The organism is Brevibacterium litoralis, from assembly GCF_040212315.1.
GTDB classification, from domain to species: Bacteria; Actinomycetota; Actinomycetes; order Actinomycetales; family Brevibacteriaceae; genus Brevibacterium; species Brevibacterium litoralis.
On sequence record NZ_JBDIUY010000019.1, the window covers coordinates 1 to 57,671 of the forward strand.

46 protein-coding genes and 2 tRNA genes (1 of these 48 running past the window's edge) are annotated in these 57,671 nt (G+C 70.6%); 16 read left to right on the plus strand and 32 right to left on the minus strand.

The annotated features are described in order from the left end of the window. From arc to AAD496_RS06300, 3 genes are all read right to left on the minus strand, one after another. On the minus strand, positions 1-1,663 hold a 1,663-nt coding region (gene arc / locus AAD496_RS06290; RefSeq protein ID WP_349827810.1), incomplete at its 3' end, for a proteasome ATPase. After that, entirely contained in the window at positions 1,660-2,880 is a 1,221-nt protein-coding gene (locus AAD496_RS06295) for a tRNA (adenine-N1)-methyltransferase (protein ID WP_349827811.1), read from the minus strand. The genes arc and AAD496_RS06295, both read right to left, overlap by 4 nt. 71 nt (positions 2,881-2,951) lie before the next feature. Beyond that, on the minus strand, positions 2,952-4,112 hold the full coding sequence (locus tag AAD496_RS06300; RefSeq protein WP_349827812.1) for a site-2 protease family protein: 1,161 nt from the start codon (positions 4,110-4,112) through the stop codon (positions 2,952-2,954). Positions 4,113-4,167: 55 nt separating this feature from the next. Between AAD496_RS06300 and AAD496_RS06305 the strand changes: the two genes are divergently transcribed. Next, on the plus strand, positions 4,168-4,980 hold the full coding sequence (locus AAD496_RS06305; RefSeq protein WP_349827813.1) for a RecB family exonuclease: 813 nt from the start codon (positions 4,168-4,170) through the stop codon (positions 4,978-4,980). A 15-nt stretch (positions 4,981-4,995) separates the two neighbouring features. Here the strand turns inward: AAD496_RS06305 and AAD496_RS06310 are convergent, their stop codons facing one another. Next, complete coding sequence (locus AAD496_RS06310; RefSeq protein ID WP_349827814.1) at positions 4,996-5,739, minus strand: HAD family hydrolase; 744 nt, start codon at positions 5,737-5,739, stop codon at positions 4,996-4,998. A 156-nt stretch (positions 5,740-5,895) separates the two neighbouring features. On the opposite strand from AAD496_RS06310, the gene AAD496_RS06315 reads away from it, so the two are divergent. After that, a complete protein-coding gene (locus AAD496_RS06315) occupies positions 5,896-6,747 on the plus strand; it encodes a proteasome assembly chaperone family protein (protein WP_349827815.1) in 852 nt (283 codons plus the stop codon). 59 nt (positions 6,748-6,806) lie between these two features. On the opposite strand, the gene mshC is transcribed toward AAD496_RS06315, so the two are convergent. Genes mshC through AAD496_RS06330 form a run of 3 tightly spaced genes read right to left on the minus strand, consistent with a single transcriptional unit; the run spans position 6,807 to position 9,699 of the window. Next, the gene (mshC, locus tag AAD496_RS06320; protein ID WP_349827816.1) at positions 6,807-8,057 is read right to left on the minus strand and encodes a cysteine--1-D-myo-inosityl 2-amino-2-deoxy-alpha-D-glucopyranoside ligase; all 1,251 of its coding nucleotides are present in this window, start codon (positions 8,055-8,057) and stop codon (positions 6,807-6,809) included. Positions 8,058-8,104: 47 nt separating this feature from the next. Beyond that, the gene (locus tag AAD496_RS06325; RefSeq protein ID WP_349827817.1) at positions 8,105-9,157 is read right to left on the minus strand and encodes a protein kinase family protein; all 1,053 of its coding nucleotides are present in this window, start codon (positions 9,155-9,157) and stop codon (positions 8,105-8,107) included. Then, positions 9,154-9,699: a DUF3090 domain-containing protein gene (locus tag AAD496_RS06330; protein ID WP_349827818.1), complete on the minus strand. Its 546-nt coding sequence runs from the start codon at positions 9,697-9,699 to the stop codon at positions 9,154-9,156. Before AAD496_RS06330 ends, AAD496_RS06325 begins: the two co-directional genes overlap by 4 nt. Before the next feature lie 151 nt (positions 9,700-9,850). Here AAD496_RS06330 and AAD496_RS06335 point away from each other — a divergent pair, with 151 nt between their 5' ends. After that, positions 9,851-10,207, plus strand: coding sequence for a hypothetical protein (locus AAD496_RS06335; protein ID WP_349827819.1), 357 nt, complete (start codon positions 9,851-9,853; stop codon positions 10,205-10,207). Between the two features lie 190 nt (positions 10,208-10,397). On the opposite strand, the gene AAD496_RS06340 is transcribed toward AAD496_RS06335, so the two are convergent. Then, on the minus strand, positions 10,398-10,928 hold the full coding sequence (locus AAD496_RS06340; RefSeq protein WP_349827820.1) for a GNAT family N-acetyltransferase: 531 nt from the start codon (positions 10,926-10,928) through the stop codon (positions 10,398-10,400). An 82-nt stretch (positions 10,929-11,010) separates the two neighbouring features. After that, complete coding sequence (locus tag AAD496_RS06345; protein ID WP_349827821.1) at positions 11,011-12,012, minus strand: aldo/keto reductase; 1,002 nt, start codon at positions 12,010-12,012, stop codon at positions 11,011-11,013. Positions 12,013-12,096: 84 nt separating this feature from the next. Between AAD496_RS06345 and AAD496_RS06350 the strand changes: the two genes are divergently transcribed. After that, positions 12,097-12,924, plus strand: coding sequence for an undecaprenyl-diphosphate phosphatase (locus AAD496_RS06350; RefSeq protein ID WP_349827916.1), 828 nt, complete (start codon positions 12,097-12,099; stop codon positions 12,922-12,924). Positions 12,925-13,128: 204 nt separating this feature from the next. Here AAD496_RS06350 and AAD496_RS06355 read toward each other — a convergent pair whose 3' ends face one another. Continuing rightward, positions 13,129-14,022, minus strand: a complete 894-nt coding sequence (locus tag AAD496_RS06355) for a histidine phosphatase family protein (protein WP_349827822.1) — start codon at positions 14,020-14,022, stop codon at positions 13,129-13,131. A 97-nt stretch (positions 14,023-14,119) separates the two neighbouring features. Between AAD496_RS06355 and AAD496_RS06360 the strand changes: the two genes are divergently transcribed. Beyond that, complete coding sequence (locus AAD496_RS06360; RefSeq protein ID WP_349827823.1) at positions 14,120-14,323, plus strand: DUF5703 family protein; 204 nt, start codon at positions 14,120-14,122, stop codon at positions 14,321-14,323. Continuing rightward, positions 14,320-15,387, plus strand: a complete 1,068-nt coding sequence (locus AAD496_RS06365; RefSeq protein ID WP_349827824.1) for a DMT family transporter — start codon at positions 14,320-14,322, stop codon at positions 15,385-15,387. The genes AAD496_RS06360 and AAD496_RS06365 overlap by 4 nt, the downstream gene beginning before the upstream one ends. A 176-nt stretch (positions 15,388-15,563) precedes the next feature. Here AAD496_RS06365 and AAD496_RS06370 read toward each other — a convergent pair whose 3' ends face one another. From AAD496_RS06370 to AAD496_RS06385, 4 genes are all read right to left on the minus strand, one after another. After that, positions 15,564-16,898, minus strand: a complete 1,335-nt coding sequence (locus tag AAD496_RS06370) for a M20/M25/M40 family metallo-hydrolase (RefSeq protein ID WP_349827825.1) — start codon at positions 16,896-16,898, stop codon at positions 15,564-15,566. Between the two features lie 51 nt (positions 16,899-16,949). After that, the gene (locus AAD496_RS06375) at positions 16,950-18,302 is read right to left on the minus strand and encodes a M20/M25/M40 family metallo-hydrolase (RefSeq protein WP_349827826.1); all 1,353 of its coding nucleotides are present in this window, start codon (positions 18,300-18,302) and stop codon (positions 16,950-16,952) included. 251 nt (positions 18,303-18,553) lie between these two features. Continuing rightward, positions 18,554-19,327, minus strand: coding sequence for an ABC transporter permease (locus tag AAD496_RS06380; RefSeq protein ID WP_349827827.1), 774 nt, complete (start codon positions 19,325-19,327; stop codon positions 18,554-18,556). Beyond that, positions 19,324-20,097, minus strand: coding sequence for an ATP-binding cassette domain-containing protein (locus AAD496_RS06385; protein WP_349827828.1), 774 nt, complete (start codon positions 20,095-20,097; stop codon positions 19,324-19,326). The genes AAD496_RS06380 and AAD496_RS06385 overlap by 4 nt, the downstream gene beginning before the upstream one ends. Before the next feature lie 413 nt (positions 20,098-20,510). On the opposite strand from AAD496_RS06385, the gene AAD496_RS06390 reads away from it, so the two are divergent. After that, positions 20,511-21,782, plus strand: a complete 1,272-nt coding sequence (locus tag AAD496_RS06390) for an NAD-dependent epimerase/dehydratase family protein (protein ID WP_349827829.1) — start codon at positions 20,511-20,513, stop codon at positions 21,780-21,782. 54 nt (positions 21,783-21,836) lie between these two features. After that, entirely contained in the window at positions 21,837-23,024 is a 1,188-nt protein-coding gene (locus tag AAD496_RS06395; RefSeq protein ID WP_349827830.1) for a glycosyltransferase family 4 protein, read from the plus strand. Positions 23,025-23,084: 60 nt separating this feature from the next. Here the strand turns inward: AAD496_RS06395 and AAD496_RS06400 are convergent, their stop codons facing one another. From AAD496_RS06400 to AAD496_RS06435, 8 genes are all read right to left on the minus strand, one after another. Beyond that, the gene (locus tag AAD496_RS06400; protein ID WP_349827831.1) at positions 23,085-23,801 is read right to left on the minus strand and encodes a hypothetical protein; all 717 of its coding nucleotides are present in this window, start codon (positions 23,799-23,801) and stop codon (positions 23,085-23,087) included. A gap of 129 nt (positions 23,802-23,930) precedes the next feature. Then, positions 23,931-25,235, minus strand: a complete 1,305-nt coding sequence (locus AAD496_RS06405; RefSeq protein ID WP_349827832.1) for an LCP family protein — start codon at positions 25,233-25,235, stop codon at positions 23,931-23,933. A 56-nt stretch (positions 25,236-25,291) separates the two neighbouring features. Next, a complete protein-coding gene (locus AAD496_RS06410; protein ID WP_349827833.1) occupies positions 25,292-28,048 on the minus strand; it encodes an excinuclease ABC subunit UvrA in 2,757 nt (918 codons plus the stop codon). 211 nt (positions 28,049-28,259) lie between these two features. Continuing rightward, positions 28,260-28,347, minus strand: a tRNA-Leu gene (locus tag AAD496_RS06415). Between the two features lie 374 nt (positions 28,348-28,721). Further along, positions 28,722-28,809, minus strand: a tRNA-Leu gene (locus AAD496_RS06420). Positions 28,810-28,958: 149 nt separating this feature from the next. Next, positions 28,959-29,921 carry a MaoC/PaaZ C-terminal domain-containing protein gene (locus AAD496_RS06425; protein WP_349827834.1) on the minus strand — a complete coding sequence of 321 codons (963 nt, stop codon included), beginning with the start codon at positions 29,919-29,921 and terminating at the stop codon, positions 28,959-28,961. A 1-nt stretch (position 29,922) separates the two neighbouring features. After that, complete coding sequence (locus AAD496_RS06430; RefSeq protein ID WP_349827917.1) at positions 29,923-31,365, minus strand: 3-oxoacyl-ACP reductase; 1,443 nt, start codon at positions 31,363-31,365, stop codon at positions 29,923-29,925. 7 nt (positions 31,366-31,372) lie between these two features. Further along, positions 31,373-32,671 (minus strand): acetyl-CoA C-acetyltransferase, encoded by a 1,299-nt coding sequence (locus tag AAD496_RS06435; RefSeq protein ID WP_349827835.1) that lies wholly within the window; start codon positions 32,669-32,671, stop codon positions 31,373-31,375. A 31-nt stretch (positions 32,672-32,702) separates the two neighbouring features. On the opposite strand from AAD496_RS06435, the gene AAD496_RS06440 reads away from it, so the two are divergent. Both AAD496_RS06440 and AAD496_RS06445 read left to right on the plus strand, forming a co-directional pair. Then, complete coding sequence (locus AAD496_RS06440; protein ID WP_349827836.1) at positions 32,703-33,419, plus strand: TetR/AcrR family transcriptional regulator; 717 nt, start codon at positions 32,703-32,705, stop codon at positions 33,417-33,419. Further along, positions 33,416-35,497, plus strand: coding sequence for an acyl-CoA dehydrogenase family protein (locus tag AAD496_RS06445; RefSeq protein WP_349827837.1), 2,082 nt, complete (start codon positions 33,416-33,418; stop codon positions 35,495-35,497). Before AAD496_RS06440 ends, AAD496_RS06445 begins: the two co-directional genes overlap by 4 nt. Positions 35,498-35,591: 94 nt before the next feature. Here AAD496_RS06445 and metX read toward each other — a convergent pair whose 3' ends face one another. The 5 genes from metX to imuA' form a co-directional block, all read right to left on the minus strand. Beyond that, positions 35,592-36,719 (minus strand): homoserine O-acetyltransferase MetX, encoded by a 1,128-nt coding sequence (gene metX / locus AAD496_RS06450; protein WP_349827838.1) that lies wholly within the window; start codon positions 36,717-36,719, stop codon positions 35,592-35,594. Next, on the minus strand, positions 36,719-38,056 hold the full coding sequence (locus AAD496_RS06455) for a bifunctional o-acetylhomoserine/o-acetylserine sulfhydrylase (RefSeq protein WP_349827839.1): 1,338 nt from the start codon (positions 38,054-38,056) through the stop codon (positions 36,719-36,721). Before AAD496_RS06455 ends, metX begins: the two co-directional genes overlap by 1 nt. Before the next feature lie 174 nt (positions 38,057-38,230). Further along, positions 38,231-42,271 (minus strand): error-prone DNA polymerase, encoded by a 4,041-nt coding sequence (locus tag AAD496_RS06460; protein ID WP_349827840.1) that lies wholly within the window; start codon positions 42,269-42,271, stop codon positions 38,231-38,233. Positions 42,272-42,420: 149 nt separating this feature from the next. After that, positions 42,421-44,106 (minus strand): Y-family DNA polymerase, encoded by a 1,686-nt coding sequence (locus AAD496_RS06465; RefSeq protein WP_349827841.1) that lies wholly within the window; start codon positions 44,104-44,106, stop codon positions 42,421-42,423. Next, positions 44,103-45,311 (minus strand): DnaE2-dependent mutagenesis accessory factor ImuA', encoded by a 1,209-nt coding sequence (imuA', locus tag AAD496_RS06470; RefSeq protein WP_349827842.1) that lies wholly within the window; start codon positions 45,309-45,311, stop codon positions 44,103-44,105. The genes AAD496_RS06465 and imuA' overlap by 4 nt, the downstream gene beginning before the upstream one ends. A gap of 318 nt (positions 45,312-45,629) precedes the next feature. Here imuA' and AAD496_RS06475 point away from each other — a divergent pair, with 318 nt between their 5' ends. Beyond that, a complete protein-coding gene (locus AAD496_RS06475; protein ID WP_349827843.1) occupies positions 45,630-47,492 on the plus strand; it encodes an HNH endonuclease signature motif containing protein in 1,863 nt (620 codons plus the stop codon). Positions 47,493-47,524: 32 nt separating this feature from the next. Here AAD496_RS06475 and AAD496_RS06480 read toward each other — a convergent pair whose 3' ends face one another. Further along, positions 47,525-48,478 (minus strand): AraC family transcriptional regulator, encoded by a 954-nt coding sequence (locus tag AAD496_RS06480; RefSeq protein ID WP_349827844.1) that lies wholly within the window; start codon positions 48,476-48,478, stop codon positions 47,525-47,527. An 87-nt stretch (positions 48,479-48,565) separates the two neighbouring features. On the opposite strand from AAD496_RS06480, the gene AAD496_RS06485 reads away from it, so the two are divergent. From AAD496_RS06485 to AAD496_RS06495, 3 genes are read left to right on the plus strand one after another with little or no spacing between them, the layout of a single operon-like run. Next, positions 48,566-49,177: a TIGR03086 family metal-binding protein gene (locus AAD496_RS06485; protein ID WP_349827845.1), complete on the plus strand. Its 612-nt coding sequence runs from the start codon at positions 48,566-48,568 to the stop codon at positions 49,175-49,177. A gap of 53 nt (positions 49,178-49,230) precedes the next feature. Next, positions 49,231-49,956: a pyridoxamine 5'-phosphate oxidase family protein gene (locus tag AAD496_RS06490; RefSeq protein WP_349827846.1), complete on the plus strand. Its 726-nt coding sequence runs from the start codon at positions 49,231-49,233 to the stop codon at positions 49,954-49,956. 52 nt (positions 49,957-50,008) lie between these two features. Beyond that, a complete protein-coding gene (locus AAD496_RS06495; protein ID WP_349827847.1) occupies positions 50,009-50,944 on the plus strand; it encodes an NAD(P)H-binding protein in 936 nt (311 codons plus the stop codon). A 25-nt stretch (positions 50,945-50,969) separates the two neighbouring features. On the opposite strand, the gene AAD496_RS06500 is transcribed toward AAD496_RS06495, so the two are convergent. Then, positions 50,970-53,108: a M3 family metallopeptidase gene (locus AAD496_RS06500; RefSeq protein ID WP_349827848.1), complete on the minus strand. Its 2,139-nt coding sequence runs from the start codon at positions 53,106-53,108 to the stop codon at positions 50,970-50,972. Positions 53,109-53,330: 222 nt separating this feature from the next. Here AAD496_RS06500 and AAD496_RS06505 point away from each other — a divergent pair, with 222 nt between their 5' ends. Continuing rightward, the gene (locus tag AAD496_RS06505; RefSeq protein ID WP_349827849.1) at positions 53,331-53,774 is read left to right on the plus strand and encodes a hypothetical protein; all 444 of its coding nucleotides are present in this window, start codon (positions 53,331-53,333) and stop codon (positions 53,772-53,774) included. Between the two features lie 144 nt (positions 53,775-53,918). Here AAD496_RS06505 and thiD read toward each other — a convergent pair whose 3' ends face one another. From thiD to AAD496_RS06520, 3 genes are all read right to left on the minus strand, one after another. Further along, positions 53,919-54,743, minus strand: a complete 825-nt coding sequence (thiD, locus tag AAD496_RS06510; RefSeq protein ID WP_349827850.1) for a bifunctional hydroxymethylpyrimidine kinase/phosphomethylpyrimidine kinase — start codon at positions 54,741-54,743, stop codon at positions 53,919-53,921. Between the two features lie 286 nt (positions 54,744-55,029). After that, complete coding sequence (locus tag AAD496_RS06515; RefSeq protein ID WP_349827851.1) at positions 55,030-55,608, minus strand: tRNA (cytidine(34)-2'-O)-methyltransferase; 579 nt, start codon at positions 55,606-55,608, stop codon at positions 55,030-55,032. A 175-nt stretch (positions 55,609-55,783) separates the two neighbouring features. Continuing rightward, the gene (locus tag AAD496_RS06520) at positions 55,784-56,038 is read right to left on the minus strand and encodes a type B 50S ribosomal protein L31 (RefSeq protein WP_349827852.1); all 255 of its coding nucleotides are present in this window, start codon (positions 56,036-56,038) and stop codon (positions 55,784-55,786) included. 135 nt (positions 56,039-56,173) lie between these two features. On the opposite strand from AAD496_RS06520, the gene AAD496_RS06525 reads away from it, so the two are divergent. After that, positions 56,174-57,671: the 5' end (the start) of an ATP-dependent RNA helicase gene (locus AAD496_RS06525; protein WP_349827853.1), read on the plus strand. It continues 1,700 nt past the right edge of the window; the window shows 1,498 of its 3,198 coding nt (coding positions 1-1,498); the start codon lies at positions 56,174-56,176; its stop codon lies beyond the right edge, outside the window.

Genomic DNA, 57,671 nt, shown 5'->3' on the forward strand with positions numbered 1-57,671 from the left:
GGGTGCCCGCGGCCACGGCCGGCTGGAACCCGTCGCCGTGGTGCATGCCGCGCAGGTGCGTGATCCGCTCGCCCTTGCGGCCGCTGATGCGGGCCCACTCGTCGGGGTTCGTCTCGTTGGGCAGGTCCTCGTGTTCGGCGAACTCCTCGGCGATGGCGCGCTCGAAATGGTCCATCCGCAGGCCCCGCTCGCCGGTCGACAGGAGGTCCTTGATGGCCTCCTTCTTCGCGCGGTCGACGACATTGGCGATCATCGCGCCGGAGGCGAAGTCGGAGAAGTAGAGCATCTCCGTCTGGCCGGTGGCGTAGGTGACCTCGACGAAGGAGTTGCGCTCGGAGCGCTCGTACATCCGCGCGACGGACCGCTCGATGAGGGAGGTCGCAGCCGCGGTGGTGGACCCGGCGGCGGACACCTCGTCCGCGTGGAGCGGCAGGGCGTCGGTGAGGTACTTGGAGAAGATGTCCTTCGCGGCCTCCGCCTCGGGCCGTTCGATGCGGATCTTCACGTCCAGGCGACCGGGGCGCAGGATCGCGGGATCGATGAGGTCCTCACGGTTCGAGGCGCCGATGACGATGACGTTGTCCATCCGCTCGACACCGTCGATCTCGGTGAGCAGCTGCGGGACGATCGTCGTCTCGACGTCGGAGGACTTGCCGGTGCCGCGGGTGCGGAACAGCGACTCCATCTCGTCGAAGAAGACGACGACTGGCGAACCTGCACTCGCCTTCTCCCGGGCTCGGGAGAAGATCATGCGGATCTGGCGCTCGGTCTCGCCCACGTACTTGTCGAGCAGCTCCGGGCCCTTGATGTTGAGGAAGTAGGAGCGCACGCGGTCGGCATCGGAGCCGGCTCCGCTCGCCTGCGTCGTGGCAGTCCCGGCCCGGCGCTGGGCGAGCGAGTTCGCCACCGCCTTGGCGATGAGCGTCTTGCCGCACCCGGGAGGACCGTAGAGCAGGATGCCCTTGGGCGGCTTGAGGCCGTGCTCCTGGTATAGGTGCGGGTGTTCGAAGGGGAGCTCGACGGCGTCCTGGATCATGTCGATCTGCGCCGAGAGGCCACCGATCGAGTCGTAGGAGATGTCCGGGACCTCCTCCAGCAGGAGGGAGGCGACCTCGGGCTTCTCGATCTTCTCGGTCGCCACGTGTGTGCGGGTGTCGACGAGCACGTGGTCGCCGATCCGGACCCCGGCCTCCACGAGCGGGGTGGCGAGCTGGTAGACCTGCTCGTCGTCACCGGGTGTGCCGATGAGGACGCGGTCACCGGTGAGCATCTCCCGCACCGGGTAGACGTTGCCGACGGTCGAGTAGCCCTCGACACCGATGACGACGAGGCCCTCGGACAGCCGCACGTCGACACCGGGGACGAGCGTGTCCACCTCGACGTCCGGAGACACGGCCAGCCGCATCCGACGGCCGGACACGTTGACGTCCACGGACCGGGTGTCGTCCTCGTTCGTCACCACCTGGAGAACGGTGCCGAAGGTGTTCGGCGGTTCCGAGAGTTTCTCGGCCTCCGCACGGATCCGCACGAGCTCCTCGCGGGCGGTGCGCAGGGTCTTCGAGAGCGCCTCGTTCCGCTTGCCGGCGTTGAACAACTGCTGGCGCAGCTGGGCGGTCTCGGTGCGCAGCCGCGACAGATCGCCGTCGGCGCGGTCCTGTGTCATCGGTCCTCCTGTGGGGAATCCTCGGGGGAAGTGTGGGGCGTGTGCGGCGCCTCGGGAGCGTTCGGCGCCTCGGGCGCGGGGTCCTGCGGGGTGTCAGCGTCGCCCGCCTTGTCGACGGCGCGTTCGCGTTTGCCCACTTCACGAATAACACGTCGCAGTTTCTTGGGTGTGGGCTTCCGCATGCCGAGAGAGTCCTCGGTGATCTCGCCACCCTCCCAGGCGGCGCGGTCCTCGGGCTTCGGTTCGGCGGCCTGGGGGCGTTTCTTCTTCTCGATCGGGGTCTGCCCGGGTGCGTAGCGGCGGGCCATGATGAGGAACCCGGAGTGGCCGACCATGCGGTGTTCGGGGCGCACGGCCAGGCCTTCGAGGTGCCAGCCGCGGATCATCGACTCGAAGGCGGTGGGGTCGGTGAAGTGGCCCGAGGCCTTCATCGCCTCGGCCGTGCGGGAGAGCTGGGTGGCCGTCGCGACGTAACACATGACGACACCGCCGGGCGCGAGCGCGGTGGCGACGGCCTCGAGGGTCTCCCAGGGGGCGAGCATGTCGAGGACGACCCGGTCGACGGTGCCCGGGGCGAAGGCCTGCGGGAGCTCCTCGACGAGGTCACCGACGGTGAGCCGGTGTGCGGGGTGCTCGCCGCCGAAGAAGTCCCGGATGTTGCCGGCGGCGATCGTGGCGAACTCCTCGCGGCGCTCGAAGCTGTGCACGAGTCCGTGGTCGCCGACCGCCCGCAGGAGCGAGAGCGAGAGGGCACCGGAGCCCAGGCCCGCCTCGACGACGGTGGCGCCGGGGAAGATGTCGGCCATCGTGACGATGTGGGCGGCGTCCTTGGGGTAGACGACGGCCGCGCCACGCGGCATGGAGAGCACGAAGTCCTCGAGCAGCGGGCGGAAGACCTGGTAGGCCACTCCCCCGTCGTTCTCGACGACGATCCCCTCGGGACGGCCGATGAGGTCGTCGTGCCGCACCTGTCCCTTGTGGGTGTGGAACACCTCGCTGCGGTGGAGGACCACCGTGTGGTAGTGCCCCTTCGGGTCCATGAGCTGGACCTTGTCGCCGACCTTGAGCGGCCCGCGGCGGTCGGTCGCCCCGGTGGGTGCCGGTGCCGCCGAGGCGACCGCGGAGTCGGTCGGCCCCGTGGCGTCGGTGCCCGTGGAGTCGGGGGTCGCGGCCGGGGTGCCGATCGGCAGGGCGGGATCGTGGGATTCGGAGTTCATTCCCCCGAGTCTATTCCCGCAGGTCGACCGGTGTCGCGGAGGGAGGTCGGGGCGGGCGCAGTCGGTCCGGTTCAGTCCGCGAGGAGTTCGTCGAAGAACTCCTGGAGGTCGATGACGCCGCACAGACTGGACGAGTCCATGACGAGGCAGAACCGGGCCTTGGGGCGGTGGGTGAGCGACTCCAGCAGGTGCGGTGCCGTGATGTCGCGGGGCACGCCGATCCACGGGCCGAGCGGGCGGGCGAAACCGCTCACCGGCCGCGAGGCGCCGGCGGGCACCTGGGAGGCTGCGTGCCGGTCGAGCAGTCCGAAGGGTAGCCCCTCGTCGTCGAGCACGACGACGAGCGTGGAGCCGGGCCCCGGCCCTTGGGAGTCGGCGAAGGCGAGGGTGCGGTCGACGTCGGCGTCCCAGGTGGCGGCGATGGCCGGCTGGATCACCTCGGCGAGGTCGTAGGTCTCCATGCGCCGGGCCCGGCGGGCGTGGGCGAGGGACTCCCCGGCGGAGAACCACAGCATCGCGGCGATCGCGCCCATCCACACGACGTTGAGCAGATTCGGGCTCTCCCCGCGCAGCAGCGGCGGGAGGAGGGCGTACCCGACGAAGGCCAGGGCGATGGCGCGGCCCACCCAGCCGGCGACGAGCGTGCCGGTGTACTGACTGCCGGTCGCCCGGGCCACGAGCGCCTGGAGCGCCCAGCCGCCGTCCAACGGGATGCCGGGCAGGAGGTTGATGAGTCCGAGGGCCGCGTTCGCGATGGCCAGGGCCAGGAGCAGCAACCAGGCGATGGACCCCATCGGGGTGACCTGCATGCCGATCCAGGCGAGGACGGCGAGGACGATGTTGACCGCCGGGCCGACGATCGAGATGAGGAACCCGGAGCGGTTGGATTCCCGCTGGTCCGTCTCGATCCGGGGTTCGAAACGGGTGAACCCGCCCCACACGTTGAGTTCGATCGCGGCGACGCGCTGACCGAGCATCTGCCCGACGACGCCGTGCGCGAGCTCGTGGAGGAACACCGAGCTGAACAGCAGAACGGCGTAGAGGAAACCGATGACCCACGCCCAGACCCCCAGGTCCGGCCGTACCGAGTCGATCCACGGGGAGAAGAGGACCGTCATGAGGACGGCGGCGAGGAACCACGACCACGAGAGGATGACCGGAGCGCCGAACACCCGGCCGAGAGTGAGGCCGGTCGAGGCTCCGGAGGTCCGTGAGGAGGGGGTTTCCGGCATACCTTCCAGGTTATCGGAGAGATGTGTGTCCGAGCGTGAGGTTAGGGTTGTCGGCATGGTCGAACTCGTCGCACTCTCACCGTCCCGGGCCAACGATTTCGTGTCCTGTCCCCTGAAGTTCCGCTTCCGGACGGTCGACAAGTTGCCGGAGCCGCCCTCGCCCGCGGCCTTCAAGGGAACACTCGTCCACGCGGTGCTCGAGCACCTGTTCGAGGAGCCGGCCGCACGCCGGACCTACGAGGTCGCGACGGAGAAGATCGCACCCCTCTACACGGAACTCGCGGCCGAGAAGCCCGAGGTCTCCCAGATGTACCCGACGGACGCGAATGTGCAGAAACTGTTCCGCGAATCACAGGGGTTGTTGCAGGCATACTTCGGCCTCGAGCTGCCCGACAAGCTGGAACCCGCGGACCGGGAGAAGTTCGTGTCCACCGAACTGAGCAACGGTCTCAAGCTCCGGGGCTTCATCGACCGCGTGGACGTCGCGCCCGGCGGTGAGGTCCGGCTCGTCGACTACAAGACCGGCAAGGAACCGAAGCCGCAGTACGCCCGGGAGGCGGAGTTCCAGATGCGGTTCTACGCCCTGCTGCGCCACCGGCAGACCGGCGAACTCGTGCACACGCTCCAGCTCATGTACCTGGGCAGTGGCAGCATCAAGCGCATGCGCCCGCAGGAACAGGACCTGGAGCGGGTCGAGAACGAGATCCTCGACATCTGGCGGGACATCGTCGCGGCGGCCGAGTCCGGGAAGTGGCGGCCGCGCAAGTCACCCCTGTGCAACTGGTGCCACTTCAAGAGCATCTGCCCGGCCTGGGGCAACACTCCCCCGGAGCCACCGGAGATCACCCGGATCGTCCCGGCGGCCTGAGGCGCGGGGTTCGCGTCACACCAGGGGCGCGGTGATCCGATCGAGATCGGTGGGCGTCACACCGGCGAGGGTGTCGATGAGGACACGGTCCGGGTGCTCGGGGTCCGCCGGTGGGTCGAGTGCCACGTCGTGCGGGATACCGACGGCCCGTGTCCCGGCGGCGACGGCACTCGTGATCCCGGGGACCGAGTCCTCCAAGCCCACACAGGCGGCCGGGTCGAGACCGAGCAGGGCCGCTCCGGCCAGGTACGGCTCGGGGTGTGGCTTGCCGTGGGTGACGTCGTCACCGGCGACGATCCCTCGGAAGGTCCCGGAGGGCACCGCCTCGAGGACCGTCTCGGCCAAGCGGCGGTACGACATCGTCACGAGGACGCAGGGCACCTCCGCCTCCCTGAGCGCGGCCAGCAGCTCCTGGGCACCGGGACGGAACGGCACGTGCTCGGCCACCCGCGCGCTCACACCGTCGAGCAGGGTCTCGACGATGACCTCGGCCTCCATCTCCAGGCCGTGGTCGATGAGGATCCGGGCCGAGGTGATGAGGTCGTTGCCGACCATGAGCAGCTGTTGTTCCTCCGACCAGCTGAGACCGTGGGCGGTCATGAGCTCGTCGATCGCCTCCATCCAGTAGTGCTCGGTGTCGACGAGCGTGCCGTCCATGTCCCACAGGACGGCGGAGTACGAGAGCGCGGTCGTCGTCGCGGTGGACACAGAGGTGTCAGTCGACGCATCGGAAGTCAGAAGGGTGTCGCGGGGGTCCATGACTCCATCCCACCACAGGTGTCCGCAGGGACCGGCCCGGACCGGGCACGACCGGAGGCGATTTCCCCGACAGTTCGACCGGTGTTCGCCGGCGTACCTGTTCCCCTCGCCACACCGCCGCCCGGCGCCGACCCGCGCAGTTGTACGGTGGGGTCCATGAGTTTTCTGCCCCCTGCCGGATCCCGCCTGGTCGTCATCGCCTTCGAGGGATGGAACGACGCCGGTGAGGCCGCCGTGGACACGGCGCGCCACCTCGTCGAGGAATGGGACCTGCAGCTGCGGTCGACGACGGACTGCCAGTCGTATTTCGACATGACCTTCATCCGCCCGGTCCTCCACCGGGGTCCCGAAGGCCCGACGATCGATTGGCCGCAGATGCGCCGGTTCGGCGGCACCGTCCCCGGTTCGGACACCGAGATCGAGGTGTGGGTGGGTGTCGAACCCTCCTACCGCTGGCAGGAGTTCGTCGACGAGATCCTCGCCGACCTGCGCGAGGGCGACCACGTGATCCTGCTCGGTGCGCTGCTGGCGGACGTCGTCCACACCCGGCCCCTGCCGGTCTCGCCCTCGACCGAGTCGACGCAGGTCCAGGCCGCGCTCGGCATCCCGGCCGCCGAGTACGAGGGGCCGACCGGCATCATCGGCGTGTTCGCCGCGGACCTGTACCGGCGCGGCGTTCCCGAGGTGTCCCTGTGGGTGGCCGTCCCCGGATACGCGGCCACGACCCCGAACCCCAAGGCGATCCTCGCCCTGCTCGCGACCTTCGAGGAGATCACCGGGCTCGTCGTCGCCCAGCGCGAACTCGTCGAGGAGGCCCGCGCCTGGGAGGCCGGGACGGACGCGATGGTCGAGGACGACGAGGACCTCTCAGAACACGTCGAGCGCCTGGAGGGGATGACGGATGCCTCCGAACTCCCGGAGGCCAGCGGCGACGCGATCGCCCGCGAGTTCGAGAAGTACCTGAGCCGCCGCGAGGACGGCCGCGGCCACCCCGGCGAACAACGCTGAACACACGATTCAGGCCCGCACCGGAAAGGTGCGGGCCCGAATCGTGTGTGAGGAGAGGATCAGCCCTGCAGGTCGATCCCCAGGAGTGCGTCGACGGCACTCACGACGAGGGCGGTGTCCGCGTCGGCGGGCGCCTCGGTCGCGGAATCGGCCCAGACGTCGAGGACGTCGAGCGCGGTCGGGGTGTCCAGGTCGTCGCGGACGGCCGCGCGGAGATCCGTGAGCACCTTCTGTGCGTCGACACCGCTCCCCTGACCGGCAGCGGCCTTCCAGCTCGCCAGGCGATCCTTCGCCCGGGCCAGGAGGGCGTCCTCGTACATCCAGTCGCTGCGGTAGTGGTGGGCGAGCAGGACGAGACGGACGGCCTGCGGGTCCTCCCCGTCGGCGCGGAGCTCGGAGACCTTGACCAGGTTCCCGCGCGACTTGCTCATCTTGTGGCCCTCGTAGCCGACCATGCCCGTGTGCATGTAGTGCTCGGCGAAGGGCGTGCCGGTCGCGGCGGTGGCGTGGGCGGCGCACATCTCGTGGTGCGGGAAGACGAGGTCGGAGCCGCCGCCCTGCACGGTGAGCGGGAAGCCCGCGTAGGTGCCGGCGATGACGGCGCACTCGATGTGCCAGCCGGGTCGACCCTCACCGAGGGTGCCGCCATCCCACTTCGGCTCGCCTTCACGGGCCGTGCGCCACAGGAGGGCGTCGAGCGGGTCCTCCTTGCCAGGGGTCTCCGGGTCGCCGCCGCGTTCGGCGAACAGCTCGTCCATCGTCGCCCGATCCATGCGGGACTCGGAGCCGAAGGGCGGGGTGATCTCGGTGGCCGTGCGGTAGTAGACGTCGCCGTTCTCCAGGCGGTAGGCCGCGCCCTTGGCGAGCAGGCCTTCGACCGCCTCGATGACGAGCGGGATCGACTCGACGGCGCCGATGTACGACTTCGGCGGCACCACGCGCAGCGCCTCCATGTCGGAGCGGAAGAGCTCGATCTGGTCGGCCGCGAGGTCGCGCCAGTCGACATCGGTGGCCGTCGCGCGTTCGAGAAGCGGGTCGTCGACGTCCGTGGTGTTCTGCACGTAGGTGACGTCGAAACCGGCGTCCAGCCAGGTGCGGACGAGCACGTCGAAGGCGACGTAGGTGGCCGCGTGGCCAAGGTGGGTGGCGTCGTAGGGGGTGATCCCGCAGACGTAGAGGCGGACGGCACCGTCCGTGCCGTCGGCGGTCACCGGCCCCCGGGCGGAGGTCGAGAAGACCACGGGCGCGCGGCCGGTCTCCTTCCCGGATCGGGGCAGGGTGGGCACGGTGGGGGCTGACCAGGATCTCACCGGGTCAGCTTACGAGTCCGGTCCCGGATTCCCCAAGATCGGGCCGGTCACAGCGGCGGCCACGGGAGCGGGTAGCGGTCCTCGGGTGGGTGGGGGAACTCACCCGCGGCGAGCATTCCGGCCGCCCGGGCCTGCAGGGAGGCGAGCCCGAGCGGGTCGTCGAGGACCTCCCGGAGCGCGTCGAGAACGCTCGGATCCTCGACCACGCGACGCAGCGCGGCCGTCTCGACCTCGTCGAAGGGCGTGCCCGCGAATCCCCAGAGGACCGACCGGACCTTCGGCTCGGGGTGGAACGACAGGCCGTTGTCGATCCCCCACACGTCGGGCGAGTCGCCCGGTTCGAAGGAGTACTGGCCGTACAGGACGTGCGAGCCCTTCCGGTCGGCGTTGTTCGCCAGCAGGTCGAAGAACGCCAGTCGGCGCATCCGCTCCCCCGTGCGGTGGGCGACGTACACCGGGGTGCCGTCCTCGGTCGTGCCGGACACGACCGGCGCCCACGGCGGGACCCCGTCCGGTCCCGGCACGAACGGCCCACCGGGCCCCAGCGCCGAGGCGGGGAACAGGGAGACGAGATCCCGCCCCTCGGCGGCCGCGAAGTCGTCCTCCGCCGCCGAGGCGCCCTCCCCCTCGCCGACGGACGTGTCCGTGGCCGGGGTGCGGGGCGCCTCGGGAGCGGTGTCTGGGTCCGGCTCGTCGTCGATCGGCACCTGCTCGACGTAAGCCTGGAGCGAGCCCTCGCCACGGGGAGCGTCGGTGCGCAGGACGGTGGGCGGGACGACGTCGAGGTCGAGAACGGCCGAGAGGACGTGGGCGGCGACCTCGCGGTCGGCCAGGGTGCCGTAGGGGAAGTCGTGGAGGGGCGCCTCGCCGGCGCGGGGCTTGTAGACGGCACGGACGGCACGCGGGGCGGGGCCGGGGACGGACTCGTCGACGTCCTCGGCGACGACGACCAGGTAGGTGTCGTTGCTCGCCTCGGGGATCCGGCCGAGGACGGTGATGCGACCGGTGCGCAGGAGGGTAGCGACCGACTCGCGGGCGGTGACGCGGGGTGCCTCCGGCCGGGGCGCCTCGGCGGGCGGGGTGTCGGACTCCGTCCTCACCGGGCGACTCCGTTGAGCCGGGGGCAGACGTGTCCTTCCGGGTCGAGCGGCAGGGAGCAGTAGGGGCAGTCCTCGCGGCCGGCGTTGACGACCTGCTCGGCGCGGCGGGCGAACTCGCGGGCGGACTGGGCGTCGAGGACCACGCGCAGGCGGGCGCGGTCGTCCTCCTCGCCGTCCTCGGGTTCGGACTCGGCGACCTCGAAGCACTCGACGACCAGGTGCCCCGCGGTGGTGTCCCAGCTGAGGCTCATGGTGCCGACGCGGAACTCCGCGTCGACCGGCATGGTGAGGCCGGCGTTGTCGGCGCGGGCGGGATCGGCGACGACGGGGATGGTCGAGGGAGCGTCGGACCGGGCGCGGACCATGTCGAGGAGTTCGTCGGTCTTCTCCCCCAGCAGCTCCGCCTGTTCCTTCTCCAGACGGACCGAATGGACGGTGGTGCCACTCATCGCCTGCAGGTAGAAGGTGCGTTCGCCGGGCAGGCCCACGGTGCCCACGACGAAACGGTCCGGGTGCGGGTGTTCGAGGAGGAGTCCAGCCATGTGGTCCAGCGTAGTCGCGTGGGTGGGAGTGCGTGTGTGGTGGTCTGGTGGCGGGTGCAGCGGGTGGGGATGTGGGGAGGGCCGCAACCGGGCCGGAAGTATGGCCGCCGGCCGTGTCCACGGGGAGGTGGGAGCGGGTACATTTGTCCACATGAGCCTTGAACCCGATGTGGCACTCGAGAAGTTCCTCGAAGCCGTCCGTGCCCACTATGCCGCTGCCTCCCGCCGGGCCTCGGATTCGGACCCGCGGGTCGAGGCGAGCTACATGGAACTCGCGGACGCCTTCGAGCTCTACGAGGACGCCCTCTACACCGCGTTCGACGAGGTCACGCCCTTCGAGCTGTTCGACGACGTCGAGGACGCGAAGGACAACGCCGACCTCGACGACGAGGCGGACGAGGACGACGATGACGACGACTTCGAGGACGATCTCAACGACGAGGAGGACGACTACCTCGACGACGACGAGATCGATCCCGACGGCGAGGGCCGCGTCTCCGACGACTGAGGTTGAGAGCTGAGGTCCGACGCCGCGCTGGTCTGAACCGCGCTGCCCTGACCCGCGCTGGCTGTGCTCCGCGCCGGCCACACCCGAAGCCGCCCCGATATCGTTCACGACCCCCGCTATGTCGCGACATAGTGAGGGCCGCCGACGATATCGGGGCGGTTTCGTGTCGAGGAACAGGGGCGGAATTGCGCTACCCGCTGATCATCCGGACCTCGGTGTGTCCGTCCTCCGTCCGGCTGTGTCCGTCGTACACGAACCCGTTCTTGGCGTAGAAGGCCTCCGCGCGGGGATTGTCCTGCAGGACCCAGAGACTCGCCGGCTGGCGATCGACTTCCGGCTCGGGCGCCTCACCGGGTCCGGGACCGAGAACGGCGTCGAGGAGGGCCTGGCCCGCGCCGCTCCCGTGCAGGCGCGCGAGGACGTACAACGCGAAGAGTTCGTCCGTGTCCGCCAGGTCCTCGTCGCGCGATGGACCGGCGAGGGCGAATCCGACCGGCTCGTCATCGGAGGCAGCCACGGCCACCCGAGGTGGCCGTCCGGAGGGACCGGGGTCACCGCCGAGGATCCGCTCCCACATCCGCAGCCTCCCGGTGTACGCCTCCTCGCTGAAGTGTCGCTCGTCGAAGCGACCGCTGTAGGTCTCGCGCCATGCGTCGATGTGCACGCGGGCCAGAGCCGGGGCCATGTCGGGTGTCGGAGTGGCGAGTGTGTATTCGGGCATGCGGTCGATTCTCCCACTCGATGTGTGAGGAATAACCGCCTCCGAGGCCGAGACGCCGTAGTGACTCACCCCGGCAGGCAGTTCACCCCGGCAGCGAGATCTCGTCGAGGGCGCGGCGGATCTCGGGTTCGAGGTCGAGGTCGCTGTCCAACACGCGTTCCAGCTGGTCCACCGTGCGCGGACCGACGAGCGACGAGGCGACCGGGAGCGACCGGTTCCAGGCGAGTGCCACGTCGAGCGGCTCGACTCCCAGGCCACCGGCCGCTCGTGCCACTCCCTTGACGATCGCGTCGGTCGAACCGCCCAGGTGTTCGGCGGTCCAGGCCGCGTGCACGCTGTCGGGACCGAGTCCCATCCGTGAGTCCTGCGGCGTGCCTTTGAGGTACCGCCCGGTGAGCACTCCCCGTCCGAGCGCTGCCCCGGCCACGAGACCGATACCCATGTACTCCGCTGCCTCGAGCAGCGCCGAACGGTCGGACCGCGCGGTTCGATCGGACCGGACGACGAGCGACATCTCGGTCAGCGCCGCGACGACGGGGATCCCGGCGCCCCGGAGACAGGCGATCTGCCAGGCCGACATGCCGGCACAGGCGACATAGCCGACCGCGCCGTTGTCGAGCAGCGTCCGCACGGCCGAGGCGGTCTCCTCCACCGGCGTGTACGCGTCGAACCCGTCGAGCACGAGGACGTCGAGGCTCGGCAGGCCACTGCGCTCGAGCAGCAGGTCGACCGCCCCGAGCAGTGCGCGACGGCCGTGGTTCGGGGACGCGCCACCCGGAACCCCGGACCCACCCGCCGCAGTGCCGCAACCCCCGACACGCGCGAGGACCGCGATCTGGGAGGGGATTGTCAGCTCATGCAGTACGTCACAGGCGGGTGCGGACTCGTGGGGAGCCTCGGCGGCGGGGGAACCCGGCACGAAGGGGGCGGGTGCTGCCACCTCGAGCACGGTCCCACCTGCGCGGGCGTAGGTGTCGACGAGCGCCTGGGCGGTCGGCACGTCTACGCGCCCTCCCCATTCCCGGGTGCCCAGACCCGTCGAGGAGAACTCCAACCCGGATCGTCCCACGCGCCTGTGCTGCATGCTCCCGCACACTACCCGAAGGGCGCGCGAGTATCCTGGCCGACGGTCATCAGCCGCCTCATCAGGAAAGTTGTCTACATGATCATGGATTGGGTCGTCGCGGCCGTCCTGGGCGTCGTGCAGGGTCTCACGGAGTTCCTGCCCATCTCGTCCTCGGCGCACGTGCGGATCGTCGGCGAGTTCATCAACGGGGGCGACGACCCCGGAGCCTTCTACACGGCGATCATCCAGATCGGCACGGAAGCGGCGGTGATCGTGTACTTCTGGCGGGACATCGTCAACATCGTCACCAAGTGGTTCAAGGCGTTGTTCGGCAAGCACGACCGCAAGGATCCCGAGGTGCGCCTGGGCTGGCTCATCATCATCGGCTCAATCCCGATCGGCGTCCTCGGCCTGCTCTTCGAGGAACAGATCGAGACGACCTTCCGCTCCCTGTGGATCGTCGCGACGATGCTCATCGTCTTCGGCATCTTCCTCGGCCTCGCCGACCGTCTGAGCCGCATCCAGTTCGAGATCCACGACATGACCTGGAAGAACGGCATCCTCTACGGCCTCGCCCAGGCACTGGCCCTCATCCCCGGCGTGTCCCGGTCCGGCGGCACGATCACCGCCGGCCGTCTCATGGGCTTCTCCCGCCCGGCCGCCGCGCGCTATGCGTTCCTGCTGGCGATCCCCGCCGTCATGGCCTCGGGGCTCTACGGCGTGGCGAAGAGCATCGGCGAACCGATGGTCCTAGGCTGGGGCCCGACGATCCTCTCGACCGTCATCTCCTTCGGCGTCGGCCTGGCCGTCATCGCCTGGCTGCTCAACTACCTCAACACCAAGTCGTTCATGCCGTTCGTGATCTACCGGATCGTGCTCGGCGTCGTGATCTTCGTGCTCCTCGGCACTGGGGTGCTCTCCGCGACCTGACCCGGACTGATCCGGCACCCCACCGCCCCGACAGTGCCTGACGCCGCCCCATCCCCGGCACCCCACCGCCCCGACAGTGCCTGACGCCGCCCCATCCCCGGCACCCCACCGCCCCGATATCGTTCACGGCCCTCGGAATGTCAGCACATTCCGAGGGCCGTGAAGCACATCGGGGCGGTTGCGGGAGTCGGGTGGTTGTCGGGGTCAGACTCCCCCGCCGATGACGCCGGGTTCCGCGGTCCGGGACCTCCCGGACACCTCCCGCGCTCCCGAGGCGCCCTGCCCTCCGGCCCCCGCGTCGGCCGTGGCGGACCCCGAAGTCGTCTCCGCGACCGGCTCCGACGGGAGCGGCACCGTCACGGACATGGCGGTGACGGTCGGTGCACCCTCGTCGGGGACGTGGATGCAACTGAATGAGCCGGGCGCGACGGCCAGCCGCTGGAACTCGTCGAGCGGCATCCCGAGCGCGTGCGCGAGGATCGCCTTGATGACGTCCCCGTGCGAGACGAGCACCCCGACCGACGGTGGCGGGGGTTTCGGCTTCTCGCCCGCAGACCCGGCCCTCTCCGAGGCCGTACTCTGCCCGTCCGGTTCCGATCCGGCGACCGTCGCCACCTTCGCTTCCGCCGCACGGCGCTCGTGCTCGGCCTTGAGCCGTGCCGCGTCCTCCCGCAGGAGTCCGACGGCACGGTCGAAGGCTGCGATCGCCCGGGTGGATGCGACGGCGAGTCCCTCACCCTCGGGGAACACCGCCTGCGACGGGGTAGACCGGACGGTCTTCCACAAGGGTTCGTCCGTGAGTTCGGTGACTTTCCGCCCGGTCCAGGCGCCGTAGTCGATCTCGACGAGATCGGGATCCTCGACCACCTCGGGTGCTCCTCCTGCGAACCCCTCCAGGAACAACTCGGCGGTCTGGATACACCGGTGGAGCGGGGACCGGTGCACGAGGACCAGTCGGTCGGTCGGGACGTACCCGCCGAGCGCGCGGGCCTGCCGGACACCGGCCGGGGTGAGCTCCACCCCGGGCGTGCGCCCGGCCAGGACGCCGCCGACGTTTGCCGTGCTCTCGCCGTGCCGGACGAGCAGGATCATCACCATGGCGCCAGCCTAGGGGACGAGGAGTCTCCGTGACACGCCCTGATCCGGCCCGGTTCCGCGGTGTTACTCTGCGGGTTCGAACGTGTGAGGAGGATCCGTGAAGCGCACACGAACCCCGATGGAGTACGAGTTCCGCACCGTGCGGGTCGGCCGTGACACCCCGCGGAACGAGACCCGCCGGTTGCTCACCGAGGAGGCCGAGTACGGCCGGTGGGAGCTCGAACGCACCCGCATCGGTCTGAGCGGGAACCGGACCTATCGACTGCGACGGCGGGTCGTGCGAGTGCAGCGCACCGCATGACCCCGTCCTCCCACTCCCCTGCATCCCCGTCCGGACCCGGCTTCGGATCCGGACCCGCCGGCACCACCCCGACCTCCGGCACGACGACCCCGGGGCGCCTCCCCAGCGCCGCCGTCGTCCCGCTGAGTGCGGTACTCACCGTCGCCATCGGCGGCGCGATGTCGCTCCAGGGTCATGCGAACGGATCGCTCACCGGTGTCCTCGGCAACGGAGTGTTCGCCGCGACCGTGTCGTTCCTCGGCGGCCTGGTCGTCGTCGCGCTCGTCGCCCTGCTCACCCGGAACAACCGCCGGACCGTCGCGAACGTGTGGCAGTTGGGCCGCTCGGGACAGTTCCCCTGGTGGATGATGCTCGGCGGTTTCGGCGGGTCGACCGTCGTGATCTCCCAGGCCTTCACCGTTCCGCTGTTCGGCGTCGCGACCTTCACCATGTCCTTCGTGTGCGGTCAGCTGCTCGGCGCGCTCGTGGTGGACAACACCTCGCTCCCGCCGGCCGGGCGACAGCGTCCCACGCTCCGCCGCGTGATCGGGACGCTCATCGTGCTCGTCGGGGTGGGGATCTCCTCGGCGGGTGTGCTCGCCCAGGGGATAGCCTGGTGGGCTCCCCTGTTGCCTGCGACGGCCGGTCTGCTCACGGCGGTCCAGCAGGCGTGCAACGGCCGCCTCAAGGTGGCGTCCGGGTCGACGGTGGCCTCGACCTTCACGAACTTCCTCACCGGCTCGTTCCTGCTCGTCGTCGTGAGCGGGGTCCTGTTGCTCTCGGGCACCCGGATCATCGGGTCCCCGGACCTGCCGGGCGACTGGTGGATGCTCATGGGTGGGCTCTACGGCCTCATGTTCATCGGCTATTCCGCGATCGCGGTGGCGCACCTGGGTGTCCTGCTCCTCAGCCTGTTCAGCCTGCTCGGAAACCTGTTGGGTTCGCTCGCCATCGACCTCACAGTCTCCGCCGCGCAGACCGCGGTCACCTGGGAGACCTACGTGTCCATGCTCGTCGTCGTCCTGGGCGTGACGATCTCCTCGGTCCCCCGCCTGCCGGGTCTCTCCCGCCGCGCCCGCAGCTGAACGGGCCGGACCGGCCGCACGGACCGGAGCCGAGCGCGCCGCCGAGGCGCCCTGCACTCTCCATGTCATCTGCCGCACAGATGCCCGGCAGTCACACAGGACTACCGGGCATCGGTACGGCACTGTGCAACGAGGTTGCAGGGCGCCTCGGCGGCGGTGCGGGATGGGCCCGCCCCTCAGGCCTCCAACATGAACCGCCCGAGCACGCGGCACCCGAAGGTGAGCGCGGAGACCGGCACGCGTTCGTCGACTCCGTGGAACATGGCGGGGAAGTCGAGATCGGCGGTGAGCTGCAGGGGCGCGAACCCGTAGCCCTCGATGCCCAGCGGCGCGAGCGCCTTGTTGTCGGTGCCGCCGGAGAGCGTGTACGGCAGGACGACGGCGTCCGGGTCCTCGGCGAGGAGGGCGCGCTCCATGGCGTCGAAGAACTCGCCGGAGGTCGGCGACTCCAGGGCCTGCTTGTCGATGTCGCGTTCGATCGTCACGTCAGGACCCGCGAGCTCGGAGACCGTCTCGATGAGCGACTCGTGTTCACCGGGCAGGGTCCGGCAGTCGATGAGGGCCGAGGCGGTCCCCGGGATGACGTTCTGCTTGTACCCGGCGTTCATCATCGAGGGGTTCGAGGTGTTCCGCAGCGTCGCGCCCACGAACTTCTCGACCGAGCCGAGCTCCGCGAGCAGCTCGCCGTAGGTCTCGGCGGTGAACGGGATCCCGGTGAGCTCGGAGACGCCCTCGAGGAGCATCTGGGTGGCCTTCGGCAGGCGGGTGGGCCACTCGTGGGTACCGATCCGCGCGACCGCCTCGGCGAGCTTGGTCACCGGGTTGTCGTCGTTGATCTGCGATCCGTGCCCGGCCGTGCCGGAGGCGATGAGGCGCAACCACGCCATGCCCTTCTCCGCGGTCTGGACGAGGTAGACCCGCTTCCCGCGCACCTCGGCGGAGTAGCCACCGACCTCGGAGATCGCGTGGGTGGCACCGGCGAACAGCTCCGGATGGTTCTCGGCCATCCACTGCGAGCCGTAGACGGACCCGGCCTCCTCGTCGGCGAAGAAGGCGATGATGATGTCGCGCCGGGGCGTGAGTCCCGAGCGCATCATGGTGCGCACACACGCGATGATCATCGCGTCCATGTCCTTCATGTCGACGGCGCCGCGGCCCCAGATGAGCCCGTCCTTGAGGACCGCCTCGAAGGGGTCGACCGACCACTCGGAGGCATCGGCCGGCACGACGTCCGTGTGGCCGTGGACGACGAGGGCGCCGGCCTGCGGGTCGGTGCCGGGGATCCGGGCGACGAGGTTGGCCCGGCCCGGAGCGGACTCGTGGATGACGGACTCCAGTCCGACCTCGGCGAACTTCTCGGCGATCCAGTCGGTGGCCGGCCTCTCCGGGTTCGCCTTGCCGTCACCCCAGTTCTGGGTGTCGAACCGGATGAGTTCGCGGCAGAGTTCGACGACCTCCGCCTCGGCGCTCGCGAACAGGTTCTCGGCAGAGGTGGGGGCAACGTCCGTCATGTGGGGATCTCCGTTTCCGTGGGGATGGAATGTCGTACGCCGGTGATCTTCTCACGCCTCCAGGAGGAACCGACCGAGGGCCCGGGCGCCGAACTCCAGGGCGGAGACGGGCACACGTTCGTCGACGCCGTGGAACATGGCCGGGAAGTCGAGGTCGCCGGTGAGCTGGAGGGGCGCGAACCCGTAGCCCTCGATGCCCAGGAGTGCCATCGATTTGTTGTCGGTCGCGCCGCCGAGGGTGTACGGCCAGACCTCGCAGCCGGGGTCCTCGGCCTTGAGCACACGGCTCATGGTGTCGAACAGGCGGCCGGTCATCGGGGCCTGGAGCGCGGGGAGCTGCCGGACGATCTCGACCTCGACGGAGTCCGGGACGAGGCCGCGCAGCGTCGTGACGAGGGATTCCGCGTGGTCGGGCAGGACACGGCAGTCGATGTACGCCTCGGCCGTGCCGGGGATGACGTTCTGCTTGTAGCCGGCGTCGATCATCGTCGGGTTGGAGGTGTCGACGAAGGTCGCCTTCACCCATTTCGCGGCCGGACCGAGCTCCGTCAGCAGCGCGTCGGTGTGCTCAGCGTCGTCGGCGATGCCGGTGAGTTCGGCGACGGCGGAGAGCAGACGGCGGGTCGCCTCGGGAGGCTGGGCCGGCCAGTCGTGACGGCCGATGGCGGCGATCGCCTGCGCGAGAGCGGTCACCGCGTTGTCGTCGTTGATCTGCGATCCGTGTCCGGCGGTGCCCCGGGCGCGCAGGGTGATGCCGACGTTCCCCTTCTCGGCAGTCTGGACCAGGTAGGCGCGCGTGCCGCGGACGTCCGCGGAGTAGCCGCCGACCTCGGAGATCGCCTCGGTCGCGTCGCTGAAGAGTTCGGGGTGGTTCTCGACCATCCAGCGGGCGCCGAAGTACCCGCCGGCCTCCTCGTCGGCGAAGAACGCGACGATGAGATCGCGGCGCGGTCGCAGGCCGGTGCGCATCATGGTGCGCACGGCGGCGATGATCATCGCGTCCATGTCCTTCATGTCGACCGCACCCCGGCCCCACACCATGCCGTCGCGCACGACGCCGGCGAAGGGGTCGACCGACCAGTCGTCCGCGTCGGCGGGGACGACGTCGGTGTGGCCGTGGACGACGAGGGCGGGCGCCTCGGGGTCGGTGCCGGGGATCCGGGCCACGAGGTTGGCCCGGCCGGGAGCGGACTCGAAGATCTGCGACTCCAGGCCGACCTCGGCGAACTTCGCGGCGATCCACTCGGTCGCGGGGGCCTCCGGGTTGGCCGTGCCCTCGCCCCAGTTCTGGGTGTCGAACCGGATGAGGTCACAGCACAGGTCGACCACCTCCGCCGCGGCCGGGTCGAAGGGGTGGGGATCGGTGCTCGGGGTCGTGGTGGTGCGGGTGGGGAGTGTGGACACGGAAGCTCGTCCTTCGGGGTCGGGGATGGTGACGTGGGGATCGTCACATCATAGGTCGGGCCGGGTGTGGACGTGTTTCGACCCCATGACAAGTGTCCGGCCGCCGCCCGAGGGGTTTCCGACCCTCTCGACGAGTCCTCCCTACGAGCTCGATGTCGTTCGACGAAGCAGATGTCTCGTAGTCACGTATGACTACGAGACAAGAGTCCTGCGAAACGACATCTCCCTCGTCATCGTGCGGGCACGGCACCTCAGTCTCGGAGCATCCCGCGGGTGGTGAAGTACCGGCCGGCGCCGAAGCGGAGGACCAGGAACGTACAGATCCCGACGGTGCCCAACTGCCCCAGCAGCACCGCGATCTGGTACCCGATGGCCGCGAAGGGGTCCTGACCGGCCAGGATCTGTCCCGTCATCATCCCCGGCAGGATGACGATCCCGGTCCCGAGCATGCTCGTCACCTGGGGCAGCACTGCACTCTCGAAGGCCTGGGCGACGACCGGTCGGACCGCCACCGGCACCGCAGCGCCGAGGGCCAGGGAGTCCTCGATCTCCGCGCGTCGGACCTCCATCCCCTCGCCCAGGTTCTTCACCGCCAGCGCGATCCCCGTCATCGCGGCACCGAGCAGCATCCCGGCCACGGGGATGACGAACCGTGGGTCGAACCACGGATCCGGCGTCATGACGAGCAGCAGGAACCACGCGAGCGACACGACCGTCCCGGCCACGAGCCCGCCGGAGACCACCCACCGCAGTCCGGGAGGCGGGTTCTCCGGCAGCCGACCGAGCACCGTCCACACCGCGAATACCTCCATGACGAGGAGGACGAGCCCGATGAGCCAGGGCGAGGGATGCGCGAACACCCACCCGAGCACGAGCCCGACGAGCACCAACTGCGCTGTCATCCGCACGCAGGCCCACACCATCCGCCCACGCCCGGGCACCCGGACGAGGCTCATGAGCGCGAGCGTCGCGAGGACGAGCACCCCCGCCAACGCCACCTGCCACCATGTGAGCGCCGTGTTCATCGGTCCTCCTCGTCGACCTGCACCCGACCGTCCCGGCCGAGCCGGATCACGTGGTCGACGTGGGGAGTCGCGAGCGCCTCGTCGTGGGAGACGAGCACCGCCGAGGCGCCCCGGGCCCGGATCCTCGCGAGTACCCGTGGCATGACGGTCCGGGCCGTGGTGGCGTCGAGGGCGGAGGTCGGCTCGTCGAGGAGCACGACCTCGGGCCGGAGCAGGAGGACACGGCCGAGGGCGACTCGCTGGGCCTGCCCGCCGGAGATCCGTGTGACGTCGCGCCCGAGGAGGTCCGTGGAATCCCCGTCCCGGGAACCCCCGTCCCCGGGATCGCAGCCCTCCGACCCCACGTCCCCGAAGCCGAGATCGTCGAGGACCGCACGGAGGTCCGCTTCGGAGGGAGTGGCCACCCCGCGCATGCGGTGTCCGGTCAGGAGTGCGTCCCGCACGGTGCCGGTGCGCATCACCGGAGTCTGCGACAGGAGTGCGACGCGACGACGGTGTGCCACGGGGTCGACCCGGTCGAGGTCGTGCACGGTACCCGCGGCGTCCGTGTGCGCGACCGTCCCGGTGGTCGGCGCGCGGAGGAGCGCGAGGATCCGCAGCAGGGTCGTCTTGCCGGTCCCGGACGGACCGAACACGGCCACTGCTCCCCGCGGGATCACGAGGTCGTCGACCCGCAGACCCGAGGGGTGTGTGATCCCGGAGAGCCGGAACAGCGGAGTGTGTCCGGCCGCACGGCCCGACGGTGGGGACGAGGAAAACGGAGAGGTCACGTGGGAGAGCTTAGGTCCAGGGCGCCTCGACCGCGGTCCGGGCACGGAGGGCGGGGTTGCGTCGGGGATCGGTCCAGGGCGCCTCGACCGCGGTCCGGGCACGGAGGGCGGGGTTGCGTCGGGGGTCGGACCAGGGCGCCTGGACGGCACCGCGCCCTTACGGGTCGCCCCCGGTCCACCCGGTGCTCATCCCCCGTTCACGTGCGTCTGCAGGCATTCATCCGGCGCGCCCCGCGTCGATTTCACCCCGGGGTCACCGGAACCGATAGGCTGCCGGGGACAGAACCACGCCGGGCACTCCCGGTCCCACGTCCACGACGCCGCCGCCGACGAACCGCAGCCGCAGCGCACAGGAGGTGGCGGCCGGTTCCTGAAGCCCGCGCGTCGGTCCGTGAGAGATCGAGGAGAACCGAGTGAAGACCATCGTCTTCGGTGGGGACGGCTTCTGCGGCTGGCCCACGGCACTGCACCTGTCCGCGCTGGGCCACGACGTCATGATCGTCGACGACCTGTCCCGCCGTGCGATCGACGAGGAACTCGGTGCGAGCTCGCTCACGCCCATCGCCTCCGTGGAGGAGCGCCTGAACGCCTGGACCGAGGTGAGCGGCGGGAAGACGGTCGACTTCCGCAAGATCGACGTCGCCCAGGACTACGACGGTGTCCTCGCCCTCCTCCAGGAGTACCGCCCGGACAACATGGTCCACTTCGCCGAGCAGCGCGCCGCGCCCTACTCGATGAAGGACGCGCAGCACAAGCGTTACACCGTGGACAACAACGTCAACGCGACGCATAACATCCTCGCGGCGGTCGTCGAGTCCGGGCAGGACATCCACGTCGCGCACCTGGGCACCATGGGCGTCTACGGCTACGGCACCGCCGGTATGAAGATCCCGGAGGGCTACCTGGACGTCCAGGTCATCGCCCACGAGGACGCCGAGGGTAACCCGGTCGACCCCTACCCGATCGACCAGCAGATCCTCTACCCGTCGAACCCGGGCTCCGTCTACCACATGACGAAGGTGCTCGACCAGCACCTGCTCGCCTTCTACGCGAAGAACGACAAGCTGCGGATCACCGACCTCCACCAGGGCATCATCTGGGGCACGAACACCGAGCAGACCAAGCTCGACGAGCGCCTGGTCAACCGCTTCGACTACGACGGCGACTACGGCACCGTGCTCAACCGGTTCCTCATGCAGGTGGCCGTCGGCTACCCGCTCACTGTCCACGGCACCGGCGGGCAGACCCGCGCCTTCATCCACATCCAGGACATGGTCCGCTGCGTACAGATCGCCCTGGAGAACCCGCCGGCCGCCGGCGACCGGGTGAAGATCCTCAACCAGATGACCGAGACGCACCGTGTGCGTGATCTGGCGAAGCTCATCTGTGAGCTCACCGGCGCCGAGATGGAGCTCGTGCCCAACCCCCGCCAGGAGTCGGCGGAGAACGAACTCCACGTGACCAACCAGACCTTCCTCGACCTCGGCCTGCAGCCGACCACGCTGAGCAACGGTCTGCTCCTGGAGGTCGAGGAGACGGCCGAGCGCTACCGCGACCGCGCCGACCTCGACAAGATCCCCAGCCGTTCGCTGTGGACGAAGAACCAGGCCGCCGGTGTGCCCTCCAAGTTCGCCGACTCCGACGCCTCCCAGGCGCCCTCCTCCGCCGAGGCGCCCGCGGGCTGAGCCCGCCCGCGACGGACCGCACACGGACAGCGGACACCAGGGACAGCGGACACCATGCGCATCGCCCTCTTCACCGAGACCTTCCTGCCGAAGATCGACGGGGTCGTCACCCGCCTCATGGGCACCCTCGACGAACTCGCCGGGATGGGTCACGAGGTCGTCGTGTTCGCCCCCGGTCATCCACCGGCCCGGTACGCGGGTTTCCGGGTGGAGCCGGTGCGGTCCGTGTCGTTCAAACCCTGGTACCCGGAGCTCAACGTCGGGCTGCCGACCCCACGGATCGCGCGGACGATGGAGCGGTTCCACCCGCACGTCGTCCATGTCGTGAACCCCGTGTGGTTGGCGGCCTACGGCGCCCTGTCCTCCCTGCGGCGTGACCTGCCGATGCTCGCCTCCTTCCACACGGACGTCCCGGAGTACACCCAGCGACTGGGCCTGAGTGTGCTCACGAACGCGACGACCTCGTGGATCCGGCAGATGCACAACCTGGCCGAGGTCAACCTCTGCACCTCGCAGCAGATGGTCGAGAAGGCCGAGGGCCTGGGCATCGGCAACGTGAATCTGTGGCCCAAGGCCGTCGACACCCGTGGCTACACCCCGGACAACTACTCGGCGGACATGCGTTCCCGCCTCACGGAGGGGCATCCGGAGGACAAGCTGCTCGTCTACGTCGGGCGGATGTCGAAGGAGAAGGACCTCGACGTCCTCCGTCCCGTCATCGAGAACGCCCCTGCCGGCACGCGCCTGGCGATGGTCGGCTCCGGTCCGCACATCGAGGAGTTGAAGGCCGAGTTCGCGGGGACGAACACGCTCTTCACCGGGTACATGAGCGGGAAGGAACTCGCCCAGGCCTATGCGAGTGCCGACGTCTTCGTGTTCCCCTCGACGACGGAGACGCTCGGGCTCGTGGCCCTGGAGTCGATGGCCTCGGGCGTGCCGGTCGTCGGTGCCGACGCCGGCGGGATCCCCTTCGCCGTGCCGGACGGGGTGGGCGGTCTGCTCGCCGCCCCGCGAGATCCGGTCGACATGTCCGCGAAGGTCAACCGCCTGCTCACCGACGAGGCCGAACGCGCCCGCCTGGCCGCCGGGGGACGCGAGAACGTCCTCCAGTTCGGCTGGCGCGAATCGACGGAGAAGTTGGTGCGCCACTACGAGGAGGCGATCGACCTCCACTGGACCGACCACGTCGAACCGCGCTGGCGCATCAAGACCTTCGGCAAGCCGATGCCGCGCGCGTTGTGAGTGCAGCCGCGGGCGATCTGAGTGCCGCGCGCTGTTCGAGCACAGCCGCGCGCGGTCTGATCACTCCGCGGACGCCTTCGCGTCCTCCCAACTGCCGAAGTGGTTCCGCACCGCCGCCCCCGAGGGGTGCCGGCGCCCGGCGGTATTCTCCTCCTTCGCCCAGGCCGTGAAGGCCGCGAAGCTGGCCGATCCCCCGGCCTCCTCGACGTGTGCGAGGAAGGTGCGCATCACGGCACGGTAGTCCTCCGGGGAGAAGCGACCGCTCCCACGGGCACGCCCCGCGTTCCCCGCTCCCGAGGCGCCGGCGGAGTACCCGACGGCGTCCATCGCCTCGTTCCAGTACCCACCGCCGAGCACCTTACGGACCGTCTGCGAGGTGGGCGGCCACACCCGGCTCCCCGCACGCGAGGTGCTCCCCGCTCCCGAGGCGCCCGACCCGCCGTCCAGCACCTCGGCCCTCCCCCGGTCGTAGGCAGCGGCGCTGAGCGTCTGCGCCCGGCCGGTCGCGACGAGCGTGAGGGATCGGCTGATCGCCGCACGCACCTCGGCGTGGGACAGGCCGATACCCGCGAGGAAGTCCGAGGTCACCGCCGCGAGAACGGAATCGACCTGCGCAGTCACGTCGAACTTCGCAGTCACGTCGACCTGTACTGCGAGGTCGGCCTGGTCGGTGATTCCACTCCCGTCCGCCGGTGGTGCGTCATCGGAGTGAAGTCGGCCGTACACCAGGTGCACGGCGGCGCGGACGGATTCCGGGGTGAAGGTCGCGGTGGCCATGACCCCCGACCTTATCTCCCGGCGGCACGGGAGTGCCGTCGGAGCAAGGCGGAGGAGCGAAGGCGTACGCGGTTTTTTGTACGTCGAGCGATCGACAACGCAGCTCCGGCGGTGCTCCCGTGTCGCTGGTCAGTTGTTGAGGCGGCCGTCGGAGAAGTCCTCGAAGACCTCCTGGACACCCTCGTCGTTCACGAGGATCGACTGGCCGTCGCTGCTCGTGCCGAAGGGTGCGTCCGGGACGGTGTGCCCGACCTTCGTGATGTCCGTGTGGTAGAGCCAGGCGGCGAAGGTGAGCATGTCCGAGGCTTCCACGTTCGTCTCGACGTGGGGGTCGACGAGGTCGAGGGAGGTCGCAAGCGCCTGGGGCCCTTCGTCGAGGGCCCGACCGGCGAATCCGAGCAGCGCGATGCCCTGGTGGAAGCTGCGGTCGAAGTCCCCGCCGGGCAGGGTCTTGCGTTCGCGGACGTACATGAGGGCGGTGACGGCGTCCATGACGGACTCGCCGACCGGCACCACCTTGTCGTCGCGCTCGACGTGGACCGGGGCGTCGACGGGCAGTCCGCCCATGTCGTCGACGATCGCCTGGAAGCCCTCGAACCCGGTGAGCACGTATCCGTCGAACTCGATGTCGGACAGGTTCGTCACCGCCTGCTGCATGCCCTCGGGGCCGTCGAAGACGAGCGCGGCGTTGATCTTCGAGTGGCTGCCGCCCTCGCGTTCCACCCACATGTCGCGGGGCACGCCGACGATCCCGCCGCCGCCCTCGCCGTCGATGCCGACCATCTGGATGGCGTCGGCGCGGGTGTTCGTGATGCTCTCGCCCTCCTTCTCACGGGCGTCGGCGCCGAGGAAGAGCAGGTGTCGGGCGTCCTCGCCGAGTGCGGGGTCCTCCAGATCCATGCTCGGCCACCAGCCCCCGACGATCGTCCACTCGCCGCGCTCGTCGGACTCGCCTGCCTCCTCGGTGCCGTCCGTGTCCTCGGCGTCCGTCTCGTCGTCGCTCTCCTCGTCAGCGGACACCGCGAGGGTCACGTCGTCCTCGTGGACGACGACTGCCACCTCCGCACCGTTCCAGTTCCCGGTGGTCGCCTCCAGTTCGACGGTTCCGGCGGAGGTGACGCGTTCGTCCGCGGCGCCCTGGGCGGCCTCGCCCACCGCGACGTCCTCCCCGCGGTACCACCCGGAGACGAGCGAGGCGAGGTCCGCGTCCAGGTCCCCGGTCTCGACGTCGGGCACCTCGGGCGTCGGGGTCGCCTCCGCGGTCGAGGTGCCCGCCGACAGTGTCTCGGGTGTCTCCTCGGCCTCCCGTCCCCCGGTGCATCCGGCCAGCAGAGCGAGTGCGGTGAACCCCGCGACGGAGGCGCCGGCGAGACGACGTGGCGTGCCGCGGGTGGCGCCAGAGGCGGGAGCGTGCGAGCGGGAACGAGTGGTCATGCGCGAGTCCATGTGACCATCCTCGCAAATCTCCGGCCTGTTCCGCCGCAGGCAGGTCACCTTGTCGTCGGAATCGGGGAATCCCCGAGGGCCGCCGCCAGGAAGGGTGCTGTCACGCTCCCCGTCCTCGGGCCCGAGGCCGCCACCTCCTCGGGCGTCCCGGTGACGACGACCGTGCCGCCGCCCGCACCCGCCCCGGGCCCGAGGTCGACGACGTGGTCGGCCGCCGCGACGACCCGCATGTCGTGCTCGGCGAGGACCACGGTGTTCCCACCGTCGACCAGGTGCTGCAGGTGCCCGACCAGGCGGTCCGTGTCCGCCGGGTGGAGGCCGGAGGACGGTTCGTCGAGGAGGTAGAGCGTGTCGCCCTTCCGCGGTCGGTGGAGTTCGGAGGCGAGTTTGACCCGCTGCGCCTCGCCGCCGGAGAGTTCCGGTGCCGGCTGCCCGAGCGCCACGTATCCCAGGCCCACGTCGACGAGGGCCCGGAGGTGGCGGGCCGCCTCGGCGTCGGGTGCCTCGGTGGTGAAGAAGTCGAGGGCGGAGGTCACGGACATCGCGAGCACCTCGGCGATCGACCGCCCCTCCAGCCGGACCTCCAGGGTCTCCGGCGCGTACCGCGTGCCGCCGCAGTCACTGCAGGGCGCGTGCACGGTCGGCAGGAAGAGGAGCTCGACCTCCATCTCCCCCTCGCCCTTGCACGTCGGGCAGCGGCCGGCGGGTTTGTTGAAGCTGAACCGGCCGGCGTTGTACCGCCGCTTCCGTGCCTCCGGGGTCGCGGCGAACAGCGTCCGGATCCGGTCGAACACGCCGGTGTACGTGGCGACGTTCGACCGCGGGGTCCGCCCGATCGGCTTCTGGTCGATCCGCACCACCCGCCGCACGCGCTCCCGCGGTGCCCTGACACTCCCCCGGGTCGGTTCGACGGCAGGTTGCAGCAGGGAAGGCGCGCCGTCCTGCCCCCGGGCTTCGTCGGGGTCCGTGTCCTCCGCTGCAGAGGCGCTCTCCCCCCGGGCACCACCCGTGGCCGTGGCGTGGTCGACGGGGCCGCCGTCCGAGTCGGTGTCGGAGAACCCGCGTCGGAGCAGTTCCGGGAGCGCCTCGTTCACGAGGGTGGACTTGCCGGACCCGGAGACCCCGGTGACGGCCGTGAAGGTGCCGAGCGGCAGGTCGAGGTCGATCCCACGCAGATTGTGCCGGGCGAGTTCGCGGAGCTCCAGGACCCCGTCCCCGCCACGGCGGTCAGTCGGGCCGGGGACGGCCGGGATGCCGGGGGTGGAGGGCGCCTCGGCGGCGGGGTCGGCACCGGCGTCAGCAGTGGCACCGTCCGGGAACAGGTAGCGGCGGGTGGAGGACTCCTCGATCCCGGCGAGGCCGGCGGGAGGGCCCGAGTACAGCACGGTGCCGCCGTGGGCGCCCGCGGCCGGCCCGATGTCGACGATCCAGTCGGCGCGGCGGACGATGTCGAGCGCGTGTTCGACGACGAAGACGCTGTTGCCGGTGTCTCGGAGGGTGTGGAGGATGCGCAGGAGCGCCTCCATGTCGGCGGGGTGGAGGCCGGCCGAGGGCTCGTCGAGGACGAAGACGACGCCGAACAACTGCGAGAGCACCTGGGTGGCCAGGCGCATGCGCTGGAGTTCACCGGTCGAAAGGGTCGGCACCGTGCGGTCGAGCGACAGGTGGCCGAGGCCCAGGTCGACGAGGGGGCGCAGCCGGTCGAGCATCTCGCGCACGAGACTGTGCGTGGCCTTGATCTTCTCGGGAGGGAGCGCGCGTGACGCTTCGACGGCGGCGAGGTGGTCGGTGAGGAGCGGGACGAGCGCGTCGAGCGGGAGGGCCGAGAACTCGGTGATGTCGAGGCCCGCGACGGTGACGGCCAGTGCCGCGGACTTGAGACGGCGGCCGGCGCAGGCGGGGCAGTCGACGCTCGTCATGAAGCCGGCGGCGCGCTCGCGGTTCTTGGCGCTCTTCGAGTTCGCGAAGGTGTCGAGGACCAGCTGCTTCGCGCCGACGAAAGTGCTCATGTAGGAGGGCTTCTCGCCGGCGGCCAGTGCGCGACGGGCCTCCTCGGGTGGGCGTTTGGCATAGACGGGGACCTGCGGGGTCTCCTCGGTGTGGAGGATCCAGTTGCGGGCCTCGGCCGGGAGTTCCCGCCAGGGGACGTCGATGTCGTACCCCAGGCTCACCAGGCTGTCGCGCATCTGGGTGCCGTGCCAGGCGCGTGGCCAGGAGGCGATCGCGCCCTCGCGGATGGTGAGCGAGTCGTCGGGGACCATGCGGTGCTCGGGCACCTCGTACACGCGGCCGAGGCCGTGGCAGGCGGGGCAGGCACCGTGGACGGTGTTGGTGGAGAAGTCCTCGGCGAGGAGGGGTGGGGCGTCGTCGGGGTATGTGCCGACGCGGGAGTAGAACATGCGGACGACGTCGCCGAGCGTCGTGGCACTGGCGACGGTCGAACGGGCCGAGCCGCCGGTGCGCTGCTGCTGGAGGGCGACGGCCGGGGGGAGGCCCTCGATCGAGTCGACCTCGGGGACGCCCACCTGGTCGATGAGGCGGCGGGCGTAGGGGGCGACGGATTCGAAGTAGCGGCGCTGCGACTCGGCGTAGAGGGTGCCGAAGGCCAGGGAGCTCTTGCCCGATCCGGAGACCCCGGTGAACGCGACGAGGGTATTGCGCGGGATGTCGACGTCGACGTCGCGGAGGTTGTTCTCGCGCGCACCCCGGACGCGGACGGCGTCGCGGGGGTGGGTGGTGACCACGTTCTCACGTGCCGGAGCGGTGGGGTCGAGAGCGTGGTCGTCGGCCTCGTGCTGCATCGATGGTCCTCCTGCGTGTCGTGTCGTCCGGGTGCCTGTCGTTCGGGAGTGCGCGCTCGACAGTACCGGGCTCCGGGGCGACGGCGAATCCGGAGTACGCACAGTGGCGGATCGGAGCCGGGATTCCGCCACTGACCGTACTCTCGGCGCCGGTGGGCGAGGCGAGAAGATGCACAAAGGCCCCGGTCTCTCGACCGGGGCCTTCTGGCTGTGCGCGGAGGGGGACTTGAACCCCCACGATCACTAATTGGATCACTAGCACCTCAAGCTAGCGCGTCTACCAATTCCGCCACCCGCGCTGGCAACGAGTAATACTCTATACGTCCCGATGAACGGCGGGCAAATCCCCGGAGGGTGATCTGGGACACCACGGGTTCACTCGGTGGTCACAGCGCGATCGACTGTTCGCAGATCATCGACCCGGGCGGGCGAGACCTGTGATCCACGAACACTGGATGCGGCCGTGAACACTCGATGCAGGCTGCACGCCTCCGGCTCATGAGTGCGAGGTGAGTGGCGGCGTCCGACGTCGGACGTCGGAGGTGCCACTGAGCTCGCACTCAACTGCTCTCGGGACGCCGCCAGGCACCCGGGAACCGACGAGACGACGAGGGCCCCGGTCTCTCGACCGGGGCCCTCGTCCTGCAGTGCCTCATGCGGCGACCGCACACTGTGCGCGAAGGGGGACTTGAACCCCCACGACCACTAAATGGGTCACTAGCACCTCAAGCTAGCGCGTCTACCAATTCCGCCACCCGCGCAGGATGGCCGCTCGGAACCGATGCCTCACGTCACCCGCAGCCCCGCCGATCTCTCGATCGAGGACTCCGGTCTTCGTGCTCACCGCTCCTGGCGACGCATACGAGATTACACGGATGGAAGTACCGCCTCCAAACCGGAGGGCGGTGATCTACGACACCTCGATGCCGGCCACGTGAGACACGACGTGCGGCTTCCCGTTCTTCGGGTTCCAGACGGCGTAATCCCTGCTCAGCGGCCCACCGGACGCGGAGTCCGAACCGGTGCTCGCGGCATCCGCCACCCCGGTCCCCCGCCCCACGGCCGACCACGACCCGAAGGCTACGGTCGCCGGCAGCACGACCGGCTTGGCGAACTGCACGGTCCACTCGAAGGCGTCCGGCAGTGCACCGCTCGCCTCCAGTCCGCGGGCCGCGGTGTAGACGCCGTGGGCGATCGTCCGCGGGAACCCGAAGGCCTTGGCTGCCACCGAGTTCAGGTGGATCGGGTTGTGGTCACCGGACACCGCGGCGTACCGCGGGCCGATCTCCGGCGCGAGCTTCCACAGCGCGTGCGGCACGTCCGGCGCCGTGAAGTCGGTCCTCTCCCCCGGCAGCGCGGGTGCCACGCCGGGCAGGGTCGTCCCCTTGGCCAGGTAGGTGACGACCTCCTCGAAGACGGTCTCCCCCGCCCCCGAGGAGCCCTGCCCTCCGGCACCGTCCGCGACCGCACCCTCACGCACACCCGTCACCTCGAGGGTGACCGTCGTGCCCTTGGGGTGCTCGCGCAGTCGCCCGAGCTTCACGTCCACCCGCACCGTGTCCCCGATGGAGACCGGCCGCAGGTGCCGGAAGGTGTTCTCCACGTGGACCATGCCGAGCACCGGCAGCGGGAATCCGGGATCCGTCATGAGCCGCATGCCCGAGGGGAACCCGAGCACGTGCAGGTACGCGGCCGGCACCCGGTCCTGCACGCGGGCACCGAGCACACGCTGGAACCCGGCGACCGCCTCGGCGGCCATGTGATGGGTGGTCGTCACCGTGCGCGAGGGCGTGTGCGCACTCGACTGCTTGCGTCCGCCGGGCAGCACGCCGCGGATCGCGCGGGCGTAGACCGGCAGCATCGACGTGTCCATGTCAGGCCCCCACCATGTTCTGGCCGCACACCCGCAGGGTCCGGCCGTTGATGCCGGCGGCGGCGTCGGAGGAAAGGAAGGCGATCGCCTCGGCGACGTCGACCGGGTGGCCGCCCTGCTGCAGGCTGGAGAGCCGGCGCGCCACCTGCCGGGTGAGTGGCGGCATCTTCGCGGTCATGTCGGTCTCGATGAAGCCCGGTGCCACGGCGTTGACGGACCCGCCGCGCGCGGCGAAGTCCGGGGCCGCTGCGGCCACCATGCCGATGAGCCCCGCCTTCGAGGCCGCGTAGTTCGACTGCCCGCGGTTGCCCGCGATGCCCGAGGTCGAGGCGAGCGACACGGTCCGCGGCGCCGTCCCCCAGGCGTCGAGCTCGGTGAGTCCCGCATTGATCCGCAGCTGCGCCGCGAGGTTGACCTCGAGAACGGAGGCGAACCGGTCGGTTTCCATGTTCGCGAGCATCTTGTCCCGCGTGATCCCGGCATTGTGCACGAACACGTCGATCGGGGCACCGGCCGCCTTCGCGATCACCTGGGCGGCGTCCTTCCGCGTGATGTCGAGCTGCACGGCCCGCCCACCGACGCGGTTCATGGTCGCCGCGAGTGCCTGGCCCGCCATCGGCACGTCGACGCCGATGACACGGGCACCGTCGCGGGCCAGGGTCTCGGCGATCGCCGCGCCGATCCCGCGTGCGGCACCGGTGACGACGGCCAGGCGCCCGCCGAGCGGGCCGTCCTCGCCGGTCGCGGCGAAGGCGGCACGGCCGATTGCCGCACCCGCCTCGGACGGTCCTGCCTCCGAAGAGACGGTGAGGAACTGGCCCGACACGTAGGCCGACTTGGCGGACATGAGGAACCACAGCGCGCCGAGCACCGAGGGGGCGTCCGCGCCCACGCCGTCGAGCACGATCCCGTTCGCCGTGGCGCCGGACCGCATCTCGTGCGCGAGCGACCGTGTGTAACCGATGACGCCCTGCCGGACGGCGTTCGCCCCCGGGCTCACGGCCTCTGCCACCGAGGCGCCCTGCACGTCGGACACCCCGCGTGCTTCCCCGCCCCCGGCGGACCCGGCGGCGACACCGTGGGCTGCGTCGGACAGCGTGATGACGCGGGCGCACCGCGCCAGGTGACGCAGGGATCCACCGACGGCGACGGCGGTCTCGGTCATCGCGGCAGGGTCGTCGAGCCCGTCGAACCCGGCGATCACCGTGCCGTATCGTTCGGACCCGGTCACGTGCCGCCGGACGTCGAAGTCGTTCTCCAGCAGCACCTGCGCCAGGTACTCGGCACCCGGTGTGGCCCCGAGGACGAGGACGGGTGCGTCGAGGAACCCGCCCTTGGGGTCCGCCGCGTCGAACCGGCGCAGCGGGACGGGAGCGGGCAGGCCGAGCTTCTTCGTCACGGTCCCGAGCGGGCCGTTGACGAGGTCGAGGTAGGTGTCCTTCACCGACATGTCACACCCCCTCGACGATCGCGGCGAGGCCCTGGCCGCCGGCGGCGCAGACGGACACGAGGGCCCGCTTCTTGCCGGTCTCCTTGAGGTGCTTGGACACCGAGGCGATGATCCGCCCGCCGGTCGCGGCGAAGGGATGGCCGGCGGCCAGCGAGCTGCCGAGCGGGTTGAGCTTGTCCCGGTCGACGGAACCCAGCGCCCCGTCGAGGCCGAGCTTCTGTGTGCAGAACTCCTCGGACTCCCAGGCCGCCAGGTGGCTGAGCACGGTGCCGGCGAAGGCCTCGTGGATCTCGTAGACGTCGAAGTCCTGAAGCGTCAGGCCGTTGCGGGCGAGCAGACGCGGAACGGCGTAGGCCGGGGCCATGAGCAGGCCCTCCGCGCCATGCACGTAGTCGACCGCGGCCGCCTCGGCGTCGACGACCTCGGCCCAGGGCTCCAGGCCGTGGGCGGCGGCCCAGTCCTCGGAGCCGAGCAGCACGGTCGCCGCACCGTCGGTGAGCGGGGTCGAGTTGCCGGCGGTCATCGTCGGCTCGGCGGCGAGCTTGGTGCCGAAGACGGGCTTCAGCTTCGCCAGGGACTCCGGCGTGGAGTCCGGGCGCAGGTTCGTGTCGCGGGTGACGCCCAGGTAGGGGGTGACGAGGTCGTCGAAGAACCCGGCGTCCCAGGCGGCGGCGAGCTTCTGGTGGGAGGCGGCGGCCAGTTCGTCCTGGGCCTCGCGGGAGATGCCCCAGGCGGCCGTCGTGATCGCCTGGTGCTCGCCCATCGACAGGCCGGTACGGGCCTCGCCGGTGTCCGGGGCCTGCGGTGCCAGGTCGGCGGGACGCAGACCTGCCAGGGCCTTGAGGCGGGCCGGAACCGTACCAGCGCGCGAGAGTTCGAGGAGTGCGGCGCGCAGCCCCTCGCTCACGACGATCGGGGCGTCGGAGGTGGTGTCGGTGCCGGCGGCGACGCCGGACTCGATCTGTCCGAGACGGATCTTCTGGGTGATCTGGACGACCGCCTCGAGCCCGGTGGCGCAGGCCTGGCCGAGGTCGTAGGCGGGGGTCTCCGGGGACAGTGCGGAGCCGAGGACGGACTCACGGGTGAGGTTGAGGTCCTTGGTGTGCTTGAGGACGGCGCCACCGGCGACCTCACCCAGGCGCTCCCCGGCCAGGCCGTGCCGGGCGACGAGGCCTTCGAGGGCGCTCGTGAGCAGGTCCTGGGCGGAGGCCTGCGAGTACTGCTTGTTGGAACGTGCGAACGGGATGCGGTTGCCGCCGAGGACGAAGGCCCGGCGTGTACCGGTCTGCTGGGGTGTCATGAGGCAGACAATACCTGATACCCTCCGTCACATGAAACCTGTCACACAGGACGGTCGCTCCACCCGGTGGGAGAAGCACCGCAAGGAACGCCGTCGGGAACTCCTGCGGTCCGCCCGGGCCGTCATCGACACCCACGGACCGGACGCCCCGATGGACGCCATCGCGCTCGGCTCCGGCACCGCGAAGACTGTGTACTACCGGTACTTCGGTGACCGCCGCGGCCTCCAGACGGCCATGGGCGAATGGGCCATGTACGTCATCCGCCGCGAGCTGGAGGAAGCGAGTTCCGAGGCGCCCACCCCACGGGAGTCCCTGCGCGCCATGGTCTGGGCCTTCGCCCGCCTGGCCGAGGGCTCGCCGTCCGTCTACCACTTCTGTGACACCGCCGTCGCCGCGACCGCCGACGAGGCCGGCCGCGACTTCTTCGAGGCCCTCACCACGCTGTTCTTCGAGCGCCTGGAGCTGCCCGACCACGAGTCCCTGTGGGCCTACGGCGCGCTCGGTTTCATCCGCACGTGCACCGAGAAGTGGCTCGACTTCCCCGCCGACATCGACCGTTTCGTCGACTCGGTGACCACCTGGGTGTGGGACTCCCACCCCCGCTCCGCCGACGACGAGCACCTGTCCGCCGCCGAGGCGCCTTCCACTCCCGGCGCCGCCGTGGCGGGCACCGAGCCCGCGGGTGCTGCCGACCCGGCAGGCGCCTCGACCCCTACCCCGCACCGTTCCCCCGAGGAGGACGCATGACCGACCGTTCCGCAACCCGTTCCGCACAGACCAGGCAGCCGGCCGACCCGCGGCTGCTGCAGGCCGTCCTCGACGGCGACTGGGCCTCATACCGCGCGGAGGGCCGCACCTACGTCGAGCGCGAAGGGTTCGTCATCGACGAGCACGCGGCCCTGCCCGAGCTGCGTGAGCAGACGCTCGCCGGCGTCGAGGCGCTCGCGCGGACCGGCCAGCCCGTCCGTCCCCTGCCCGAGGACCTCGGGGGCGAGAACCAGCACGCCGGGTACGTGGCCGGGTTCGAGGAACTCGTCGCCGCCTCGCCGAGCATCCAGATCAAGGCGGGTGTCCAGTTCGGCCTGTTCGGCGGGGCGATCCAGCACCTGGGCAACGCGGAACAGCACCGGAAGTGGCTGGTGCCGACGGCCGCCGGTGAACTCCTCGGTTCCTTCGCGATGACGGAGATCGGGCACGGCTCGGACGTCGCCTCGGTCGCGACGACCGCCACCTACGACGAGGAGTCACGGGAGTTCGTCGTCCACACGCCCTTCCGGGCCGCGACGAAGGAATACATCGGCAACGCCGCCGTCCATGCGCGGGCCGCCGTCGTCTTCGCGCAGCTCGTGACCCGCGGGGTCAACCACGGTGTCCACGCGTTCTTCGTGCCCGTCCGCACCGAGGACGGCGAGCCGATGCCGGGTGTGCGCATCGAGGACGACGGCCACAAGGGTGGTCTGCGGGGCGTCGACAACGGTCGTTTCGCCTTCGAGAGCGTGCGCATCCCGCGGGAGAACCTGCTCGACCGGTACGGCCAGGTGGCCGAGGACGGGACCTACACGTCGTCGATCGAGTCGCCCGGTCGGCGCTTCTTCACCATGCTCGGCACCCTCGTGCAGGGGCGGGTCTCGCTCGACGGCGCCTCGACGGTGGGCGCCAAGCTCGGTCTCGACATCGCGCTGCGGTACGCACAGGAACGCCGCCAGTTCACCGCGGCGAAGGAGACGGAGGAGGTCGTCCTCCTCGACTACCAGCGCCACCAGCGTCGGCTCATGCCGCTGCTCGCGCGGACCTGGGCGAACGCGGTGGCACACGACGACCTGCTCCACAAGTTCCAGGACGTGTTCTCCGGGGCCGACGACTCCGACGAGGCGCGCCAGGACCTGGAGACCCTCGCCGCCGGCTTCAAGGCGCTGAGCTCCTGGGACGCCCTGGAGATCCTCCAGGAGTGCCGCGAGGCATGTGGCGGTGCCGGGTTCATCTCGGAGAACCGGATCACCGGGCTCCGCCAGGACCTCGACATCTACGCGACCTTCGAGGGCGACAACACCGTCCTCCTCCAGCTCGTCGGCAAGCGCCTGCTCGGTGACTACGCGGCGGAGCTGCGGCACCTGGACATCGGTGGAGTCGCACGGTTCATCGGCACGCAGGCCGCCGAGCACTCCCTCTACCGGTCCGGCATCGCGAACGTGGGGCGCACGATCGGTGACGTCTTCACGCCGCTGCTCAACACCAAGCGGATCCGCTCGGGCAAGCTCCAGGAGGCGCTGCTCGAGAGCCGCGTCGACTCGATGGTCGCCGAGCTCGCCGGCAACCTCCGGCCGGCGACGAAGATGAAGCCGGAAGCGGCCGCGGACCTGGTGAACGAGAACCAGGACCTCCTCATCGAGACGGCCCGCGCCTGGGTCCACCTGCGCAAGTGGAAGGCGCTGGACCGTGAGTTCCGAGCCTTCCGCGAGGAGCACGGCATCGACGCACCGGAGACCAAGATCTTCCGCCGCATCCGTGACCTCCACGGGCTGTCGACGGTCGAGGAACACATCGGCTGGCACATCATGTACGGCCGCCTGCCCATGAGCCGTGCGCGCCAGATCGGCCCGACGATCGACCGCCTGTGCGCCAAGCTCGCCGCCGATGCGGACGTCCTCGTCGAGGCCTTCGGCTACGGCGACGCCCACCGCCGGGCCACGATCTCCACCGGCATCGAGAAGGAACGCCAGGACGAGGCACGCGCGTACTTCCGGAAACTCCGCGCGGATTCGGACGCCCCCGTCGATGAAAAGGTCCTCTACAAGCGGCGCCAGGAGGCGAAGAAGAAGCGCTGAGGCGCAGAAGCGAAATCACGGCCGGCCGTGCGGATCACGAGTTCTGAAACACGTGATCTGCACGGCCGGCCGTGATCTCGTCTGGCCCCGCGTGTCAGCGACGGGACGTGGCGTTGAGGAAATCTCCGATGTGGTCGGTGAGTTGGGCGGTCTCCGTGAGGAACCCGTCATGGCCGGCCCAGGAGGGGATGATCGTCGGCTTCGGTGACCCCGGGAGGGCCGCGCCGATCTGCGCCACGTGCCCCGGGGTGTAGAGGCGGTCGGAGCTGATGGAGAGCAACTGAACCTCGGCGGTGACGGTGCTCAGTGTCTCGGCGAGGTCGGCGGACCGGCCGCGGCGTACGTCGTGGTCGCGCAGTGCACCAGTGAGGACGCGGTAGGATTCGGCGTCGAACCGGTTGACGAGCTTGCGTGCCTGGTGGTCGAGGTAGCTCTGGATCGCGTAGTAGGACTCCCCCTCCCTGTGCGGCGGGGTGGGGTCCTGGAGGTCGTTGCCGAAGCGGTGGTTGAGCTCGGCGTCGGCCCGGTAGGTGAGGTGCGCGATCTGCCGGGCGATCCCGAGACCCGTCTCCGGGAACCGGCCGAGCGCGCGGTAGTCGCCGCCGCAGTAGTCCGGGTCGAGCTCGATCGCGTTGATCTGGGTGTGCGCCCAGGCGATGTGGTCGGCGTCCGAATAGGCCGGGGCGGCGAGGACCGTGAGCTTCTCGACGCGTTCCGGTGCGGTGACGGCCCATTCGAGGGAGCGTGCGCCGCCCATGGAGCCGCCGATCACGGCGTGCCACCGGTCGATGCCGAGCAGGTCCGACAGGGCGATCTCCGCGTGGACCATGTCGCGGATCGTCACGTGCGGGAACCGGGAGCCGTAGGGCAGGCCGTCCGGATGGGCCGACGTCGGGCCGGTGCTGCCGTTGCAGCCGCCGAGCGCGTTCGTGCACACGACGAACCAGTCCTCGGTGTCGATCCCGCGTCCGGGCCCCACGAGCTCCTCCCACCAGCCCGGCGCGAACCCGCCGGGGTGCTCGGCCCGGGCGGGCTCCTCGACGCCGCTCGTCACGTGGGAGTCCGCGGTGAGCGCATGCTGGATCAGCACGGCGTTCGACCTCTCGGCGTTCAGGGTCCCGAAGGTCTCGTAGGCCAGGGTCACCTCGTCGAAGACGTACCCGGACTCCAGCCGGAAGTCGGGGATCCGCGCCGTGTGCGTGCGCCCGGCGGTCTTCATCATCAGGCCTGTCCCTCGGGAGCGACTGCCGCCGCGGCGGCGAAGCCCTGGTCGAGGTCGGCGAGGATGTCGTCGATCCCCTCGATGCCGACGGACAGGCGGATGAGAGCCGGGTTGACGCCGGACTTCTCCTGGGCGGCGGCGTCGAGCTGCGAGTGCGTGGTCGAGGCCGGGTGGATGACGAGCGAGCGGGTGTCGCCGAGGTTCGCCACGTGGGAGTGGAGGTCGAGGGCGTCGACGAAGGCGACTGCGGCGTCGTGACCACCGAGGATGTCGAAGGACAGGACCGAGCCGACGCCCTGGGGCAGGTACGTCTGCCCGAGCTCGTACCAGGGGCTCGACGGCAGGCCGGCGTAGTTCACCTTCGTCACCTGTGCGTGCGCCTCGAGGTACTCCGCGACGCGCTGGGCGTTGGCGACATGGCGCTCGATCCGGAGGCTGAGGGTCTCCAGGCCCTGGGCGATGAGGAAGGCGTTGAAGGGCGTGGCGGCCGGACCGAGATCGCGCAGGAGCTGGACCTTCGCCTTGATCCCGAAGCTCACGTTGGCGCCGAAGGGCGAGCCCGGCCCGAGGTCGCGGCCGTAGACGATGCCGTTGTACGAGGGGTCCGGGGTGTTGAAGCCGGGGAACCGCTCGGGCTCGGCTGTGAAGTCGAAGGTGCCCGCGTCGACGATGACGCCGGCGATCGCGGTGCCGTGGCCGCCCAGGTACTTGGTGGCCGAATGGACGACGACGTCCGCACCGTGCTCGATCGGGCGGACGAGGTAGGGCGTCGCGAGGGTGTTGTCGACGACGAGCGGGACGCCGGCGGCGTGGGCGGCATCGGCGACGCCCCGGATGTCGAGGACGTCGGAGCGGGGGTTCGAGACGGTCTCCGCGAAGAACAGCTTGGTGTTCGGGAGGACCGCGGACTCCCAGGCGGCGAGGTCGGTCGGGTCCTCGACGAAGGTGACGTCGATGCCGAGCTTGCGGAGCGTGACGTCGAGGAGGTTGTACGTGCCTCCGTAGAGGCTGGGGCTGGCGACGACGTGGTCACCGGCCTCGGCGATGTTGATGATGGAGAGGAACTCCGCGGACTGGCCGGAGGCGAGCAGGAGTGCCTGGACGCCACCCTCGAGGGAGGCGATGCGCTTCTCGACCGTCTCGACCGTCGGGTTGCCGATGCGCGTGTAGATGGGTCCGAGGTCGGCGAGCGCGAACCGGTTCGCGGCGGTCTCGGCGTCGTCGAAGACGAAGGAGGTCGTCTGGTAGATCGGCAGGGCGCGGGCTCCGGTGGCGGAGTCGGGCTCCTGCCCGGCGTGGACCTGGCGGGTCTCGAAGGACTGCTGCGGCTGCGACATCGGGAGGCTCCTGGGTGCGACGGTGACGGGTGCCCCTCACGCTAGGACGCGGGGGCGAGCGCCGGGCACGGTCCGTCATGTGACCGTCACAGTCGCGTCACAAACGTCATGTTCTCCCGGAAAGGGAAGGTGCGAGGTGTGTGGCGGCGGCTGGGAGGGTAGGGCGCCTCGGCGTCACCGGAAGTTGCGGGAGCCGACGGGCACCTGCACGTCGAGGGGCACGAGCTTGTGGGCGTAGAGACTCACGACGGAACCCGTCCTCCGGCCGGCTCCGTCTGCGCCGCCGACGCCGTTCCCCTCGTCCGAGCGCTGCAGCTGGCCGGTGACGACGAGGGTGTTGCGGGTGAGCGAGACGGACCGGAACCGCTTCATGAGCCCGGGCGTGCACACGACGTTGAGCATGCCGAACTCGTCCTCGATGTTCATGAAGGTGATCCCGCTGGCCGTGGCCGGGCGCTGGCGGTGGGTGACGATCCCGGCGACGGTGATCCGTTTGCCGTCCTCGGTCGCCTGCGCGTCGGCGGTCGACAGGTAGCCGCGGGCCCGCAGTGATTCCCGCAGCTGTTCGGTCGGGTAGCCGTCGACGGTGAGCCCGGTGGAAAACAGTTCCGCGAGGGTCACGTCGAAGTCGTCCATGAGCGGCAGGGCCGGTGCGGAACTCACCGGCGAGGTGCCCGGCAGCGTGTCCGGCCCCGCCCCGGACAGGGACCCGGCGATCCACAGTGCCTGCCGCCGATCGAGCCCGAAGCACTCGAAGGCCCCCGCCGTCGCGAGTCCTTCGAGGACGGTGACCTCGACGCCGGTGCGGTGGGCGAGGTCCTCGACGCACGTGAACGGGCCACCCTCCTCGCGGGCGGCGACGATCGTCTTCGCCGCCTCCTCCCCCACGTGGCGCACCGATTCCAGTCCGATCCGGATCGCCAGTCCCCCGGTGGAGTCGGCGTCCGGCTCGAGGTCGGCGAGCACCTGCGAGGCGTTCACGTCGACGGGCCGGATGCCCACCCCGTGCCGCCGGGCGTCGGTGACGAGCGACTGCGGCGAGTAGAACCCCATGGGCTGCGAGCGCAGCAGTCCCGCGGTGAAGGCCGCGTGGTGGTAGCGCTTGAACCAGGCGGAGTCGTGGACGAGGTTCGCGAAGCTGATCGCGTGGCTCTCGGGGAACCCGTAGTCGGCGAAGGCGGCGATCTTCTCGAAGATCACCTCGGCGGTGGCGGGCTCCACGTCGCGTTCGGCGCACCCGCCCAGGAACCGGTCGCGCAACTGCGCCATCCGGCGGGCCGAGCGGCGCGAGCCCATGGCGCGGCGCAGTTCGTCCGCATCCGCCCCGCTGAACCCGGCGACGTCGATCGCCATCTGCATGAGCTGCTCCTGGAACAGCGGCACGCCGAGCGTCTTGCCCAGCGACTTCTCCAGCAGCGGGTGCAGGTACTCGACGGGTTCCTTCCCCTGCCGCCGGTTCAGGTAGGGGTGCACGGAACCGCCCTGGATCGGCCCCGGCCGGATGAGCGCGACCTGCACCGCGAGGTCGTAGAACTCCCGCGGGGCCAGCCGGGGCAGGGTCGCCAACTGCGCGCGCGACTCCACCTGGAAGATCCCGATCGCGTCCGCCCGGCACAGCATGTCGTAGACCTCCGGGTCGTCCTTGGGCAGCGCCGCCCGGTCGATCCGCTCCCCCGTGTGCCGCTCGATCAGGTCGACCATCTCGTGCAGCGCGCCGAGCATACCGAGCCCGAGCAGGTCGAACTTCACGAGGTCCATCGCCGCACAGTCGTCCTTGTCCCACTGCACGACGGTCCGCTTCTCCATCGTCGCCGGTTCGATCGGCACCACCTGCCCGATCGGCCGGTCCGCGAGGATCATCCCGCCGGAATGGATCCCCAGGTGGCGCGGGGTGTTCAGGAGGTCCTGTGCGACCCGCAGGACGGGTGCCGGGACGGGCGTGGGGCCACCCTCACCCGATCCCCGACGCAACCGGTCCGACCGTGCCCGGTCCGCGGACGAGGCGCCCTGGTCCGCGGGCGCCTCGGGAGCGGAGGTTTCCTCGAGCTCCGGGAGGGTTGACCAGCGGTGGAGGTGCTTGGAGAAGGCGTCCTGCTGGCCGGGGGCGTAGCCGAGGGCCGCGGCGGCGTCGCGGACGGCGGACTTCGCGCGGTAGGTGATGACGTTGGCGACCTGGGCGGCGCGGTCGCGGCCGTAGTGCTCGTAGACGTACTGGATGACCGGTTCACGGCGGGCGGACTCGATGTCGATGTCGATGTCCGGGTAGCCGGCGCGGTCCGGGGAGAGGAAGCGTTCGAAGAGCATGTCCTGCTCGACGGCGTCGACGGCGGTGATGCCGAGGACGTAGCAGACGGCGGAGTTCGCGGCGGACCCGCGGCCCTGGCAGAAGATGTCGTGTTCGCGGCAGTAGCGGGCGATGTCGTACACGATGAGGAAGTAGCCGCAGAAACCCATCGAGACGATCGTCGCCATCTCCTTGTCGATGACCTCCCAGGCGTGGGGGTTCGCCTCGCGGGTGCCGTAGCGGTGGAGGGCTCCGGCCGTGACGAGGTCCCACAGGTGCTGCTCCTCGGTGACGCCCGCGGGCATCGGTGCGGTGGGGAGTCCGGCGCGGGCGGCGCGGAGGCCGAAGGCGCACTCGGCGGCGATGTGCCCGGCGTTCGCGATCGCCGTGTACCCCGCCTCGCCGAGGAAGGCGAAGCGGCGGAGCATCTCGTCGACGGAGTGGATGCGGTTGGTCGCGGCCGGGGGCAGCCAGCCGGCCACCTCGTCGAGGGACTTCCGCGACCGGACGGCCGCACGGACCTGGGCGTTGCGGTAGCGGGCGCGGGTCGCGTAGTGGACGGCGTTCGTCGCGACGGCCGGGACCCCGTGGGCGGCGGCGAGATCGGCGTACAGGCGCAGGCGTTCGTCGTCGGTGGGCAGGCCCTGGTGGGTGAGTTCGACGGCCAGGTTGTCGGCGCCGAACAGGTCGATCGCGGACGCGAGAGAGGCGGCTGCGGAGGTGGGGTCCGGGGTGGTGGGTGTGGAGGAGGTGGGTGTGCCCGAGGGTAGGGCGCCTCGGGAGCGGGTGGGTGTGGTTCCTCGTGTGCGCGCACCGGGCGCGGCCGCGCCGGGTGTGAGGGTGAAGAGGCCCTTGCGGCAGCCGGTGAGGATGCGCCAGTCGCCGTGTTCACGGGTGAGGGCGGCGAGTTCCTCGAGGTCGAAGACCGGGCGGTTCTTCTCCCCGCGCATGTTCGCCTCGGTGATCGCCTCCGACAGGCGCCGGTAGCCCGCGACTCCGCGGGCCAGCACGAGGACGTGGAGTGCCTGCGGGTCGACCTGGCCGGGGATCTTCTCGGTGAGGCCGACGGAGAGTTCGGCGCCGAAGACGGTGGGGAGGTCCGCCTCGGCGGCGGCGTGGGCGAACCGGACGGCGCCGTACAGGCCGTTGTGATCGGTGAGGCCGAGCCCGTCCAGCCCCGAGCGGGTGGCCGCCTCGACGAGCTCCTCCGGTTCCGAGGCGCCGTCGAGGAAGCTGAAGTCCGAGTGCACGTGCAGCTCCGCCCAGGGCGGGGTGGCGCGGGTCGGGGATGTGGAGGTGTGGCCCGGGTTTCGCGGAGTGGGTGCGGGAGTGCTCGCCGTGTCGGGGGTGGTGGGTGCGCTCGGGTGGTCAGTGGGTGAGTTCCGGTGGTCGGTGGGTGAGTTCCGGTGGTCGGCCGGGTTCCCGTCATGCTTCCGGGCCGACGCCGTGTCGGCGTAGCGGTCGCGCCGGGCCCAGGCGGGTGCGTCGGAGCCGTTCGCCTCCGGGTCGGTGGGCGGGTGGTCCGGAGTCGGGTGGTCTGGTGCGGGAACCGGATCGTCGACGTCCTCCGGGAGTTCGGGTGAGTCCGCATACCGGCTGCGACGGTCGGAAGCACCGGGCCCCACGGAGACGGGTGCGGGAGCGGGCCCCGGCGTGGGTCCCGGTGTGGGAGCAGGTGCGGCCGGCGTGGCGGGGTCGTCCTCCGCATGTCGTTGGTTTGACCAAGGAGTATTCGGGGTGCCACTCCCCCGGGTGCTCTCTCCTCTGACCTCCTCGGCGTTCGACTCACCGTGGACCCGGTCAGCAGCACCGCGCTCCCCTTCAGCACTCCGCTCGGCGAGGAACGCGCGCAGTGCCTTCTTGTCGCCGCTGAGCAGTGAGAGTTTCTGCGCGAGCTCCGCCCAGGGTGTGCGCGGGTTGTTGAATCCCATGTCTCCTCGTCCTCCCTGCCTGTGCTCGTCACCTGCCTGCGCGAACCGTCCGTGCCCGCGATTCGACCGTGCGCAGATTGGCGTCGTGCGGGGTCTGAAACGCCGATCTCCGCACACTCGATTTCAAGGTCCCGCCCAGCGATCGCCCCTCACTCGTACCGCCCGACGAGGTACCACTCCCCTTCCTCCTTGCACAGCAGGAAGGCGTGGCCGTCCTCCGTGACGACCTGGATCCGCACGCGGTACTGCGCCACCGCCTCGTCCCACCAGCCGGATTCGACCGGCCAGCTGCCGGACCAGGCCGTGACCCGCGCGGAGAACCGTGGCCGCCCACCGCTCGCCGGTGCCCGCAACAGAGCCGGTGCCGCATCGAGTCCCGCCGGACGCGCGACGACCGACACCCCCTGGGCGTCGAGCAGGTCCACCGGGGTGCGTTCGACGAGCGTCGGCCGGGGCGCAGGGATGTCCCCGGGCCACGGCGCCCCGGGATCCCGCACCGCCCGAGGCGCCTGCTGCCACGGCGTCCACAGTGCGGTCTCGTCGGGGTCGCGCCCACCCTGGAGCGAGGGGACGAGCACCGTCTCCGCGCCGTAGAGCCCCTGGATCCTCTCGAGCGTGTGCGCGATCCGCCCCGGCCGTTGGTCGAACAGGCTCTCCTGCGTCCGCAGCGGCGCGACGAGCTCCGCCGCGACGAGCGTGATGAGCGCGATCCCGTCCTCCGCGGGTTCACCGGGATCGGCGCCGTCACCCTCCAGAAGGCTCCCCTGCCCGGGGACCTGTGGTGGCCGGCCCGAACGTCCGGGACCCCCGCCGACGGGGGCAGGACCCCCGGCCTCCGGGGAACGCCCCGCTCCCGGTGCACCGCCCCGCCCCCGCGCCGGACGCAACCATCCCTCCGACTGCCAGCGCAGGCGGTCGGCGACGGCGGTCTCGCTCATCTCCTCGATCCGCCACGTACGGGTCTGCTCCTCGCCGGTGGTCGACAGCAGGCCGATGCTCACGTGTGTGCACACCAGCCCGTCCGCGCGCACACCCCGGAACAGGTCCCCGGCGAGCGACCGCGCGTGGAAGGACAGCACGTCGCTCCGGCCGGTGGGCGGGTCCACGGCGACCTCGACGCGGTGCTCGCGTGCCCGCACGTGATCGACGGGGATCCGGTCCTCGTGTCCCGCGGCCAGTCGGTGTGCCCGCGTGCCGACCTCGCCGAACCGCCCGGACACCTCGGACTCCGGCAGAGCGGCGAGGGTCCCGAGCGTCCGCAATCCCAACCTCTCGAGCAGCGGCACGAGCTCGCCGAAGGACACCGGGTCGACCTCCTCGAGCACGGTCGACGGCAAGGGCGCGAGGAACTCCGCCGTCGCCCCCGGTGGCACCCGTGTGGCCGTCCGCGAGGCGAGCAACGCACCGAATCCCGTGTCCGCGACGCCGGGGAAGAACTCCCAGCCCGTCGCGTCGGTGAGACCGGTGAGGAGGTGTTCGGTGGCGGCCGCCTCGTCCGCGTGGGTGTGCTGCAGGGACGTGACGGGCATGCTCACGACACCCGGCTCCACCAGGGAGAACCGCGCGACGAGGGATTCGAGCACCCCGATCCCCTCGGCGAACACCCGGTGGTCCCGATCGGTGTCCTGCGACAGGACCTGCAGGTCGGGGCAGCGCAGCTGGGCGGCCCGCTTGTTGAGCCCGATCCCCACGCCGGCGGCGCGCGCGGGACCGTTGCACGCGCGGATCCGCCCCGCCCGCAGGATCGCCACCGGCGCGAGGGGATCGAGCCCGAGCGCCCGCACCGCGGCGACCGTCGGCCAGTCCGGCACGGCGAGGACGAGCGTGCGCGTCATGGTCGCACCCCCGCCGCGGTCTCCTCGGTGGGCACGGTCTCCTCGGTGGGCACGGTCTCCTCGGTGGGCACTGCCGCGCCGGATGCGGTCGCGGTCGGCGCCGCCCCGGTGAGTGCCGTGATCGTGGCGACGGGCGCCTCGTGAGCGGTACCGCCGGTCGGTCCCTCCGCTCCCGAGGTGCCCTCCCCTCGAGCATCCGCCGTACCCTCCTCCGCCGGGCCGTCGCCCGGGAGATCCGCGCCGGTGGGGTCTCCATCGGCCTGGTCCTCGTCCGAGTCGGGCAGCACGCCCGTTCGCCCACCTTCCGGGATCGGCAGCGCGATCACCTGTGATTCCGCTCCTTTTCGTTCCGGTTCCGTGCGTGGAATGGCCGGGGTTCCACCCTCTGTACGGTCGTCCCCTGCCTGCCCGTCCGTGTCGGGGAGTGGCAGGGGGACGACGTCCGCCGATGCACCGGAGCCCTCCTCCGGAGCGGCAGGAGAGGAGTGGGTGGGGACGGGGCGGAGGACGCCGGGAGAGCGACGTCCGGGCAGGGAGTGGTCCGGTTGCGTCGGGGCAATGGTCAGGGCGCCTCGGGAGCGGGTGAGGGACTCGACGCGGCCCGAAGGGCCCGGCAGGAGCAGTGTGTGGGAGCCCGTGCGGGAGCCGTGGACGGCGACGCGGCAGCCGGAGAGGCGCCCGTGGCCGGCCTGCGCGCCGTCCCAGCCGAGGGCGGTGGTCGAGAGCTGTTCGGTGCTGCCGGCGAAGGGGTCGAGCGAGACGAGCGTGGCGCGGCGTTCCCGCACCTTGGCGGCCAGGCGGCTGCGTTCGGTGGGGGTCGTGCGGTAGCGCGGGCGGACGAGGAGGACGTCGAAGGACTCGACGAGGACGGAGGTGACGCGCAGCCATTCGCGGTCGGGGGTCGCGACGGACACGAAACGGTCGAGGTCGACACCGAAGTCCGCGATCGAGGCGGACGACAGCGCTCCGAGGCCGACGGTGCAGACCCAGCGGTCCTCGTGGGTGAGGGCCGCGACCGAGGCGAGAGCGAGGGACACCGCATGGTCCCCCGTGACCTGCAGGATCTCCCCGCGTGGGAGCCCGCCCCGGGAGTAGACGGGGCGCAGGGGCGCGTCCACGGGGTGGGGCGCGATCCCGGAGGCCAGTTCACTGGCCGTCCGGACACCCGTGAGGTGGGTGAGCTGCTGCAGGGCGTCGACTGACATGCACCCATTATCGAACTGGTGTTCGAAAGTGGCAAGTGTGCAGGTGGCAGGGTGTGCGCCTGTCGCATTCGGCGTCATCCGGCAGGAAAGGTCGAAACTTTTTCGAACACGAGTCTTGTGTGCCCATATGCATATGGCTAAGCTGGGCGTACTTCCCCACGCAGGCGCGGTCGAACACGACGGAGTGTTCGACACGGTTCGAATTCTGTTCGAACACTGTTCGACACGGTCGCCGGCACTGTCCGAACAACGGCGTTCGAACAGCACGTGACACGTCGAACCCGACACGGCGCTCCACGGGAAGGAGGTGACAGGCACATGGCACGACACGAAGGCTCGACCACCGGGACGACCGCAGGCACAGGAGCAGGAGCCGGTACGGGACGACGCACGGACGAGGCGAACCCCGGGCTCGAGGACGCGCAATTCCCCACCCTCCTCACCGACCACGACGAGGACCTCATCACACGCAGGCTCCCGGAACTGACCACCGCACTCGACCACATCCGGACCCTCACCGAGGACATCACGAGCGGACACCGTCCCCTCGACCCCGATACCGCCACCGCCGGACTCGCAGGCCTCGAACAGCTCACCCGCCGAGCCCAGGCCCTCACCCGTGATCTGACCGCCGTCCTCCTCCACGAGGACGTCCCGGCCCACACCGGCGCCAAGAACACCCGCGACCTGCTCACCTCGAAACTCAAACTCTCCGGCTGGGAAGCCGGCCGCCTGCTGAAGAACGCCGACGCCCACGGACACCGCCGCACCCTCACCGGTCAACGCCTCGCACCCCGCCGACCCGAGGTCGCCTCCGCCCTCGCGGCAGGCACCATCTCCAGCGCCCAGGCCGAGGAGATCACCCGCACCCTCGATGCGATCCCGCCTGCCGTCGAAACCGTCCACGGACCGGCCCTCGAACACCTCCTCGTCACCCAGGCACCCGGACTACGCGTCACCGACATCCGCACCGCCGGCGCCCACGCCCTGGCCTACCTCGACCCCGACGGCAGCGCACCCGACGAGACGGAACCGACCGAACCCTACGGACTCGTCCTCACCCGACAGAAGAACGGTGACTGGCGACTCAAGGCCTACCTCGACGACATCACCGGCGCCCTCCTCGACGCCGAACTCACCGCACGAGAAGTGGAAGGCACACCGACTGAAGACGCCGAGACTCGGGACTTCACCGACCCGCTCCCGCCGACCGGCCTCCACCCCGACGGGACACCCACGGACGTCCGCACCCCCATCGACCTGCGGTACCGGCAGCGGAAGAACCTCGACCGCCTCCGGCACATCCTCCGCACCCACGCCGGGAACCGGCAGGCAGCCGGAGCCGCGATCGGCCTCGTCATCACCACCGACCGGACCACGATCGAACGGCAGAAAGGCCTGGCGACCACCGGATCCGGTGACACCGTCCGGCTGGAACACCTCCTGGCATCCGACTCCCCGTGGGTCGACACGCTGCGGATCGACGAGGTCCGCACCGACACCCGCACCCGCACATCGAGTCTCGTCACCGCCGGCCGGTTCGCGACCGACACGATGGTCCGGGCTCTCACCGCCCGGGACCAGGGATGTTCCTTCCCCGACTGCTCGAGTCCTCCCTCGGCGTGCGATTCACACCACATCATCCCGTGGGTGAAGGGCGGACCGACCGACCACTGGAACCTCACCCAGGCCTGCGGGTATCACCACCACCATCACGAGCGCCTCGGATGGGAAGCCGTCATGCTCCCGACAGGGATCGTCGCGTGGCGGCCCCCGGAATCCCAGGACCCGCTCCGACGACCCGTCATCCACGCGAAATACCGGACCCGACACCTCATCGCGCAGCGACTGGCGGCCGGGACAACAGACAGGGCTCCGGCCGGACCCGCAGGCGGACCGACAGGAGGGGACTCGCCGGGAACGAGCCCGATGGGTGAGCGGAGTCCAGGAGCCCTCCCGGACAGTGGACGTACTCTCTCCGAGGGACAGGCGAGCGAGGGACAGGCGAGCCTGCCTCTCGACGGGACCGGTGTGCCCACACCCGTCCCGGGCCACTCCCCCGGCGACCGAGCCAAGATCGCCGACCAACTCGCCTTCCAGAAACGCCGCCGCCAAGCACGCGAAGCCGCCTACCGCCGACGCGAGGAGAGCCGCCGCCAGGCAATGGTCGCACCCTTCTGACGCAGACTCGACGAGCTCTGATCGGGACGTCGTCACGCCTCCGCACGAATTGCACGCTGGCCCCGCCCATAGGCGGCCGGACTCCGACCGATGACGGCGGTGAACTCCCGGATCAGGTGGGACTGGTCGGAATAACCGAGTTCGGCCGCGACATCGGCCCAGTCGACAGCTGCGCCGTCCCGGGCACGTTCGGCGGCGTCGAGGAGCCTGTACCTGCGGATCACCCAGGTCGGGCTCACTCCTGCGAAGGAGGCGAACTGCCGCTGCAACGTCCGAGGTGTCACTCCGGCGATCGCGGCCAGTTCCTCCACCCGCCGGATCGAACGGTCGTGTTCGGCGATGTCCGCGATCCGTGATACCTCCCGGGCGATCGGGATCCGTCGCGGATCGGCACGGTCGAGTGCCCGGCCGAGGGCGTCGACGAGGGCTCCAGCCGCCGAGGCGCTGCGCTCGTCGGAATCCGTGCCAAGTGCCCCTGCCCTGGGAGCAGGGTCCGACTCCGACACAGGGTTCGACCCCGGAAAGCGCGCCTCGGCGATCGCATGGGACAGTGCTGCACCGTCGATGCCGAGGACGTCGTCGACCGACAACACCCGGTCGTTGAGGTCCCCTACCCGGTCGATCCAGGCACCGAAGCCACCCGTGGTCGTCTTCACCGCGAGATTCCACCCTGAACCGGCCAGAAACCGCGACTGCACCCTGGTCGTCACCCCGTTGACGACGGCCCGCAAAGGGTGAGGGCCGGGTTCGTCGACGTCCGGCGGAGGTGCCACACCGACACTGATGTTCACCGCCGGACGTGAGACGACCTGCTGCCGGTGGTGCCGGGGAGCCGAGTCGGCTGATCGCTCGAACGACCATTCCACGGACCAGACGAAGTCGAGCAGTCCGTCGAACTCCGCGGGCACGGGGAACCGCCGGAAGTCGACATGGCGTCGCATCTCGGCCGGTGAGAGGATCCCGCGGGTGTCGTCATAGGCGGACACGGTCCACACGGTAGTGGATCGGCCCGGTGAAGGTTCATGTCGCAAATCTTCAATCGCGCCGTCCGACCGCCTGCCTACCGTGGAGCCATGGACACGAACCCCGCCCCGCAACATGCAATCGACCCTGCCACGATCACCACCGCACAGCTCGATGCCGTCCTCGCGGACCTCGCCGACCTCCTCGACACGATCCCGACCTCCGCCGATCCCCACCCGACCCCGTGCACCGAGTACGACCTCGCCGCGCTCCGGCAGCACGTGGTCGGATGGCTCACCGCCTTCGCCGACGGTTTCTCCTCGGCGGACAGGCACTGTTCGGACCTCGACGCCGTCACCGTCGAGGGGAATGGTGCCGGCCAGGTCCGGGCGGCGCGCGCCCGCCTCGCAGACGTCCTCCCCGAGGCGGCCTCCCGGCCGCTGTTCATCGGCGAGGTGTCCATGCCCGGCGACATGTCCCTGTCGATGATCCTCTGGGAGTACCAGATGCACGGTTGGGACCTCGCGGTGGCGACCGGGCGGCCGTGGGCACCGGCCGAGGACGCCGTCCTCGCCTCCCTCGACTTCGCACCGGCCATGCTGACTCCGGATTTCCAGGGCCCGGGCAAACCCTTCGCACCCGCCGTCGAGGTGCCCGCCGACTCCCCGGCCCTCCACCGCCTTCTCGGCCTCTCCGGCCGCGATCCGCACTGGAGTGCCTGAGGGACGGGCGCCTCGGCAGAGCGCCCGCATGACGCTGCACTACCCTCATGGGCATGGACACCCCTGTGACGGAGCGCACGGCTCCGACGGACCCCGCACCGACTGCCACGGACCCGGCCACCCCCACGGACCCGGCCCCTCCCATCGCCGACCGCGCCACCTGGCCGACCCTCGAGTCCCCCGAGGCGCTCACCGCGCTCATCGGCGAACCCTCGCAGTTGGTGAAGGACAAGGTCCGTCCGGCACTTGTCCCCGAGGACGTCGACTGGCTGGCCGCCACACCGTTCTGCGTCCTGTCGACCTCGGACGCCGACGGGAATCTGGACGCCTCGCCCAAGGGTGACCCGGCCGGCGAACTCGTCCACGTCATCGACCCGCAGACGATCGCCCTGGCGGAACGACCGGGCAACCAGCGCGCCGACGGCTACCGGAACATCCTGCAGAACCCGCACGTCGGTCTGCTCTGCATGATCCCCGGCCGCGGCGACACCCTGCGCATCAACGGCCGCGCGACCCTCGTGACCGACGCCCCCTTCTTCGACGACATGCAGGTCAAGAGCAAGCGCCCGCTCCTGGCGGTCGTCATCGACATCGACGAGGTCTTCCACCACTGCTCCAAGGCCTTCCTCCGCTCGCAGCTGTGGAAGCCGGAGACCTGGGCGCCCGAGGCGCACGTCCCCCGGCGTGCCGTCCTCGCGAACCGCCTCGACAAGCCGGACCAGAGCGTCGAGGAACTCGACGAGTACTGCGGCAAGTCCTACGAGGAGAAGCTCTACTGATGCCCGCCGTCGCCCGCACCCCGAACACTTACGCCGGAGTCGCCAACCACGCATGACCACCACACTCGTCATCGGCGCCTCCGGCTACGAGGGCCGGTACCTGGTCGCCGAACTCCACCGCCGCGGGCACACGGTCCGCGCCCTCGTCCGGGACCGCGAACGTGCCGAGGAACCCCACAGCTCGGGCGCCCCGTCGCTGGCCGGCCTCGTCGACGAGTGGCGGATCGGGGAGATCACCGATGCCGCCGTCACCGCGGACCTCGCCGCCGGCGTGGACGCGGTCGTCTCCGCCCTCGGCGTCACGACCCAGGATTCCGACCCCTGGCAGGTCGACCACGCGGGGAACCTGCAGATCCTGCAGTCCGCCGCAGGTCACGGCGCCGAGGCGTTCCTCTACCTCGGCGCGATCGGCGCGGACCGGTGCCCGGCCGAGGTCGCGAAGGCGAAGACCGCCTTCGTCCGGGACCTCGCCGGCTCACGGACCACCGGTGTGGTCGTGCATCCCTCGGGGTACTTCAGCGACATGTCGTCCGTCCTCGACATGGCCCGGAAGGGACATGTCCGAATCCTCGACCCCGAGGTCCGCCTCAACCCGATCCACGGCGCGGACCTCGCCGCCTACTGCGTCGACCGACTGGAGGAAGCACTCCACGGCCGGGGCGCCTCGGCGGCGTACTTCACGCAGGGCACGGCACTGCCCGGCTCCACCCCGACCTTCCGCGTGTACGAGGTGGGCGGACCGGAGGTCCTCACCTGGCAGGAGATCGGTGAGGCCGCCTTCGAGGCGCTCGGCACCCGCCCACGCATCTCGCGGATCCCGCGGTGGCTCGTGTCCCTCGGTCTCCGCGTGAGCGGCATGTTCTCCGCGCGGCTGGCGGACGTCGCCCGGTGGCTCGTCCACGTACTCACGCACGACGCGATCGGCGAGCGGACGGGCACCCACCGACTCCGCGATCACTTCGCCGCCGAGGCGCCCCGCACGCCCTGACGCACGCCGAGCGAGCGTGCCCTCCTCACACCAGCCCGCGGCGCTCCAGGAGGGGTTCGATCCGCGCGTCGCGGCCGCGGAAGTCGCGGTAGGCCTCCATCGGATCCTTCGATCCGCCGACGCCGAGCAGGCGCTCCCGGAACCGATCGCCGTTCCCGCGGACCAGGCCGCCGTTCTCGTGGAACCACTCGACGGTGTCCGCGTCCATCACCTCGCTCCAGATGTATGAGTAGTACCCGGCGCTGTAGCCACCGGCGAACACGTGCTGGAAGTAGGTCGAGGAGTAGCGGGTGGGCACGCTCGGTTCGTCGAGGCCGATGTCGGCCAGCGCGGCCGCCTCGAACGCGGCGACGTCGGTGACCTCGGCGGCCTGGTCGACGCTCAGTGTGTGCCAGGCCTGGTCGAGCCACGCGGCCGCCAGGTACTCGCTCGTCGTGAACCCCTCGTTGAAGGCCGCCGATGCCTGCAGCTTCTCCACGATCTCGGCCGGCAACGGTTCACCCGTCTCGTGGTGGACGGCGTAGTTCTCCAGGATCTCCGGCCACAGGATCCACATCTCGTTGACCTGGCTGGGGAACTCGACGAAGTCCCGGCGCACCGCGGTCCCCGCGAAGTGCGGGTAGGTGACCCGCGCGAACAGTCCGTGCAGCGCGTGACCGAACTCGTGGAAGAGGGTGCGCACGTTGTCGAGCGTGAGCAGCGTCGGCTCGCCCGGACCCGGCTGGGTGACGTTGAGGTTGTTGACGACCACCGGCTTGGTCCCCCGCAGCGCCGACTGGGAGACGATCGGGTTCATCCACGCCCCACCGCGCTTGGTGTCGCGCGTGTAGAGGTCGAGGAGGAACAGTCCGAGGGCGGACCCGTCGGCCTCGAACACCTCGAAGGCGCGGACCTGCGGGTGGTACCCGACGACGTCCGTCCGCTCCTCGAAGGTCACGCCGTAGAGCTTCTGCGCCGCATGGAAGACGCCGTCGCGCAGCACGCGCTCGGCCTCGAACCACGGGCGCAGGGCGGCCGTGTCGATGTCGTGCTCGGCGCGGCGGACCTTCTCGGTGTAGAAGGCCCAGTCGTGCGCCTCAAGCGCGAAGGTCTCGCTCCCCTCCTCCGCGGCCGTCGCATCGGCGATCGCCTGGAGCGCTGCCTTCTCCCGCTGCGCGTTCCGGGCCGCGGGTGCTGCGAGGGTGCGCAGGCGCTCCTCGACCGCCTCGGGCGTGCCGGCCATCTGGTCGGCGAGCACCGCCGAGGCGTGGCTGTCGTGCCCGAGCAGCGCCGCCCGCTCGGCCCGCAGCCGCACGATCTCCAGGAGGACCCCACGGTTGTCGTTCTCGTTCCCCCGGGAACCCCGCGCTCGCGAGGCGCCCAGCAGTCGTTCGCGCACCGCGCGGTTCTCCAGCGCGGCAAGGTGGGGGTGACCGGTGTAGAGGGTGAGGGACAGGACGTACGCGCCCTCGATGCCACGATCGGCGGCCTCCTGGGCGGCGGCGGACACCTCGCCCGGGGTGAGTCCGGCGAGGTCGGCCGCATCCTCGACGACGACGGCCAGGTCATTCGTGTCGGCCAACAGGTTCTTCTCGAAGGTGGTGGTGAGCGTCGAGAGCCGGCCGTTGAGATCGCTCAGACGGTCCTTGTCCGTATCGCTCAGGCCGGCGCCGGCGAGCTCCATCTCGCGGTGCCACCGGCGGACCAGGTACTGCTGCTCGGGGGTGAGGGATCCTGCCGTCGTGCCGACGTCCGTCGACGTGGCGGTGCCGCCGGTCGTGGCGGCAGCTCCGCCGGCCCGGTCACCCGTCTCCAGGCTCTCGAGGACGGTGGTGATCCGGGCGAACAATGCGCTGTCGAGCATGATCGCGTCCTCGTGCGCGGCCATGCGCGGGGCGAGTTCGGCCCCGATCGCCTGGATCTCTTCCGTCGCGTGCGCCGAGTGGACGGTGTAGAAGGCGTGGGACACGGTGTCGAGGAACGAGCCTGCGCGTTCGAGCGCCTCGAGGGTGTTCGCGAAGGTGGCGGGCTCCGGGTTCGAGGTGATCCGGTCGATCTCCGCACGGTGGTCGGCGAAGGCCTTCTCGAACGCCGGCAGGTAGTGCTCCGGGCGGATCGCCGCGTAGTCCTGCATGCCGTAAGGAAGCGTGGAGGGCTGCATCAGGGGGTTCTCCGGGGATGTCATGCCGGACATCCTATGTGGCCCTCACCACGGGGTTCACGCGGCGGGTGGCCGCGCCATGTGTGCCGGCCTCGCTATTTCCTCAAGTACCGCGGCCGCCACACATAGCGCGACGGCATCAGCGCGGGACCCCGGCGGCGCCCTCCTCCATCCGCGCCCGGGCGCCTGCGCCTCATACGCGCGCTCCTTGGTCCTGGCGGCCTGTCGATCGCCCAGGCGAAGGAGGTGGTCGCCGCGATCGAATCACCCGCCGACGACATGCTCACCGCACTCGGCACCGTCCAGCAGGCGACCTTCGACCCGGCACCCGAGGTCGACACCACGCGCGCCCGCGACCTCGTCGCCCGCGCCGGCTGGTACGTCGACCCGGCGAGTCCGGAACTCGCGCACCTGGCCCGCGCGCTCGAGGCGATCGACGACGCCGGCCTGGAGATCACCGACGAGACCTGGTCGGCCTACCTGTTCGGCATCAGCGGCATCGCTCGCGCCGAGGTCGACGGCGTCCCCGCCGATCGCGAGGCGGCACTCCGCCACGCCCTCCTCGGCACGATCCTCCTCGAGCCGGTCCTCCTCGCGCTCAGGCGGCTGGCCCACCAGCACGCCTCGGGTAGGCGCTACGGAGCGATCCCACCCGGCGGCTTCCCGCCAGGTGGCCCGGCGCAGCGCTGACCTGACACAGCGCTGACGACGAACGAGGCGTCGGGCCCATACGCACACGAGGCGCCCTCCACGTGTCATGTCACGTACAGGGCGCCTCGGGAGCGGGCCGCGGAGAACCCAGGACTCGGCCGGTGGGGCGGCATCAGACGCAGCTCAGCCGACGGTCACCTGCAGGTCGCGCTCCGCGTGGCAGCGGGCGGCTGGATGGAGCAGGGAGTTCACGCCGATCGCGTTCTCGACCGAGCGGTCGATGCCCTGGAGGACGAGCTTCTTCGCCTCGACCGCGGCGTCGACCACGGACTTGCCCGTCGCGATCCCGGCGGCGATCGCCGAGGCGAAGGAGCAGCCCGCGCCGTTGACCATCGTGTCGGAGACCTTCGGGGCGGTGAGCCGGGTGAAGGTGGTGCCGTCGAAGATCACGTCGATGGCCTGGTCGCCCGCCAGGCGGGCGCCGCCCTTGACGATGACGTTCTTCGCGCCCTGGCCGTGGATGATCCGGGCGGCCTCCTGCATGCCGGCGACGTCGGTGATCGGGTCGATCCCGGCGAGCGTGGCGGCCTCCTCGAGGTTCGGGGTGGCGACGGTGGCGTGCGGGACGAGGTTGTCGACGAACAGGTCCTTGAGGTCGACCATGGTGCCGGCGCCCTTGCACACGAGGACGGGGTCGAGGACGTAGGGCAGGTCCGTGGTCTGCAGGCGGTCGGCGAGGACGAGAGCGGTCTCGACGGTGCCGAGCATGCCGGACTTGATCACGTCGAACTCGTGGATGGCGAGGGCCGAGTCGAGCTGGGTGCGGACGACCTCGGGGGTGAAGAACTCGATCGCGTGCTCGAACTCCTTGGCCGGATCGAACGTGACGATGCACGTGATGACCGAGGAACCGAACACGCCGACCTCCTCGAACATCTTGAGATCGGCGGCGATGCCGGCGCCGCCGGAGACGTCGGAACCGGCGACGGTGAGTGCGCGAGGCGCCATGATGAGGTCCTGTTCTGTTGCTACTGGTGCTGCTGGTGACTGAGCGGGAACTACGGAATCCTACCGGCCACTGGCCTGCGACCACATGCCAGATCGACCCGATGCTGATGGGCCAGTTGCGGACGGCGGGTCGGGCGATGGCCGCAGGCCTGGCGTGGACTGCAATCTCCGTGTCATCCGCCGTACCGATGGCCGGCAGTCAGGCCGGATCGCCGGACATCGGTGCGGCACCGGGCAATGAGGTTGCGGCTCCGGCCGGGCCGGGCCTTGAACGTCGGCCGACGCGTCAGCGCCCGCCGGGGTAGCCCAGCTGCCGCCACGCCTCGTAGACGCCGAGGGCGGCCGAGTTCGCGAGGTTGAGCGAGCGGAGTCCCGGGCGCATGGGGATGCGGACGGCCAGGTCGATCCGCGGGTCGTCGAGCACCTCCTGCGGGAGACCGGTCGACTCGCGGCCGAAGAGGAGGACGTCGTCGGTGCGGTAGGACACCTCGGCGAAGCTGCCGTCGGCATGCCCCGTGAAGGCGATGACGCGGCGGCCGTCCATGCCCGCGAGCACCTCGTCGAGGGAGGAGTGGACGGACACGTGGGCCATGTCGTGGTAGTCGAGGCCGGCCCGGCGCAGCTTCGCGTCGGACAGGTCGAAGCCGAGGGGCTCGACCAGGTGCAGGTGCGCGCCGGTGAGCGCCGACAGCCGGATCGCGTTGCCCGTGTTGCCGGGGATCTCCGGTTCGAAGAACACGAGGCTCAGGCGGTGTGCGGGGACGTCGGCAGTGCCGTCCGTGCGGGTCTCGCGGGCATCGGCGGCGGCAGGTGTGAGCGGCGCAGGTGTGAAGGGATCAGAGGCGAGCGGAGAGGAATCGGTCATGAGGAACTCCCGGCGGGCGGACGTGACGAGGGTGGAGGTGCCCGGTTCGGGCCAGGGCGCCTCGGCAGCGGCGAGCGGAGACGAGGACGATGAGAGTGGGCCCCGACGCGAAGGACCCCGGACCGACACGTGAAGCACGTGCGGGTCCGGGGTCCGTCGAGGGGGTCCCGCAGGGTCAGCGCTTGCCGAAGCCCTTGTAGCGGTCCTTGAACTTCTCCACGCGGCCGGCGGAGTCGAGGATGCGCTGCTTGCCCGTGTAGAACGGGTGCGAGGCGGAGGAGATCTCGACGTCGACGAGGGGGTACGTGTTGCCGTCCTCCCACTCGATGGTCTTTTCGCTCGTCACGGTCGAACGGGTGAGGAACGACTCGCCCGAGGCGAGGTCCTTGAATACGACCGGGTGGTAATCCGGGTGGATGTCCTTCTGCATGATGTCCTTCTCTTGAATTCGTCGCAGGTGCCTGGTGCAGCCGGTGCTGCCCGCCAGTACCTGAATTCGGATGGTGACTCCCCCGGGGACCCGGCGGAACCAGCACACCACTCTACCAGTCCTAAGCTGGTGGGCATGCCTGCAGACCCCCACGACGCACCGACCGACCCCGCAGGTGTGAGCGACCTCTCGTCCGACACCCGTCTCTCGGGCCGCACCGCGTTCCCCTTCGACACCGAGGCGATCGGTGCGGGGCTCGTGTTCGGCCGGTCCGCAGCGCGGTTGTGGGAGGTGCTCGTGGAATCGCCCGCGGCGACGGCCGTCGTGCAGGCCCCGCCCGGTACGGGCAAGACGACCGTCGTGCCGCCGCTCGTCGCGAACGCGCTGGCACAGGACGCTCTGGCTCAGGAAGCGGTGGCGCAGGACGGGCAGGGGTCGGACGCCCCTGGGAGGGGCCGCCACGGGTCGCTCCCCCGGGTGCTCGTCACCGGGCCCCGCCGCGTGGCAGTGCGGGCGGCCGCCTCCCGGTTGCGTGCCCTCGCGCCGGACATGGCCGAGCGGGTGGCACACACGGTGCGTGGCGAGTCGACGCTGCGCGACGACTCGCTCGTCGAGTTCCTCACGCCCGGTGTCCTCGTGCGCAGGCTGTTGCACGACCCGGAGCTCACGGGCGTCGGGGCCGTCGTCCTCGACGAGGTGCACGAACGCTCCCTCGACACCGACCTCCTGCTGGGCATTCTCGGCGAGGTCCGCCAGCTCCGTGACGACCTGCGTCTCGTCGCCATGTCCGCGACCGTGGACGCACCTCTGTTCGCCAGGACCCTCGGCGCGAGCGGCTCCGAAGGCACTGACGGCTCCGACGCGACCCCGGACGCCGCGCCTCTCATCGATTCCGAGGACGCCCTGTTCCCCGTCGAGGTCGATTGGAAGCCCTTCTCCGGACCGCGCACCGACGAGGCGGGTGTATCCCGGGACTTCCTCCGGCACGTCGCAGGCCACGCCGTCGAAGCGCGCGCCCGCGCGCAAGAACTGTTCGGCGGCGATGCCCGGGTCGGCGGTGGCCCCCTGGCCGGCGGCGGCACCGGGGCTGATGGCGACGCCGAGTCGCCGGTCGACGCGCTCGTCTTCGTCCCCGGTGCCCGCGAGGTCGACGCGGTCGTCGCCGAGATCCGCCGACTCGACCCGGACGTCGAGGTGCTGCCCCTCCACGGCTCCCTCGACAAGGCCGATCAGGACAGGGCTGTACAAGGGCGTGCTGTACGAGGGCGTGCTGTCGGAGGGAATGCCGAACGAGGGGAAGCCGCGCGAGGGCGAGCGGACACCTCCGCCGAGGATCCCACCCCGCGGATCATCGTCTCGACGGCACTCGCCGAATCCTCACTCACCGTCCCGGGTGTGCGGGTCGTCCTCGATTCCGGTCTCGCCCGGGAACCCCGCCGGGACGCACTGCGCGGGATGAACGGGCTCGTGACCGTCTCGGCCTCGCGAGCCTCCTGCGAACAGCGCGCCGGTCGTGCCGGGCGACTGGGTCCGGGACTCGTGGTCCGGTGCTTCCCGGAGCGCACCTTCGCGGCCGCCCCGCCCTACATCACGCCCGAGGCTCGCACTGGTGACCTCACCGAGGCACTTCTCG

Excerpts from the sequence above, each read along its gene's own strand:
- AAD496_RS06300 (WP_349827812.1), bottom strand. The coding sequence starts at position 4,112 with ATGCCGGAAACCCCCTCCTCACGGACCTCCGGAGCCTCGACCGGCCTC.
- thiD (WP_349827850.1), bottom strand. The coding sequence starts at position 54,743 with ATGGCGCCTCGCGCACTCACCGTCGCCGGTTCCGACGTCTCCGGCGGC.
- AAD496_RS06345 (WP_349827821.1), bottom strand. The coding sequence starts at position 12,012 with ATGCAGCACAGGCGCGTGGGACGATCCGGGTTGGAGTTCTCCTCGACG.
- AAD496_RS06370 (WP_349827825.1), bottom strand. The coding sequence starts at position 16,898 with ATGACGGACGTTGCCCCCACCTCTGCCGAGAACCTGTTCGCGAGCGCC.
- AAD496_RS06515 (WP_349827851.1), bottom strand. The coding sequence starts at position 55,608 with ATGACCGATTCCTCTCCGCTCGCCTCTGATCCCTTCACACCTGCGCCG.
- AAD496_RS06500 (WP_349827848.1), bottom strand. The coding sequence starts at position 53,108 with ATGACATCCCCGGAGAACCCCCTGATGCAGCCCTCCACGCTTCCTTAC.
- AAD496_RS06355 (WP_349827822.1), bottom strand. The coding sequence starts at position 14,022 with ATGGTGATGATCCTGCTCGTCCGGCACGGCGAGAGCACGGCAAACGTC.
- AAD496_RS06520 (WP_349827852.1), bottom strand. The coding sequence starts at position 56,038 with ATGCAGAAGGACATCCACCCGGATTACCACCCGGTCGTATTCAAGGAC.
- AAD496_RS06455 (WP_349827839.1), bottom strand. The coding sequence starts at position 38,056 with ATGTCGCAGCCGCAGCAGTCCTTCGAGACCCGCCAGGTCCACGCCGGG.
- AAD496_RS06315 (WP_349827815.1), top strand. The coding sequence starts at position 5,896 with ATGAGTTTTCTGCCCCCTGCCGGATCCCGCCTGGTCGTCATCGCCTTC.
- AAD496_RS06445 (WP_349827837.1), top strand. The coding sequence starts at position 33,416 with ATGACCGACCGTTCCGCAACCCGTTCCGCACAGACCAGGCAGCCGGCC.
- imuA' (WP_349827842.1), bottom strand. The coding sequence starts at position 45,311 with ATGTCAGTCGACGCCCTGCAGCAGCTCACCCACCTCACGGGTGTCCGG.
- metX (WP_349827838.1), bottom strand. The coding sequence starts at position 36,719 with ATGATGAAGACCGCCGGGCGCACGCACACGGCGCGGATCCCCGACTTC.
- AAD496_RS06495 (WP_349827847.1), top strand. The coding sequence starts at position 50,009 with ATGACCACCACACTCGTCATCGGCGCCTCCGGCTACGAGGGCCGGTAC.
- AAD496_RS06310 (WP_349827814.1), bottom strand. The coding sequence starts at position 5,739 with ATGGACCCCCGCGACACCCTTCTGACTTCCGATGCGTCGACTGACACC.
- AAD496_RS06475 (WP_349827843.1), top strand. The coding sequence starts at position 45,630 with ATGGCACGACACGAAGGCTCGACCACCGGGACGACCGCAGGCACAGGA.
- AAD496_RS06425 (WP_349827834.1), bottom strand. The coding sequence starts at position 29,921 with ATGGACACGTCGATGCTGCCGGTCTACGCCCGCGCGATCCGCGGCGTG.
- AAD496_RS06295 (WP_349827811.1), bottom strand. The coding sequence starts at position 2,880 with ATGAACTCCGAATCCCACGATCCCGCCCTGCCGATCGGCACCCCGGCC.
- AAD496_RS06305 (WP_349827813.1), top strand. The coding sequence starts at position 4,168 with ATGGTCGAACTCGTCGCACTCTCACCGTCCCGGGCCAACGATTTCGTG.
- AAD496_RS06410 (WP_349827833.1), bottom strand. The coding sequence starts at position 28,048 with ATGCAGCACGAGGCCGACGACCACGCTCTCGACCCCACCGCTCCGGCA.
- AAD496_RS06460 (WP_349827840.1), bottom strand. The coding sequence starts at position 42,271 with ATGGGATTCAACAACCCGCGCACACCCTGGGCGGAGCTCGCGCAGAAA.
- AAD496_RS06400 (WP_349827831.1), bottom strand. The coding sequence starts at position 23,801 with ATGGCCACCGCGACCTTCACCCCGGAATCCGTCCGCGCCGCCGTGCAC.
- AAD496_RS06490 (WP_349827846.1), top strand. The coding sequence starts at position 49,231 with ATGGACACCCCTGTGACGGAGCGCACGGCTCCGACGGACCCCGCACCG.
- AAD496_RS06485 (WP_349827845.1), top strand. The coding sequence starts at position 48,566 with ATGGACACGAACCCCGCCCCGCAACATGCAATCGACCCTGCCACGATC.
- AAD496_RS06435 (WP_349827835.1), bottom strand. The coding sequence starts at position 32,671 with ATGACACCCCAGCAGACCGGTACACGCCGGGCCTTCGTCCTCGGCGGC.
- AAD496_RS06330 (WP_349827818.1), bottom strand. The coding sequence starts at position 9,699 with ATGGCTGGACTCCTCCTCGAACACCCGCACCCGGACCGTTTCGTCGTG.
- AAD496_RS06365 (WP_349827824.1), top strand. The coding sequence starts at position 14,320 with ATGACCCCGTCCTCCCACTCCCCTGCATCCCCGTCCGGACCCGGCTTC.
- AAD496_RS06350 (WP_349827916.1), top strand. The coding sequence starts at position 12,097 with ATGGATTGGGTCGTCGCGGCCGTCCTGGGCGTCGTGCAGGGTCTCACG.
- AAD496_RS06405 (WP_349827832.1), bottom strand. The coding sequence starts at position 25,235 with ATGACCACTCGTTCCCGCTCGCACGCTCCCGCCTCTGGCGCCACCCGC.
- AAD496_RS06335 (WP_349827819.1), top strand. The coding sequence starts at position 9,851 with ATGAGCCTTGAACCCGATGTGGCACTCGAGAAGTTCCTCGAAGCCGTC.
- AAD496_RS06465 (WP_349827841.1), bottom strand. The coding sequence starts at position 44,106 with ATGACGCGCACGCTCGTCCTCGCCGTGCCGGACTGGCCGACGGTCGCC.
- AAD496_RS06440 (WP_349827836.1), top strand. The coding sequence starts at position 32,703 with ATGAAACCTGTCACACAGGACGGTCGCTCCACCCGGTGGGAGAAGCAC.
- AAD496_RS06340 (WP_349827820.1), bottom strand. The coding sequence starts at position 10,928 with ATGCCCGAATACACACTCGCCACTCCGACACCCGACATGGCCCCGGCT.
- AAD496_RS06380 (WP_349827827.1), bottom strand. The coding sequence starts at position 19,327 with ATGAACACGGCGCTCACATGGTGGCAGGTGGCGTTGGCGGGGGTGCTC.
- AAD496_RS06395 (WP_349827830.1), top strand. The coding sequence starts at position 21,837 with ATGCGCATCGCCCTCTTCACCGAGACCTTCCTGCCGAAGATCGACGGG.